Origin of the sequence: Dialister sp., assembly GCF_047832375.1 — a bacterium.
Taxonomy (GTDB): domain Bacteria; phylum Bacillota; class Negativicutes; order Veillonellales; family Dialisteraceae; genus Dialister.
On the sequence record NZ_CP181256.1, the window covers coordinates 1334560 to 1392230 of the forward strand.

The 57671-nt window shown below is 52.0% G+C and carries 49 protein-coding genes and 1 riboswitch (2 of these 50 only partly in view); of the genes, 3 read left to right on the forward strand and 46 right to left on the reverse strand.

The genetic code is table 11. The annotated features are described in order from the left end of the window. The 4 genes from def to hcp all read right to left on the reverse strand — a co-directional run. Positions 1-326: the 5' portion of a peptide deformylase gene (gene def, locus ACFWUL_RS05365; RefSeq protein ID WP_416178027.1), read on the reverse strand. 142 nt of this gene lie to the left of the window's left edge; only the first 326 of its 468 coding nucleotides appear in the window; its start codon is at positions 324-326; its stop codon lies beyond the left edge, outside the window. Between the two features lie 679 nt (positions 327-1005). Further along, a complete protein-coding gene (gene priA / locus ACFWUL_RS05370; RefSeq protein WP_416178028.1) occupies positions 1006-3381 on the reverse strand; it encodes a replication restart helicase PriA in 2376 nt (791 codons plus the stop codon). Between the two features lie 348 nt (positions 3382-3729). Beyond that, positions 3730-4914 carry a methionine adenosyltransferase gene (gene metK / locus ACFWUL_RS05375; protein WP_416178029.1) on the reverse strand — a complete coding sequence of 395 codons (1185 nt, stop codon included), beginning with the start codon at positions 4912-4914 and terminating at the stop codon, positions 3730-3732. A 69-nt stretch (positions 4915-4983) separates the two neighbouring features. Then, a riboswitch (SAM riboswitch) is annotated at positions 4984-5085 on the reverse strand. Positions 5086-5454: 369 nt separating this feature from the next. Further along, a complete protein-coding gene (hcp, locus tag ACFWUL_RS05380) occupies positions 5455-7089 on the reverse strand; it encodes a hydroxylamine reductase (RefSeq protein WP_416178030.1) in 1635 nt (544 codons plus the stop codon). Between the two features lie 528 nt (positions 7090-7617). Here hcp and ACFWUL_RS05385 point away from each other — a divergent pair. Continuing rightward, positions 7618-8271, forward strand: a complete 654-nt coding sequence (locus ACFWUL_RS05385) for a Crp/Fnr family transcriptional regulator (protein WP_297019485.1) — start codon at positions 7618-7620, stop codon at positions 8269-8271. A gap of 424 nt (positions 8272-8695) precedes the next feature. Here ACFWUL_RS05385 and ACFWUL_RS05390 read toward each other — a convergent pair whose 3' ends face one another. From ACFWUL_RS05390 to dapF, 7 genes are all read right to left on the reverse strand, one after another. After that, positions 8696-8863: a hypothetical protein gene (locus ACFWUL_RS05390; RefSeq protein WP_297041640.1), complete on the reverse strand. Its 168-nt coding sequence runs from the start codon at positions 8861-8863 to the stop codon at positions 8696-8698. 464 nt (positions 8864-9327) lie between these two features. Continuing rightward, entirely contained in the window at positions 9328-10524 is a 1197-nt protein-coding gene (gene coaBC, locus ACFWUL_RS05395) for a bifunctional phosphopantothenoylcysteine decarboxylase/phosphopantothenate--cysteine ligase CoaBC (protein ID WP_416178031.1), read from the reverse strand. 302 nt (positions 10525-10826) lie between these two features. Continuing rightward, on the reverse strand, positions 10827-11027 hold the full coding sequence (gene rpoZ, locus ACFWUL_RS05400) for a DNA-directed RNA polymerase subunit omega (protein WP_297023588.1): 201 nt from the start codon (positions 11025-11027) through the stop codon (positions 10827-10829). Further along, positions 11024-11671: a guanylate kinase gene (gmk, locus tag ACFWUL_RS05405; protein ID WP_416178032.1), complete on the reverse strand. Its 648-nt coding sequence runs from the start codon at positions 11669-11671 to the stop codon at positions 11024-11026. Before gmk ends, rpoZ begins: the two co-directional genes overlap by 4 nt. Next, complete coding sequence (gene remA / locus ACFWUL_RS05410; protein ID WP_297023584.1) at positions 11671-11943, reverse strand: extracellular matrix/biofilm regulator RemA; 273 nt, start codon at positions 11941-11943, stop codon at positions 11671-11673. The genes gmk and remA overlap by 1 nt, the downstream gene beginning before the upstream one ends. Before the next feature lie 12 nt (positions 11944-11955). Further along, positions 11956-12846, reverse strand: coding sequence for a YicC/YloC family endoribonuclease (locus ACFWUL_RS05415; RefSeq protein ID WP_416178033.1), 891 nt, complete (start codon positions 12844-12846; stop codon positions 11956-11958). A 281-nt stretch (positions 12847-13127) separates the two neighbouring features. After that, positions 13128-13961 carry a diaminopimelate epimerase gene (dapF, locus tag ACFWUL_RS05420; protein WP_416178034.1) on the reverse strand — a complete coding sequence of 278 codons (834 nt, stop codon included), beginning with the start codon at positions 13959-13961 and terminating at the stop codon, positions 13128-13130. Between the two features lie 406 nt (positions 13962-14367). On the opposite strand from dapF, the gene ACFWUL_RS05425 reads away from it, so the two are divergent. Both ACFWUL_RS05425 and ACFWUL_RS05430 read left to right on the forward strand, forming a co-directional pair. Next, complete coding sequence (locus tag ACFWUL_RS05425; protein WP_416178035.1) at positions 14368-16092, forward strand: Rqc2 family fibronectin-binding protein; 1725 nt, start codon at positions 14368-14370, stop codon at positions 16090-16092. A gap of 381 nt (positions 16093-16473) precedes the next feature. Next, the gene (locus tag ACFWUL_RS05430) at positions 16474-19293 is read left to right on the forward strand and encodes a heavy metal translocating P-type ATPase (RefSeq protein ID WP_416178036.1); all 2820 of its coding nucleotides are present in this window, start codon (positions 16474-16476) and stop codon (positions 19291-19293) included. Positions 19294-19838: 545 nt separating this feature from the next. Here ACFWUL_RS05430 and ACFWUL_RS05435 read toward each other — a convergent pair. From ACFWUL_RS05435 to gluQRS, 35 genes are all read right to left on the reverse strand, one after another. Continuing rightward, on the reverse strand, positions 19839-21161 hold the full coding sequence (locus ACFWUL_RS05435; RefSeq protein WP_416177617.1) for an IS4 family transposase: 1323 nt from the start codon (positions 21159-21161) through the stop codon (positions 19839-19841). Positions 21162-21758: 597 nt separating this feature from the next. Then, positions 21759-23096, reverse strand: a complete 1338-nt coding sequence (locus ACFWUL_RS05440; protein ID WP_416178037.1) for a uracil-xanthine permease family protein — start codon at positions 23094-23096, stop codon at positions 21759-21761. A gap of 9 nt (positions 23097-23105) precedes the next feature. Further along, a complete protein-coding gene (locus ACFWUL_RS05445) occupies positions 23106-23681 on the reverse strand; it encodes a xanthine phosphoribosyltransferase (RefSeq protein ID WP_307743127.1) in 576 nt (191 codons plus the stop codon). A 166-nt stretch (positions 23682-23847) separates the two neighbouring features. Further along, on the reverse strand, positions 23848-25341 hold the full coding sequence (locus tag ACFWUL_RS05450) for an ISLre2 family transposase (protein WP_416176802.1): 1494 nt from the start codon (positions 25339-25341) through the stop codon (positions 23848-23850). Positions 25342-26044: 703 nt separating this feature from the next. After that, on the reverse strand, positions 26045-27358 hold the full coding sequence (locus ACFWUL_RS05455; RefSeq protein WP_416178038.1) for a histidine-type phosphatase: 1314 nt from the start codon (positions 27356-27358) through the stop codon (positions 26045-26047). 335 nt (positions 27359-27693) lie between these two features. Next, positions 27694-28605, reverse strand: coding sequence for a 4-hydroxy-tetrahydrodipicolinate synthase (dapA, locus tag ACFWUL_RS05460; protein ID WP_416178039.1), 912 nt, complete (start codon positions 28603-28605; stop codon positions 27694-27696). A 70-nt stretch (positions 28606-28675) separates the two neighbouring features. Beyond that, positions 28676-29713, reverse strand: coding sequence for an aspartate-semialdehyde dehydrogenase (locus ACFWUL_RS05465; RefSeq protein ID WP_416178040.1), 1038 nt, complete (start codon positions 29711-29713; stop codon positions 28676-28678). Between the two features lie 9 nt (positions 29714-29722). Further along, entirely contained in the window at positions 29723-30514 is a 792-nt protein-coding gene (gene dapB / locus ACFWUL_RS05470) for a 4-hydroxy-tetrahydrodipicolinate reductase (protein ID WP_416178041.1), read from the reverse strand. Positions 30515-30998: 484 nt separating this feature from the next. Next, complete coding sequence (locus ACFWUL_RS05475) at positions 30999-31166, reverse strand: hypothetical protein (RefSeq protein ID WP_416178042.1); 168 nt, start codon at positions 31164-31166, stop codon at positions 30999-31001. A 491-nt stretch (positions 31167-31657) separates the two neighbouring features. Beyond that, positions 31658-31825, reverse strand: coding sequence for a hypothetical protein (locus tag ACFWUL_RS05480; RefSeq protein WP_416178042.1), 168 nt, complete (start codon positions 31823-31825; stop codon positions 31658-31660). Positions 31826-32289: 464 nt separating this feature from the next. Beyond that, positions 32290-32574, reverse strand: a complete 285-nt coding sequence (rpmA, locus tag ACFWUL_RS05485; protein WP_296097766.1) for a 50S ribosomal protein L27 — start codon at positions 32572-32574, stop codon at positions 32290-32292. Positions 32575-32579: 5 nt separating this feature from the next. After that, positions 32580-32906, reverse strand: a complete 327-nt coding sequence (locus ACFWUL_RS05490) for a ribosomal-processing cysteine protease Prp (protein ID WP_297019717.1) — start codon at positions 32904-32906, stop codon at positions 32580-32582. Further along, a complete protein-coding gene (rplU, locus tag ACFWUL_RS05495) occupies positions 32903-33211 on the reverse strand; it encodes a 50S ribosomal protein L21 (RefSeq protein ID WP_297019720.1) in 309 nt (102 codons plus the stop codon). The genes ACFWUL_RS05490 and rplU overlap by 4 nt, the downstream gene beginning before the upstream one ends. Positions 33212-33612: 401 nt before the next feature. Continuing rightward, complete coding sequence (gene thrB / locus ACFWUL_RS05500) at positions 33613-34536, reverse strand: homoserine kinase (protein ID WP_416178043.1); 924 nt, start codon at positions 34534-34536, stop codon at positions 33613-33615. Beyond that, positions 34523-35824 (reverse strand): homoserine dehydrogenase, encoded by a 1302-nt coding sequence (locus tag ACFWUL_RS05505; RefSeq protein WP_297021266.1) that lies wholly within the window; start codon positions 35822-35824, stop codon positions 34523-34525. The genes thrB and ACFWUL_RS05505 overlap by 14 nt, the downstream gene beginning before the upstream one ends. After that, on the reverse strand, positions 35821-36276 hold the full coding sequence (locus ACFWUL_RS05510) for an amino acid-binding protein (RefSeq protein WP_297021268.1): 456 nt from the start codon (positions 36274-36276) through the stop codon (positions 35821-35823). The genes ACFWUL_RS05505 and ACFWUL_RS05510 overlap by 4 nt, the downstream gene beginning before the upstream one ends. A gap of 38 nt (positions 36277-36314) precedes the next feature. Next, entirely contained in the window at positions 36315-37175 is an 861-nt protein-coding gene (locus ACFWUL_RS05515) for a ChbG/HpnK family deacetylase (protein WP_297021271.1), read from the reverse strand. Positions 37176-37497: 322 nt separating this feature from the next. Beyond that, positions 37498-38283, reverse strand: a complete 786-nt coding sequence (locus ACFWUL_RS05520) for a TrmH family RNA methyltransferase (protein ID WP_416178044.1) — start codon at positions 38281-38283, stop codon at positions 37498-37500. A 408-nt stretch (positions 38284-38691) separates the two neighbouring features. After that, positions 38692-39693, reverse strand: coding sequence for a glycosyltransferase family 9 protein (locus tag ACFWUL_RS05525; protein ID WP_297021277.1), 1002 nt, complete (start codon positions 39691-39693; stop codon positions 38692-38694). 3 nt (positions 39694-39696) lie between these two features. Then, positions 39697-40206 carry a D-glycero-alpha-D-manno-heptose-1,7-bisphosphate 7-phosphatase gene (locus ACFWUL_RS05530; RefSeq protein WP_416178045.1) on the reverse strand — a complete coding sequence of 170 codons (510 nt, stop codon included), beginning with the start codon at positions 40204-40206 and terminating at the stop codon, positions 39697-39699. Further along, positions 40203-40775 carry a D-sedoheptulose 7-phosphate isomerase gene (gene gmhA, locus ACFWUL_RS05535; RefSeq protein ID WP_416178046.1) on the reverse strand — a complete coding sequence of 191 codons (573 nt, stop codon included), beginning with the start codon at positions 40773-40775 and terminating at the stop codon, positions 40203-40205. The genes ACFWUL_RS05530 and gmhA overlap by 4 nt, the downstream gene beginning before the upstream one ends. Further along, complete coding sequence (gene nrdR / locus ACFWUL_RS05540; RefSeq protein ID WP_297021286.1) at positions 40765-41268, reverse strand: transcriptional regulator NrdR; 504 nt, start codon at positions 41266-41268, stop codon at positions 40765-40767. Before nrdR ends, gmhA begins: the two co-directional genes overlap by 11 nt. Before the next feature lie 193 nt (positions 41269-41461). Then, positions 41462-42496: a cell division protein FtsZ gene (gene ftsZ, locus ACFWUL_RS05545; RefSeq protein ID WP_416178047.1), complete on the reverse strand. Its 1035-nt coding sequence runs from the start codon at positions 42494-42496 to the stop codon at positions 41462-41464. A 427-nt stretch (positions 42497-42923) separates the two neighbouring features. After that, positions 42924-43790, reverse strand: a complete 867-nt coding sequence (locus ACFWUL_RS05550) for a cell division protein FtsQ/DivIB (protein WP_416178048.1) — start codon at positions 43788-43790, stop codon at positions 42924-42926. Positions 43791-43802: 12 nt separating this feature from the next. Next, entirely contained in the window at positions 43803-44738 is a 936-nt protein-coding gene (locus tag ACFWUL_RS05555) for a D-alanine--D-alanine ligase family protein (protein WP_416178049.1), read from the reverse strand. Further along, the gene (murC, locus tag ACFWUL_RS05560; protein WP_416178050.1) at positions 44728-46128 is read right to left on the reverse strand and encodes a UDP-N-acetylmuramate--L-alanine ligase; all 1401 of its coding nucleotides are present in this window, start codon (positions 46126-46128) and stop codon (positions 44728-44730) included. The genes ACFWUL_RS05555 and murC overlap by 11 nt, the downstream gene beginning before the upstream one ends. Further along, positions 46129-47250, reverse strand: coding sequence for an undecaprenyldiphospho-muramoylpentapeptide beta-N-acetylglucosaminyltransferase (murG, locus tag ACFWUL_RS05565; protein ID WP_297021297.1), 1122 nt, complete (start codon positions 47248-47250; stop codon positions 46129-46131). Positions 47251-47261: 11 nt separating this feature from the next. Beyond that, complete coding sequence (gene murD / locus ACFWUL_RS05570) at positions 47262-48611, reverse strand: UDP-N-acetylmuramoyl-L-alanine--D-glutamate ligase (protein WP_416178051.1); 1350 nt, start codon at positions 48609-48611, stop codon at positions 47262-47264. Positions 48612-49089: 478 nt separating this feature from the next. Continuing rightward, on the reverse strand, positions 49090-50055 hold the full coding sequence (gene mraY, locus ACFWUL_RS05575; protein WP_297021302.1) for a phospho-N-acetylmuramoyl-pentapeptide-transferase: 966 nt from the start codon (positions 50053-50055) through the stop codon (positions 49090-49092). Then, on the reverse strand, positions 50045-51436 hold the full coding sequence (locus ACFWUL_RS05580) for a UDP-N-acetylmuramoyl-tripeptide--D-alanyl-D-alanine ligase (RefSeq protein WP_297021304.1): 1392 nt from the start codon (positions 51434-51436) through the stop codon (positions 50045-50047). Before ACFWUL_RS05580 ends, mraY begins: the two co-directional genes overlap by 11 nt. A 1-nt stretch (position 51437) precedes the next feature. Beyond that, positions 51438-52943: a UDP-N-acetylmuramoyl-L-alanyl-D-glutamate--2,6-diaminopimelate ligase gene (locus tag ACFWUL_RS05585; protein WP_416178052.1), complete on the reverse strand. Its 1506-nt coding sequence runs from the start codon at positions 52941-52943 to the stop codon at positions 51438-51440. Positions 52944-53384: 441 nt separating this feature from the next. After that, positions 53385-53771: a cell division protein FtsL gene (locus ACFWUL_RS05590; protein ID WP_297021310.1), complete on the reverse strand. Its 387-nt coding sequence runs from the start codon at positions 53769-53771 to the stop codon at positions 53385-53387. A 53-nt stretch (positions 53772-53824) separates the two neighbouring features. Further along, complete coding sequence (rsmH, locus tag ACFWUL_RS05595; RefSeq protein WP_416178053.1) at positions 53825-54757, reverse strand: 16S rRNA (cytosine(1402)-N(4))-methyltransferase RsmH; 933 nt, start codon at positions 54755-54757, stop codon at positions 53825-53827. 10 nt (positions 54758-54767) lie between these two features. Next, on the reverse strand, positions 54768-55205 hold the full coding sequence (mraZ, locus tag ACFWUL_RS05600) for a division/cell wall cluster transcriptional repressor MraZ (RefSeq protein ID WP_297021315.1): 438 nt from the start codon (positions 55203-55205) through the stop codon (positions 54768-54770). A 1698-nt stretch (positions 55206-56903) separates the two neighbouring features. Continuing rightward, a protein-coding gene (gene gluQRS, locus ACFWUL_RS05605; protein ID WP_416178054.1) for a tRNA glutamyl-Q(34) synthetase GluQRS crosses the window boundary here: on the reverse strand, positions 56904-57671 show its 3' portion. The gene runs 168 nt beyond the window's last position; the window shows 768 of its 936 coding nt (coding positions 169-936); its start codon lies off the right edge, out of view; its stop codon occupies positions 56904-56906.

Consider the following 57671-nt stretch of genomic DNA (forward strand, 5'->3'; position numbering starts at 1 on the left):
TGGTAATGGATGATGACGTTGGAATACCGTTCCACTTCACCGAAATATTCCGGCACCGACAGGCAGCCTTCAGTGTCGATGTTCTTTTCCTCTCCGTCCGGCTTCCAAACGGGGTTGATATAGGCTTCAAATCCAGTCTCCCCATCATCGGCTACGAAAATCCTTTTGGAAATGGCAATCTGCGGAGCTGCCAGGCCTACGCCGTTTGCTTCGTAGAGGGTCTTCTTCATGTCGTTAACCAGAAATTTCAGTTTTTTATCAAATTCGGTGACCGGTTCAGCCTTCATGGTAAGAATCGGGTTTCCGGCGGTAATAATTTTACTCAAAATAGGATACCTTCTTTCTGAATAGTTTTTTTATATGTATTCCCAAGTCGGGCGGGGGCTTCTAGCTTCTAGCTTTTAGCTTTTAGGAAAGCTGGTCAGCCTGCGGCGCTGGTCAGGTACGGTTGGAGTCACTGGGAGCGGGGCCTTGAGCTTTTAGCCCTGAGCCTTGAGCAGCTTAGCCGCTTCGCGGCGGGAAATCATCGTAACAGTCTGTAAGCCCATGTGAGGTGTTCCCCCAACATGCAGCCCCTTAGAGATGGGCAAAGCCGCAGGATGGATCATCGGGTCATGAAGAACATCCACTGCTGCGCAGATCCCGCCTCTGCGAGGCGGATCCATCCCCCGGCCTTTGACCGTCCCCCTTCTCCAAGGGGGAACGCTCTGACGGATAGAGTGACTTTAGCCGAATAGCCGCTTTACAGCAGAAATTCATACTGCGGCGCCGTATTTTTTGTGTGCCGCACAACCCCTTCAGTCACCTGAGTCACCTCGCCGAAGGCGTTACCCCTCAGCCACTTCTATACTCCTGATTTCCTCGGTCTCGGCCTCGATCTCTTTATAATAGAGTGACTTTAGCCGAATAGCCGCTTCGCAACCACCGTTAAGCTATCTTAAATGGGGCGCTGTATTTTTGTGCGCCGCACCACCATTCCTCATTCCTAATTCCTGATTCCTCATTTCACAACGGATCTACATCTATAATTATATCATTTTCCTGGAATACAGATGCCGAGCGCATGGCATTTTTCAGGGTGGAAAGGCTGTCTCCCCTGATGAGGAGGGATACGTAGTACAGGTTCCGCACCCGTTTGATGGGTTCGCTGAAGGGGGGCGTGGTCCTCACTTTCTCGGGGAGCCGGGGAATGACGGCGGTGAGCCATTCGTAGATTCCCTGGGCCTGGCGGTTCGCTTTTTTCTCGTCTTCATTGAAGCAGGTGATTTTCATGAGCCTGGAGAACGGCGGAAACCGGAGGGCCTGGCGGTACCGGATTTCCTGGCGGTAGAAGCCATCGTAATCCTGCCTCGACGCCGCCTGGATTACATAGTGGGTGGGATTGTAGGTCTGCAGCACCACTTCTCCCTGCTCGTGGCTCCGCCCTGCCCTTCCGGCACACTGGGTGATGAGGTTGAATGTCTGTTCCGCCGCCAGGTAGGAGGGAATATTCAGGATGCTGTCCGCCGAAAGGATACCCACGGTCTGGACGCCGGGAATGTCGTGGCCCTTGGCCACCATCTGGGTGCCGAAGAGAATGTCAAATTTCCCTTCCCGGAAATCATCCAGAATTTCCCGGGCGCTGTTTTTTCTCCGGGTGCTGTCCAGATCGAACCGGCGGCACTTCGCTTCCGGCAGGTATTCCGCCAGTTCCTCCTCCACCCGTTCCGTGCCGGCGCCAAGGTAAAGGATCTTATGGCCGTGGCACTGCGGGCATTCCCTTGGCACAGGGTGCACGGTTTCGCAGTAATGGCATTTCAGCTGCCGGGTCTCTTTGTGGTACACCAGGGATACGTCACAGTTGGGGCATTTGAATACGTAGCCGCAGGAAGAGCACATGAGGGTAGTCGCAAAGCCTCTCCGGTTCAGGAGAAGTATGGCCTTATGGTGGTCCGCTACGGTCTTGTGAAGGAGGGTAATGAGAGGTCCTGAGAGAAGGCCATTGTTATCAATGGGCGGCGTTTCCCGAAGGTCGCAGACATGGATTTTCGGCAGCGGCGTATGGAATACCCGGTGATTCATGGTGATTTCCCGGATTTTCCCCTGCTCTGCGGCATAGTTGGTGGCAATGGAGGGAGTGGCCGCTCCTAAAACGATAGGACAATGGTAGAGGGTGGCCATCACCTTTGCCACGTCCCTCCCGTTATACCGGGGACTTTCCCCCTGCTTGTAGGAGGAATCGTATTCCTCGTCCACCACGATGAGTTTCAGGTTATGGAAGGGCATGAAGATAGCAGACCGGGAGCCGATGATGATGGGACTTTCCCCGTTATCGATGCGCATGCGGTTGTTATACCGCTCCCCCTTGCTGAGATTGCTGTGAATGAAGACCACTTTGTCCCCGAAAACGGAGGCAAAATAGGCGGTCATCTGGTTGGTGAGAGCGATTTCAGGCACCAGGATCAGGGCTGAGCCCCCCTCTTCCAGGGCATGCCGGGCAGCTTCCAGGTAAACTTCCGTTTTTCCGCTGCCTGTGACTCCCTTCAGGAGGAATCCTTCATAGGAACCTTTGTCTATGGATTCACAGATTTCCTTCACCGCCTTTTCCTGTTCGTCGGTGAGTTTCCGGTCCTTCCTTTTCCCCTCTTCATCGATGAGAGAAAAGGTCTTCTTTCTGCGGTAGGTCACGTGGCCATAGCCGTTAAGGCAGAAACTTTTCACAAGGGCCGGGCCAAAGCTGTTTTCCTTCAGCCTTTTGAGGGATGCCGGACTTCCCTCAAGGAAATCGGAGAGCGCAGCCTGCCTTTTGCTTTTCCGCCGCTCCTCTTCGGTGAGGGTCCTCTCCGGCACCAGCCAACGCTCCAGAGGTTCCTTGTGGGCGGCATCGAGGATTTCTTTCTTCCGGAGGAATCCCTGCTTCACGTAGAGAGAAAGGGAGTCCCCGAAAAGAAGGCGGCCGTCTTTCTCGTCCACCTGTTCCACAGATCGATCCACCAGGGCCGGAATGTCCTGATTTCCCGCTTCTTCGATCCGGTCCCACAGAATGTCATAGGAAATCATGGTTTTCATGGCTTTTTTGTCGATATAGAAGAGACGGAGGGCTTCTATAACGGTGCACATGTAATAGTTGGAAATCCAGAGGGCGGTCCGCATCATTTCTTCCGTGAACCAGGGAAAAGTGTCCACCAGGGATTCGATGGGAAGGATCTTGTAGTCCAGTTTCGAGGTATCTTCTTCCCGGACCGAAAGGATAATGCCCTCCTCCTTCCGGCGGGCAAAGGAAACGACGCAGCGCCATCCGGGGCCCGCTTCCTTCAGGGACTCCGGAATGCGGTAGGAAAATGTCCTGTTCAGATGTTTCGAGGGCCTGTTGATCAGGACCTCCGCAATGGTTTCCGTCATATGGTTCCCTCCAAAAAAATAATGGACAGCCAAAAGGGCTATCCATTATTTTACCATATATTGGGAAATGAGTGGGACAAGCAGGTGGAAGATGAAGGCTGCTGAAACAGGTGAAAAGTGGCTGAGGAGTAATGCCTGACGGCAAAGTGACTCAAGGGGAATGGCCTTCGGCCAAGGGGAAAGTGTGCCGCATCAATTCATGAAGCGGCACGAGTATGTATTATGCAGCGAAACTGCAAATTATATACTCTGCGGCGCCATATGAATTGTGCGCCGCACCATCCCCTCGCCCGAAGGGCGTTTCCCCTGAGCCACTTGAGCCACCTCAGCCACCTGAGCGCAGCTCTCTTACAGTCCTGCTTCCTTCTTCAGGATTTCCGCTTTATCCGTATGTTCCCAGGGCAGGTCGATGTCAGTTCTTCCGAAATGACCATAAGCAGCGGTCTGCTTGTAGATCGGACGGCGGAGGTTCAGCATATCGATGATGCCTGCCGGACGGAGTTCGAAGTTCTTCCGGATGAGGTCTACGATCTTTTCATCATCGATCTTGCCGGTGCCGAAGGTATCAACGAAAATGGAAACCGGTTCTGCTACGCCGATGGCATAGGCCAGTTCGATTTCGCATTTATCCGCAATGCCGGCAGCCACGATGTTCTTGGCTACATACCGGGCAGCATAGGCCGCGGAGCGGTCAACCTTCGTGGGATCCTTGCCGGAGAAGCATCCGCCGCCATGACGGGCCATGCCGCCGTAGGTGTCGACGATAATCTTACGGCCTGTAAGTCCTGCATCGCCCTGGGGTCCGCCGATAACGAAACGGCCGGTGGGGTTGATGAGGTACTTTGTGTTTTCATCCAGGAATTTTTCCGGAATGATTTTCTTGATGACCTTATTGATCATGTCCTGTTCGATCTGGTCATGGGTGACGTCAGGGTTGTGCTGGGCGGAAATAACGACGGTGTCCACGCGGGTAGGCTTGCCATCATCGTATTCCACGGTGACCTGTGTCTTTCCATCAGGACGGAGGTACGGTACTTCCCCATCTTTGCGGACTTCAGCGAGCCGGCGTGCCAGGCGGTGAGCCAGTGCAATCGGCATGGGCAGGTATTCCGGCGTTTCATTGGAAGCGTAGCCGAACATCATGCCCTGGTCGCCAGCGCCGATATCGTACTTGTCAGCCTTGTTTTCCTTGGCTTCCAGGGACTGGTTCACGCCCATGGCGATATCCGGAGACTGTTCATCGATGGCTACATTGATGCCGACGCTTTCCCCATCAAAACCATAACGGGCATCGGTGTAGCCGATATCATTGATGGTCTTACGGATGACCTGCGGAATCGGCACATAGGTGGTGGTGGTGATTTCACCAAATACATGGACCTGGCCGGTGGTGACGATGGTTTCGCAGGCTACACGGCCATTGGGATCCTGTTCCAGGATGGCATCGAGAATGGCATCGGAAATCTGGTCCGCAATCTTATCAGGATGTCCTTCGGTAACGGATTCGGAAGTAAATAAAACTTTTTTTGACATATAAAATCCTCCTCACTATTGGATATCTGGAATAGTAAAATAAAAAGCTCTCCGCAGGGAGAGCTTCTTCTCTCATCTGCCAGCAAATGCTGATGGAATTAGCACCGGTTCCTGTCGGAATGGTTGCTGCAGCGTCATAGGGCCAAATCCCTCAGCTGCTCTTGATGAGTCTTAATTCACTTGAGTATTATTATAACGTTAATTCATTGATTTGGCAACTGTTGACAATAGGAATGTATGTTTGAGCTGGAAATGACACATAGGATGAAATGGTTACGTGCAGGTGGCTGAGGTGACTCAAGTGGCTGAGGGGTAACGGGCTCCGCCCGAGGGGTTGGTGTGCCGCATCAATTCATAAAGCGGCACAAATGATGTATTTTGCAGGGAAGCTGCAAAATATAAATTCCGCAGCGCTTCTAAATATTGTGCGCCGCTCCACCCCCTCAGCCACTTGAGCCACTTCGCCGAAGGCGTTACCCTTCAGCCACTTCCACAATATCCATTATCATGCTTATGACACTATACAAAACCATGCCACGATCACTTACCAAAGAACAACTTCATGTCGTCTTCCACGGTGGTGATGCCGGCGATGCCGAAATTGTTGACAAGCACGTTTACCACTGCCGGCGAGAGGAAGGCAGGGAGAGTCGGTCCCAGGTGGATATTCTTTACCCCCAGGTACAGGAGAGCCAGGAGCACGATGACTGCCTTCTGTTCATACCAGGCGATATTGTACACGATGGGCAGGTCGTTCACATCGTCCAGTTCGAAGACTTCTTTCAGCTTCAGGGCGATGAGGGCGAGGCTGTAGGAATCGTTGCACTGGCCGGCGTCCAGGACACGCGGAATGCCGCCGATGGTGCCCAGATCCAGCTTATTGTACTTGTATTTTGCGCAGCCTGCGGTGAGGATCACCGTATCCTTCGGCAGGGCAAGGGCAAAGTTCCGGTAGTATTCCCGGCTCCGGGCCCGGCCATCGCAGCCTGCCATGACGATGAATTTCTTGATGGCGCCGCTCTTTACAGCGTCCACCACTTTGTCCGCCAGGGCGAAGACCTGGTTATGGGCAAAGCCGCCCACAATCTTGCCGGTTTCGATTTCCCTGGGAGCCCGGCATTTCTTTGCCTGTTCGATAATGGGGCTGAAGTCTTTCACTCCGTCCTTGTCGTCGATGTGGCCGCATCCGGGGAAGGAAACGGCACCGGTGGTCCAGAGGCGGTCCTTGTAGCTGTCCTTCGGCGGTACCACGCAGTTCGTGGTCATGAGGATGGGGCCATTGAAGGAGTCGAATTCTTCTCTCTGCTTCCACCAGGCATTGCCGTAGTTTCCGGCAAAGTTTTTATATTTCTTGAAGAAGGGATAGTAATGGGCCGGCAGCATTTCGCCGTGGGTATAGACGTCCACGCCGGTGTCCTTCGTCTGTTCCAGAAGCATTTCCAGGTCCTTCAGGTCATGGCCGGAAATGAGGATGCCCGGGTTCTTCCGGACGCCGATGTCCACTTCCGTGATTTCCGGGTTGCCATAGGCAGAGGTATTGGCCTCATCCAGCATGGCCATACCCTTTACCCCATATTCCCCGGTTTTCAGGGTGAGGGCCACGAGATCGTCCACAGAAAGACTGTCATCCAGGGTCTTTGCCAGGGTTTCCTGGAGGAACGCATCGATTTCTTCACTGTCCTTATGGAGCACATTGGCATGATGGCTGTAGGCGGCAAGGCCCTTCAGTCCGTAGGTAATGAGTTCCCGGAGGGAACGGATATTTTCATCCTTTGTTGCCAGTACGCCGATGAAGGGGTAGGCATCTTTGAAATACTTCTCATCCACATCCCAGTAAGCGGCACGGGACAGGTGGGTGCTGTCTTTCAGTTCGGAAATCATGTGATTCTTCACGTCCAGGGTCTTGTTGATGCGCTTCGTAATGAAATCATTATCAAAGTTGGCATTCGTAATGGTGACGAAAAGGTTCACCGTCACCAGATGGTTCACATCCTGGGGAACGGAAAGGCCTTCCTTTCTCCAGGCCGTAGCCACTTCCGAAAGGCCCTTGGTGGCATAAATCAGCACATCCTGCAGATGGGCGGTATCCGGCTGCTTGCCGCAGACGCCGCCATTGGTGCATCCCTTATTCCCATAGGTTTCCTGGCACTGGAAACAGAACATTTTCTCCTGCATATCTTTTCCTCCTGTATACTTCCTACGACTCTCACATTGGGTACTGTAATATTATAGAATAATTAAGTTCCAAATATTGTTGCCTGTGCAACAGAGAGAGCATATAATGTAAAACAAAGGTAAATCGCAACGTATGAATGGGGCTAAAGGTTGCAGGTGGGACGCCGCTTCGCTGGTCCCACCGGGTTGTGGGTGCTTCGCACCGGGAGCATAAGGTGTCGCAGCCGCCAAAGGCGGCAAATTCACCAACGGCCCCCGCTTTAATAAGCGAAGCAACGTTGAAGCTACAACCCACAACCCCTAGGTCCATCCATATGATTGACCATCATCGCAACCCCCGATTTAAGGAAGCACTGATTAAATTGTTGTCGGATTTCATTCTTGGATTTTTATGCAATGCGAGGAATAGCTCGACGCGAATAGCGAGCTATTTAAGGAGAGCTATGACGAAGCAGTGCATAAAAATCCTTATGAAATCTGACTCTACGAATTAATCAGCGCTTCCTTAATAACTGACTGGAGCCAAACATGGACTACTCACTTTTACAGAGCCTCCCCCTCTTTCAGGGCATGGATAAAGACCGGATACAGAAGATCATTCTCCTATCCGGCTGCTTTATCAAAAATTACAGAAAAGGAAACTATATCTATTTTGAAAACGACCCCATTGACTGTATGGGACTCATCCTCCAGGGTCACGTGTACATGACGAAAGATAACGCATGGGGAGAGAAAACCATTCTCGTCCGCATGGGAAAGGGAGAACTCTTCGGTGAAAACTTCGCCTGTTCCCACAGCCGCAATGCCTCCGTCACCTTTTACGCCCCGGAAGCGGCGAAGGTGCTCTTCATCCCCTACCGGCGCCTCCTCTCCTGCGCCGGGGAAAAGGAAGTACTTCCCCTCATCGAAAACCTGATTTCCATGATGACCGATAAGGCCCAGAAACTGATGCAGAAGTCCTCCATCGTATCCCAGAAAACCCTCCGGGACAAGATCTGCGCCTTCCTGTCAGCGGAAGCGGAAAGCCAGGGCACCCTTACCTTCACCATCCCCTACTCCCGGGAAGACCTGGCAGACTACCTTTCTGCCAACCGAAGCGCCCTGTCCCGGGAGCTGTCGGCCATGGAAAAGGACGGGCTCATCCGGGTCCGGGGACGGGAGTTTGAGATTCTGAAGAAATAAAAGGAAAAGCTGCGGCCTTTGGCCGGGGCTCTGCCTGAGGCAGGGCTATGGGAAGGCCAGGGCTAAGGCTTCGCCTGGGCTCGTAATGCGGCGCACAATTCATGGGGCGCCGCAATTTTTATACATATTCATCAACAGGCAGGCCCTCAGAGATGGAAGTCCTGCATAGGACCCTCAAGCCGGGCCTGCCCCATGAAAGCGCCTTCTTTTCCGGGCCCGGCTGGCCGCTTCGCTTTAAGGTTAGTGTCAATTGGAATGGCAACGCAGCAGCTGATGCACTCGACCCCAATCTCACCAGCGCCACCTTCCCCTCAGCCACTTGAGTCACCTTAGTTCCCCAGCCACTTATCATCGAGTAGGAGGCGGGCTTCGGCCCGCCGACCTCTCACACCACCGTACGTACCGTTCGGTATACGGCGGTTCTTTAGTTTTCGCATTCCTGCTTATGCAAGTCTGCGATGATGTTGTTGTTTTCAGCAATCCTCACATGGATGGGCACTCCGGCATATCCTTGCTGTTCCGCAGCTGCTTTCTGCCAGTAGTCTTCTTTCTGAAGTTGTCTGCCTTTAAGCCCATGGTTGGTTACTTTCATTGACTAACATCTCCTAAAGTTCGGCCCTTCCCAGATGCCTATGAGCCATCTGGTACTATGGCCTCTGCTGACTTCTCACGGCAAATCTTATTTCAACCACAGCACAGCCCAGTAAATACAGCCTTATTCTGCTGTGTCCGTGAGACCTCCCCAGGTAAGAACGCACTCTTTCTCTCCATATATCCGCCACATGTACTCTGCAGGATTCCGTACAGCTATGGGACTTCAGTTTGTCATGCAACCTTATCCATCCTGCCGTAGCCTTATGTGGTTCTTGTACATCGGACCGGAGATTTGCCTGCACCTTCCTTCAGATTCCACCTCACGATGGACACCCTTGGTGTTCGGCTATGACCTTCCCGCTGTCGGGCGGTCTAGGGACTTTCACCCTTAAGAGTGCGCCCATGCTGGGCGCACATGTAATAAAAAAAGACCGTGCTTTCGCACAGTCCTTTTTATTATCCCTATTTCAGCCGTTCCGCAATTTTTTCGATGATAATATGGCCCAGCTCTTCCTTTGTCATCTTCGGATACTGTTCCATGTGGCCGTCTCTGTAGAGGAGAGCGGCGATGTTTGTGTTCACGTTGAAACCGGCTCCCGGCATGGCAACGTCGTTGGCCACCAGCATGTCCAGGTTTTTCCGTTTCAGCTTTTCCTTGCCGTGTTCGATGACGTCGTTCGTTTCCGCCGCAAAGCCTACGAGGAACTGGTTCTTCTTCTTCTGGCCAAGGCCGTAGAGAATATCGGGGTTCTGGGTGAGTTCGATGGTCAGGGTATTGTGGGATTCTTTCTTGATCTTCTGGGCAGCCTGTACTTTAGGACGGTAATCGGATACGGCAGCGGCCATGATGGCGGCGTCGCAGTCTTCGTAGTGGGAATTCATGGCTTTATCCAGTTCCCGGGCGTCGTGGACGTATTCGATCTTCACTCCTGCCGGTACGGGAAGGGCCTGGGTGCAGCTGACCAGGGTGACATCGGCATCTTCCATGGCAGCCGCTTTCGCAATAGCGTAGCCCATGCGGCCACTGGAACGGTTGCTGATGTAGCGGACAGGATCGATATTTTCCTGGGTACCGCCGGCGCTGACGATAATTTTCTTTCCTTTCAGCAGTCCTTTGCCGAAGAGAGCCTTTTCAATGGCTTCGAAAATCACTTCCTGCTTCGGGAAACGGCCTTTGCCATTGGTGTTGCAGGCCAGGTGCCCGGACTCCGGTTCTACGAAGAGGTAGCCATGGGCAGCGAGTTTGGCCATATTTTCCTGGACAATGGGATTTTCATACATATTGGTATTCATGGACGGAACGAAGATAACCTTCGCCTTTGTGGCCATGATGGTGGTGGAAAGCATGTCGTCCGCAATGCCGTTGGCCACTTTACCGATGATGTCTGCCGTTGCAGGGGCGATGACAAAGACATCGGCCAGACGGGCCAGGGCGATGTGCTCTACGTCCCATTTATTGATATTGGCAAACATATCTACGGTCACGTCGTTGCCGGAAAGCTCGCCGAATGTAATGGGAGTGACAAGCTTTGCCGCATTTTTTGTCATAATGCAGTGCACATCGGCGCCCTGCTGTCTCAGCTGGCTTACAAGACCCGCTGCTTTAAATGCGGCAATGCCGCCGCAGATTCCTACGACAATATGTTTATTTTCAAACATGGGAAGATCCTTCCTGAAGTAAAAGTATGATGGTGAGTTGACAGTTTAGTTACGTACCCATGTCGATAAAGGGGGCATAAGGGTTGTGGGTGAACATCGCTTCGCTTGTTCACCGGGTGGTGGGCGCTTCGCGCCGGGGGCGTGAGGTGCTATTGCCGCCAAAGGCGGATGATCCACCAACGGCCCCCGCTGCACCAAGGCGCCAGCCTTGGCATGCAGCCACAACCCGGTCGGGCCAGCGAAGCGGCGCCCAACCCACAACCTTTATGCCCCCTCCATTTGCATGGGCATATTTTCACATACTATTTATCGAACGAATAGGTAATCTTATCGTAGTACACTTCTTCCAGTGCTACGGTGACAGGTTTCTTGTCTTTGGCATCCGGAATGAGGGCCGGAGCGCCGTCTGTCAGTTCGCGGGCGCGAAGGGCTGCCAGGGTAACCAGGGTATACTTGGAATCCACTTTCTTCACAAGGCTGTCAATGGACGGAAAACACATCATTTTAAAGGTACCTCCTTATTGATATATTGTTTGAAAATCGTTTCAATCTGGCCTTCATTGCGGGACAGTTTGCACCGTTCTGCTTCCAGGATGCAGCAGGTCTTATGGACTGCATCTTCCAATTTATCATTTACCACAATGTAGTCGTACTGGTGGGCCATGGCAAGTTCGCTGGTAATCTGGGCCAGCCGCTTCTCGATGACCTCTTCCGAGTCCGTACCCCGATGATGGAGACGGCCGGAAAGAATTTCAAGGGACGGCGGGACGATATAAATAAATACGCCCTTCGGATACCGTTTCTTCACCTGCATGGCGCCCTGGATGTCGATTTCCAGAAGCACCGATTTTCCCTGGTCGATAAGGTCCAGGACATACTTCTTCGGTGTGCCGTAGTAATGGTCGTAGACCCTGGCATATTCCAGGAAAGCGTCCTTTTTTATGAGTTCTTCAAACTGTTCATTGGTACGAAAGAAATAGCTTTCTCCCTCCACTTCCCCTTTTCTCGGTTCCCTGGTGGTCATGGAAACGGAATAATGGAGATTCGGGTAAAGGGACCGGATAGCACTGCAGATGGTGCCCTTTCCGGCGCCGCTGGGGCCGGAGACAACCAGGAGAATGCCTTCATCTTTCTTTTCAGCGCACATTATTCATCCGTTCCTTCGCTAATAATGGAATCTTTGCTCATGAGTCTGTGAGAAATCGTTTCCGGCTGTACGGCGGAAAGGATAATCTGGCCGCTGTCCATGATGAGGACCGCCCTTGTTTTCCTGCCATAGGTGGCATCGATGAGCTCCCCATTGTCCCGGGCTTCCTGGATCATACGCTTTACCGGCGCCGATTCCGGGCTGATAATCGCCATGACACGGGCAGCTGCTGCCATATTACCGAATCCGATGTTAATTAATGAAAATCCCACTTTGATTACTCCTTATTCAATATTTTGGACTTGCTCGCGCAGTTTTTCGAGTTCTGTCTTGATTATTATAACACAGTCAACCACCTCGGTGTCACTGGCTTTTGAGGCGGTGGTATTCACTTCCCTGTTGATTTCCTGAAGAAGGAAATCGAGCTTTCTGCCAATAGGTCCTTCGCTTTCCAGAATGTCATGGAACTGGGAAAGGTGGCTGCCGAGGCGTACCACTTCTTCCGTGTAGTCCACTTTTTCGGAATAGATGGCCACTTCCTGGAGCACCCGGTCCTCATCGACGTCAGCGTCCCGTCCTTCCAGGGCCTTATCGATCCGGGCCTTCAGCCGGTCTTCGTATTCCTTCGCTGCCACATCCTGTTTGGAGAGAAGGAACTGCCTTTTCTCTTCAAGGAAGGAGAGCCGCTGTTCCAGATCCTTTTTCAGATTCTCCCCTTCCTTTGCCCGCATGGTCAGGAGGCCGGCAATGGCTTCATCCATGGCCTTTTCCACCAGGGGCGTCAGGGTTTCATCGGACACCGCTTCTTTCCGGACCGTAATAAATGGCTGGGACAGGGAAAGAAGATCCGAAATGACGGGCCGTTTATTCCGCAGGCCCTTCACTTTTCTCCCTTCGTCCAGTGCCTTCACATAGGCTTCCAGCAGGGGCCGGTCCAGTTCTACGGAATACCGGCTGCCGCCGGCGGCGGGCATGTAGGACAGGGATACATTCACCTTGCCCCGGTGGAGTTTTTCCTTCAATTTCCGGGCAGCCAGATCTTCCAAAGCGGCAGAAAAGTGGTCAGTCCTCATGTTAATTTCAAGGAATCGGCTGTTGACAGCTTTGACTTCCGCTGTCACCGTACCGGCATCGCCAGCTGCAGTACCTCTTCCAAATCCGGTCATGCTGTTCATGGTACCATCTCCATTGTATCAATTCAGTGATAAGAAGGCGCTCCAAACGAATGAATGGTTCGTAAGGGTTGCAGGTGAACATCGCTTACGCTCGTTCACCGGGTTGTGGGCGTTTCGCGCCGGGGCCTAAGGTGGATCTGCCGCAAAAGGCGGCAATCCAACCTTATGGCCCCGCTCGGGTAAGGCGTCAGCCTTACCCAAGCCACAACCCGGTCGAGCAAGCGAAGCGGCGCTTGACCCACAACCCTTATGAACCCTCCGCCCCGTTTGGGACCATAACTTTACAACTTACAGGTTCCTTCAAACACCTTTTCTGCAGGTCCGGTCATGAAGACATGGTCTTCCGGATGGCCGTCCCAGACAATGTGGAGGCGGCCGCCGTCAAGGTCTACGTCCGCTTCCTTTTCCGTTTTGCCGTTCAGGATGGCTGCCACCACGGAGGCACAGGTGCCGGTGCCGCAGGCCATGGTGATGCCGGTGCCCCGTTCCCATACCCGCATGCGGAAATGGTTCTTGCCCAGGGAGCTTACGAATTCCACATTCGTCTTTCTCGGGAAGTGGGGATCTGTCTCCAGGGACGGCCCTTCGCCAGCTACGTTCACCTTTTCGGCGTCATCGACGAAAATGACGCAGTGAGGATTCCCCATGGATACGCAGGTGACATCATAGGATTTCTGATTGGCCTCATTGAAAAGAGGCTGGGAAATCACCGGTCCTTTACCAAGGCCGGTCACTGGAATTTCTTCAGCAGTGAGATGGGGTTTCCCCATATCCACTTTGACCAGACCTGAATTCAGAAGTTCCGGGTACAGGATGCCCGCTCCCGTTTCCACAGAAATCCGCTTCTCCTTCACCAGTCCCAGTTCATGGGCCCATTTGGCAAAAGCCCGGATGCCGTTACCGCACATTTCCGCTTCTGATCCGTCGGCGTTGAAAATACGCATCCGAAGGTCCGCCTTGTCGGAGGGCAGGACAAAAATAATGCCATCGGCGCCGATGCCGAAATGGCGGTCACAGATTTCCACGGTGTGTTTTGTGATTTCTTCCAGGTTTTCTTCAAAGCCATTGACAAAGACAAAGTCATTGCCGCAGGCCTGCCATTTTGTAAAATGCATGATTTCCTCCTATAGTCACAAAGGGCCTGGTAATAGCCCCATTACTTGCTTTAATCACTTTATTTTACCATTCTTTAGAGGAACATTCCATGATGGGATTGATAAGTATAAAAACAGGGCGATGAAAAGTGGCTGAGGTGGCTGAAGTGGCTCAAGGGGAATGGCCTGCGGCCAAGGGGAAGGTGTGCCGCATCAGAATTATATGGCGGCACGAGTTTTATAATCAGCGGCGGAGCTGTAAAATCATTACTTTGCGGCGCTATATGAATTGTGCGCCGCACCATCCCCTCAGCCACTTGAGCCACTTCGCCGAAGGCGTTCCCCTTCAGCCACCTTTCTTTCCCCGCTGTCCCACGGCCTATGATATACTAATTTACATATATATCATGTAATTCAGGAGGTTTATATGCAGATAGACAGTGCTGTTTTATATGTTCTGGTGAAGGAGCTGCGGAAGAAGATCGACTCCTGCCAGGTCCGGCAGATTCACCAGATCGACAACCGTATCATGGACCTGGAGCTTTACTGCACCGATGGGGATGTGGTGAGCCTCATCATCAATACCTACAATCCCCCCATCCTCTACCTTACAGGTAAAGGAAAAAATAAGAAGCAGTATTCCCCGTCCCAGACCTTCTGTATGACCCTTCGGAAATACCTGGAAGGGAGCCGGCTTTCCAAAATCGAGCAGGTGGCCATGGACCGGATTGTGTCCCTGTCCTTTGACCGCATCGAACGGGGCAGTGAAATCATTACCCGCACCCTGTGGCTGGAGCTCCTGCCGGCAGCGCCGAATATGATTCTCACCGAAGGAGATACCATCATTGACGCCTGCCTACGGGGAAAGAAGCTGGACCGGCTGCTGGTGCCAGGGGAAACCTACCATGTACCGGATAATTCGAACCGCATGGATTTCATGAAATTTACGGAATCCGAGCTCCATGAAATCTTTGATTTCAGCAAAAAAGACGAGATCCCCATGGACAGCTGGCTCTTTAAACAGTTCAACGGATTTTCCCGTTTCCTGGCAGACGAGCTGGCTTCGGAAAGTGGCGTTCCTGCCGATAAGAAACTGTCCGATTTCACGGAGAGCGAAGAAAAGAGTCTCCTATCCCATATGACAGGGCTGGCAAGGAAAATCGAAAACTCCGACCATCTGTATCTGTACAGCCGTGGCAAGGGAAAGATGAATATTTCCCCCATTCCCCTTTCCATCCTGGGAGAACCGTCCGGCGAAGTACCGGTGCTTTCTTTCATGGAAAAGGAAGCGGAAAGCGGCGCCGGCTCCATCAGCCAGGCGGTGCAGGAATACACGAAGCAGCTCCACACCCTCATCAAAAGAGAGGAACGGAAAAAGCGGAAAATCCGGGAAGAAATGGAAGAAACCTCCCGCATGGACCAGTACAAACTCTGGGGCACCCTCCTCTCCATTTATGCCTACGAGAAAATCAACCACCAGAAGGAAATCACCGTTTCCAACCTGTTCAAGGATCCTCCGGAAGAGGAAAGGATCCCCGTAAATCCCCTGCTCTCCACCACCGATAACAGCCAGGCCTATTTCAAGAAATACAATAAAATGAAAACAAGGAGCACCATCGGACAGGAAAAGCTGAAGGAATGCGAAGACCGGCTGGCTTACCTGAATGAGACCCTCTACTTTGCGGGCCAGGTCACCACAAAGCAGGACCTGGAAGCCCTGAAGGAAGAACTGAAATCCCTGGGTATCGACAAAAGACAGAAACAGCATAAAAAAGGAAACCGGAAAGCACAGGATCCGAAGATTGAAAGCCGCATGATTGACGGCTTCAGGGTGTACCTGGGCACCAGCAATACAAAGAATGAGTACCTCACCCTGCGGAAAGCAGCAAAGACGGATATCTGGTTCCATGCAAAGGCCATCCCCGGCTCCCATGTGGTTATCGAGACCCAGGGAGAGACGGTACCTCCGGAAACATTGGAAAAAGTGGCTTCCCTGGCTGCCTGGAACAGCAAAGGCCGGGAGTCCGGCAAGGTAGACGTAGACTATACCTTCATCCGGTACGTAAAGAAAATCCCCAACGGCCCTCCGGGACTGGTGAACTACAGCCACCAGAAAACCATTGTGGCGGTACCGGAAGATGTGAAAAAGTGAAAAGGCTGCGGCCTATGGCCGAGGCTCTGCCTGCGGACAAGGCTTCGGCCTTTGGCCAGGGCGAAGGCTGTCGCCTGGGCGTAAGGAGGAAGTATAGATACAGGCCTTTGGCCGGAGTCAATGTGGCGGCGCACAATCCATGGTGCGCCGCCTTTTGTATTACGGTGATTATGGAGCTTAATGCCGTACCGGTGATCTGTCTCAAGCATATGAAACCTTGAGCCCCCAGCAGCCGGAAGTATTTCTCCCGCTTACAGCCCTCTTTACTGCCTGTCCCCACTTGAAAATTTAAAGTGTTTTTCATGGACCGTTTACTCTAAATTATGGGGATGCTAAAATCAAAGTATAGAAATTTACTTACTGTAATAAGGAGGAATTGATATGTCTGATAAAAAAGAGGCAGTTCATGCCCATAACTGCGGCTGCAGCCACTGCCACAGCCACCATCATGAAGGGGTATCCCACGTCCATGAAGACGATTCCGGAAGTGAAGAGGAAGGAGATCCGGCCCATCATCACGAAGGCCCCGGTCATACCCATGATCATGACCATCATCATGACCATGACCACCATCATGATCACGACCATGAGGAGGAAATGCCGGCTCCCCATGACCATTCCCATGATCCGGATCTGGTAAAGTATGCTTCCAATGAAAAAGATATCATGGAAGATGAGAATGAAATCCTCGCCGATGAACGGCGGGCTTTCGGCCATTTCCATGATAAAGGCATCCACCATAAGGCAGGTCACGACAAAAACTGCCACTGCCACGAATGCGTGGACGAGGAAGACTGTGATATCTGCGGGAAAGACCTGGCAGACTGCCGCTGTGATTTTCTGGGGTCCACGTACCACAAGTCGATTTACCATATGGAACACCTGGACTGCATGGAATGTGCCGCCAAGATGGAAGGAAAAATCCGGGAAATGCCCTCTGTTTTCTTTGCATCCATTTCTTTCCGCACCAAGGAACTCCGGCTCATTTCCAAAGAAAATCCGGATACCCTGCTGAAGGAAGTACTGGCAGTGTGCCGGTCGGTGGACGAGTCCGTAGGCATTGTACCGGCGGAAGACAAGAGCGGGTACAAAACAGAAACCTATGAAATCCCCACCCTTGACTGCGCGGCCTGTGCATTGAAGCTGGAAAAGCTCATTAACCGGCAGCCCGGCGTCCTGTCCGCTTCCATTTCCTATGCCACAAAGACCATGAAGCTCACGGCGGAAGATCCGGATGGGCTGATTCCCATGCTCACGGAAAAGTGCAATGAAGTGGAATCCCCCACGGAAATCCGCAAAAAGGTGCGCCCGCCCAAAGGAAAGGCGGCACCGGAAGAGGAAGAGTCTTTCTACAAGGACGAAAGGGTCCATCTCACCGTGGGCGGCGTGATTTTCGCCATCGGCATGGTTCTCCATTACCTCACCGGTTCTCCGGAACTCTACGGCAACATTTTCTTCTTCATTTCCTACATCATCCTTGGCGGCCCTATCGTATGGAATGCATTGAAAAATATCGCCCATGGCGAGTTCTTTGATGAGACATTCCTCATGACCGTGGCCACTCTTGGTGCCTTCGGCATCCAGGAATATCCGGAAGCCGTGGGGGTCATGTTCTTCTACCGCATCGGTGAATATTTCCAGGACCTGGCCAGCGGAAAAAGCAGAAAGCAGATCATGGAAGCCGTGGACCTTCGTCCGGAAGTGGTACAGCGGGTCATTGACGGTGACAAAACGGAAACGGTACCGGCAGAAGAAGCCAAGGTGGGCGATATCCTCCTCATCCGCCCCGGCGACCGGGTACCCCTGGATGGCATCATCCTTTCAGGTTCTTCCCAGCTTGATACGTCCGCCGTTACCGGCGAGCCGAAGCCCATCGCCGTATCCGAAGGCATGGCCATTGATTCGGGCTGTGTGAACATGACCGGCACCATCCGCCTGCAGGTCACAAAAATTCTCTCCGAATCCATGGTAAGCCGTATCCTGGACTCCGTGGAAAATGCGGTAGCCAGCAAACCGAAAATCGATCGTTTCATCACCCGGTTCTCCCGGATCTATACACCTGTGGTGGTGGCCATTGCCCTGGCGGTGGCTCTGATTCCTCCCCTCTTCTTTGGAGCGGACTGGGAAAAATGCATTTACACGGCCCTTACGTTCCTCGTCATTTCCTGCCCCTGCGCCCTCGTTATTTCCGTTCCCCTCTCCTTCTTTGCAGGTATCGGGACCGCTTCCAAAGCAGGCATTCTCTTCAAAGGCGGCACGGTGATGGAAGTGATTGCGAAGGTCAAGGCAGCGGTCATGGATAAGACCGGCACCATTACGGAAGGAAAATTCAAAGTCCGGGATATCCTCGTCCACGGCGGCATGAACCGGAATGAGCTCCTGGCCCTGGCCGCAGGCGCTGAAGTCTACTCCACCCACCCCATCGGCAAGTCCATCATTGAAGCAGCCGATGAGGAAAAGGTGGTCCCTGTTAAGCTCCAAAATCTCCATGAAAATGCGGGCTACGGTATCGAAGGCACCCTTTCCGGAGTCTCTGTATCCGTGGGCAATGCCAAGCTCATGGAAAAAGCCGGAGTTCCTGCCGAAGCCATGGCAGAAATCAAAGAAAACGGAACCCTCGTATACGTTGCCAAAGGAAATACACTGCTGGGATGCATCGTTATTTCCGACGCATTGAAGGAAGACGCCGTTGCTTCTATCAATGAAATCAAAAAGCTCGGCGTCACCCCTGTCATGCTGACAGGCGATAATAAGGAAAGCGCTGAAGCCGTAGCGAAAAAAGCTGGCATCTCCAAAGTCTACGCCGGCCTCCTCCCCCAGGATAAGCTTTCCATTATGAAAGAAATCCGGGAAAAGGAAGGCTCCGTCCTCTTCGTAGGCGACGGCATCAATGATGCCCCCGTACTGGCGGGCGCCGATGCAGGCGCTGCCATGGGAAGCGGCGCTGACGCAGCCATCGAGGCGGCGGACCTGGTCTTCCTGAATTCCGATGTCCGCGCCATTCCTGAGGCCATCCGGCTTTCAAGAAAAGTCATTTCCACGGCCTGGCAGAATGTGGGCTTCGCCCTCTTCGTCAAAATCGCGGTCATGGTCATGGGCCTTCTGGGCTATGCCAACATGTGGGTTGCGGTCTTCGCCGATACCGGCGTGACGCTCCTCTGCATTCTCTACTCCATCAGGCTTTTGAAAGTGAAGCTGTAAGCCATTAAACTGAATGGGGCTAAAGGTTGTGGGCGCTGGCGCGCCAGGGGCATAATGTGGATTCGCCGCCTCCAGCAGCCCGAAAATCTCCGGAATGTTCACTACAATAAAAAACAGTGAAGAACTGCCAATCCGTTCTTCACTGTTTTTTATACTCCTATATGTAATGACCATAGCTTGTGAATAGTTATAGTGTTCTGTCTTGCTGATTTCCTTTAAAGGTGGCGTTATACGCAATGCTAACATTCTCACCTTCGCAGAGCTCACCTCTCCGAAGCGGATCCATCCCCTGCCTTTTGGGCTGTCTCCTCCTCTAAGGGCAATGCTATTAAGTTAAGAGAAAAACGAGCAAAATATGTCTTTTAGGGATGCAATATTATTGTGAACTTGCCATAAATTCTCCATTTTTGCTTTGCCTAAACAACCATTTTTACATCAGTTATTTTTACAAGTTAGATTTTTGCATGCGAAAAGAACCGAAAATTGCGGATTTTTTTCGGATTTATCCGTGATAATAGCTTGGGTATCTTAGTTGACAATATTCCTTAGAATCCGGTAGGTTTTCCCTCGAAGGCATGGACCTTCTTTTCAATTCTTCCACGGTCGTAATGCCTGTTGTGAATGATAGCTACTTTGTAGGCCTCGAGTCGCTTAGTCAAATTGAAAGAATTCGCCTGCTCTTCCGTACAGAATAAATAGTGCAGGCAGGGCAGGACTCCTGCTTTGAAATTAACCTTGTACCGGTACTTGTGGTGTGCATCAATTTCCTGAATAGGAATATGGTTTATGATGGCTGCAACACAGTTATACAACGTAAGTGCCGCATACAGTTCCATTTCCTGATAGAGCAGGAACTTGGAGTGAAATACGATGGCTCCTACTCCATATTTCAAATGGCGGAAAGCTGTTTCAACCTGCCAGCGCTTTCTGTAAATACATCCAATCTCCGAGGCAGAAAATGACCGGATATCCAGGTTGGTAAGGTAATACTGGACATCCCCACTTGGCGAAACCGAGGACACGATGCGGATTCTCAGCATCATATCTGTCTCAGGCCGGAACTTTTCACTGGATTCCTTATGATAGATTCCTTTGGCACTGCGCCTTACATGGACATTGATTGTTATTTCTTTGTTGGTGATGCCATCCGGGAGATTAAGCCCTTTGGCTGAAAGAATGCCTGCACTCGGACCTTTTGCCCGGATGACGTATCCAAAACCCATTTGAGTAAGCAGACACAGGACCTGATAGCCTTCATAACCACGGTCACTGATGATGACCGTATCCTCGGGTTTATAGATAGGATGCTCTTGGGACAGTATTTGGGCCAGCTCCAGAAGTTCGCGCTGCTCATTGCATGACAGCTTTGGTTTAGTCGTAATTGCCAGATAGAGATGGTTTAGAACGTCATAAAAAGCATTTACATGATCCATATGGTACTGTGGCCTCCCAAATGGACTGCAGTCATCTGGAACAGGTAACACTGGAGTAGGCATGGGCGAATCTGAGCCATCGCAGGCGATAAGGAATTTGCCATGGTATCTCTTAAGCTCAAGTAACCGGTGCAGGTCCTTGAGGACATTCCTGAAAATGGTGGTAAAAACTTCCGTCGTGAGTTTCTGCCGCTGCTGAATGAACGCAGAAGGAGTTGAGTCACCAAATTCATCCATCTCAATGAAATTCTTGAAAAGGATATCTGGCAAGGTGCCGGTCTGCATCTTATACATAACTAAAAGAATACGTGCAATAGGCCATTTCCGTACCCGGGTAAAAAATCTGGGGTTAATCCCATACAACTTGGGATTGTCAATAACATGTTGAACGTGGCTCCTAAAAATTTTTCTGACTTGCTTTTCAAAATTGATCATAACAAATCCTCCTTGTTAACAATTGGGGTGGTTCCCTTACTAACAGGCGGAGCCTCAAATTTTTGAGGATTTGTCAAGCCTTTTTTTGATGTTTTTATATTTTTTTGTAAACCTAAGCTTTTTTTAGACACAAAAAAAGCACACGTCGTTATAACGTATGCTTGTGTAAAACGCTTAACTGAATAGCATTGCCTCTAAGGGGGGCACTCTTTTACCTATAGGGCCAAGTGCATTTATCAAATTTTTGATTTCGTACCTATTATTGTTTATGACATAGCAAAAAACAGTGAAGATTTCCAAAACGGTTCTTCCCTGTTTTTCTTATGTCCATAAATTATTAAAAGACCATAGCCAGTGAATAGGCCAGAAGAGTAGCAATCACGGCCAAATATGGCGCTGACCTGTCCAAAGGGCGGAGGCTTTACCACAAAAGGGAAATGGAGTATTTAGTGCCGCCGAAGGCGGCTTGTGCACCTTATGCCCCCGGCGCGCCAGCGCCCACAACCCGGTGGGGCCAGCGAAGCGGCGCCCCACCTACAACCTTTAGCCCCATTTATACGCATGAGACATAAAACAGCAGCCCTGCTTCACTTTCGACTATTCTACAATCTCCGGCCCTTCCCCATTTTCTTTATCTTCCTTATCCTTCGGGAAGATGAGGTTCAGCACCATGGCCACGATGAAGACCACGGCCACGCAGTTATCGGCAAAGACGCTGCGGAAGAGATCCGGGAAAATATGGAAAATCTGGGGTGTCTGGGTAAATCCGAGACCGATGGACAGGGACAGGGCGGCAATGCTCATGTTTCTCTGGGAATAGCCGCAGTCCCCCATCATACGGACACCGCTCACCACGATGGAACCAAACATCATGAGGGTGCATCCGCCGAGTACTGCATTGGGCAGGGACGCCAGGATGACACCGAGGCCCGGGATGAGGCCGGCCAGGATCATGATGACCGCCCCGCAGCCGATGGCCTTCCGGTTCACCACATGGGTCATGGCGATGAGGCCCACGTTCTGGCTGAAAGAGGTAATAGGCATACATCCGAAAAGGGAGGACAGGCTGGAAATGAATCCATCTACCGCAATGGAGCCGGAAACTTCCCGATTGGTGGGAGTCCTGCCAAAGCCCATGGTGGCCAGGGCGCTGGTGTCTCCCAGTGTTTCCGTAGCGGAAACGAGGAAAATCAGGAAGATGGAGAAAATAGCGTCCGGATGGAATTCCAGGGGTACCGGCAGGATGGAAGGAATGGAAACAATGGACACCTGGGAAAGCCGGGAGAGATCCACCATGCCGTAGAAATAGGCCGCTATGTAGCCCACGATAAGTCCGAAAAGTACGGAAAGCTGCTTATAGAAAGAATGGGCCTTCAGGTTGAAAACAAGGCAGGCCACGAGAGTTATGGAGCCAACGATAAGGTATTTCGCATCGCCGAAGTCCGGTGCCCCGAAACCACCGCCAAAGGAATTGGCACCGATGGGAAGAAGGGAGAATCCGATGGCCGTAACAACGGAAGCGGACACAATGGGTGGTACAAATTTTTTCCACCACGTAGCGCCGAGGCCAAGGATACCTTCCAGGATACCGCCGATGAGGGCCGCTCCCAATACGGCGCCGTAGCCGTACTTCGTGCCGATGACGCAGGCCACGGACACAAAGGTGAAGCTGATTCCCATGATGATAGGAAGGCCGCTGCCCAGGCGCCAGAGTGGAAACATCTGCAGCAGGGATCCGATGCCTGCCACAATCATGGCAGACTGCACCAGGGCCCCGGACTCTTCAGGAGACATTTTCACCGCTCCTGCCACAATGAGGATAGGAGCAATATTGGCCACAAACATGGCCAGCACATGCTGCAGGCCGAAGGGCACTGCCTTTTGAAGTGGAATATCCCCTTTCAGCTCATAAATGGCGTCATTTACGTTCTTCATGGCCTCTCCTTACCGGAATACGATGGACCCGGTTTCGGCATCCATTTTTTCAATGATGGCAAGAGACTTTACATCCACCCCTTTTTTGCGGAGTGCATCGCCGCCTCCCTGGAAGCCCTTTTCAATGCAGATGCCTACGCCTTCCACGATGCCGCCGGCCTGGTTCACGAGATCAATGAGCCCCTCCACGGCGCAGCCATTGGCCAGGAAATCATCCATAATGAGGATATGTTCCCCTTTATTCAGATACTTTTTGGAAACCACCACGTGGTTCACCTTGTTATGGGTGAAGGACCTGACCTCTGTCCCATAGACTTCTTTGTCCATGTTAGAACCTGCCGATTTCTTGGCAAACACTACGGGCACCCCGAAATAGACCGCCGTCAGACAGGCAATACCGATACCCGAAGCTTCGATGGTCAGGATTTTATCCACCTTCCGGTCCCCGAAAAGTTTGTAAAATTCCTTTCCCAGTTCACTGATAAAGGGCACATCGATCTGGTGATTCAGAAAGCTGTCCACCTTCAGCACGTTCCCCGGCTTAATGACTCCATCACTTAAAATCTTTTTCTGCAGCAGGTTCATTTCTTCCATCCTTGTCCTCCCTATGATTCGTAAATTGATAATTTTAACTCATTTTATCATGCACCGGGGAGAGAGTAAAGGGAGTGGAACGGTGGGGTATGTGTCAAGGTTTTCTCGGTACTTTATTTGACAGTCGACGTTATCAGGTTTCCCAGCCTCTGCTTTCTCAATAAATCTGTATCGCTTTAGCAAGCTGGCCCATCGGAGTTGAAGTCGCTCCATATACGCCTATACGGCCTTCCAGGCACCCGGGACGGTAATTCCGTGCGTTCCTGTGCCATTTAGCGTCCCTGGCGGCTTTGCGGTTCGTTTTTACGGCTGCTACGACCGCCTTATGCATCTGCCGGTCCATCTTCTTGTAGGCTTTGCCTGCAGCACAGTAAATCAGGGCTTTTTCCAAAGTGTCATTCTGGGTAGCAGTAATCAGCGTGCCTATTGAATCCATACCTATCCTGCACCAGCTGCGCCCCTGCTTTTTCAGACGGTAGCTATAGCGTCGGTGGTTGCTTTCAGCTGCCCCCAGGTGGATATCGGTTCGGATTCCGCGCTCCCGGATGCCCGGGATATAGTCGGCGTTGCGACTCAGATAGTCTGCCAGTCTCCGTACCTGCTCGGCCTGTTCTTCTGTTTCTGCGTAGCTGGCAGCCGCATCCAGATATGGCTTCATATCTGTGATGACATTTCTGCTCTTATTCAGTTCAAGCACGAATTTATCGATGAATCCACGTGGGCAGAAGCTGAGGCGGGTCCGCACTTTCTCATTCACATGGTATCTGTCCCGGAAATGGTAATGTGTCTTGCATCCCTCGACTATATCGTCGAAGTCACCGAAATTATATCCTGCTCCGCCATCCCCGTTGGAAAGTACTGTAATCTCGCTCAGATTGTACCGGCCATGCACCCACACCTTGACGAGTTCAACCAGCCTTTTCCTATCCGTTCCAGAGAAGCAGTGGTACCCTGTCAGTCTCGAACGTTTCCCATTCTTCTCGACGCCCTCATAGACCTGGATTCGGTGAAGTTCTATGTTCTGGCCGCCTTTGGTATCGGTGTCGGGGTCCGCCTGCTGCTTCATTACAATCCCATCGCCCTCAATAGCCAGCAGCCCGTCCTCCGGTACTCTCTTCTCGGCCTGCTCCATAGCTGCATCTGCTGCTTCGTATTTTCTGACCATTTGGGCGGCAGCGCGGCTGAGATTTGAAACTGTCTGATGTGAAATATCCGTCTGGGTCAGAATTTTCACGATATGGCTCACATTACGGAACTGGGTAACCTGGGTAGCCTGCGCAATGCGCAGAATCACTCCCATGCTATAGTGACGGGAAGGCAGAAATCCAAATTTCTTATCTAACGGGTAAAATCCCTGCTTTCCGGCCATCTCCAGCCGCCTCCGCTTGTAGGTGACAGGACCAAACAGGCAGTATATGGTTCTGGAATCCCGCCGGGAAATCCGCCACCCCTGAGGCTTGTAGACCCTATCGTACAGCTCGCCATCGATCATTTCGAAGGCCGTCGCCACAAGAAGGCCAAAGAGTTCCGTGAAGAGGTGCCAGAGAACCTGCTCCATGGCCAGTGAATCCTTAGAATCCTTGATACTCTTGAGAATTTCCTCCTGAATAAAAGGTTTGAAAAGTTCGATATTCTCTGATAAAATGCTCATTGGGAAGAGTCCTTTCTTTTGATTTTGTCGCAAGGAAATTATAACATTTCCATCAAAGGGGACTCTTCCCTTTTCTATCCAGCAGGGGAGAAATCCTCTACCGAGAAACATTTTACACTAAGAACGGTGGGATGGTGAGTTAGTGGGTTAGTGGGTTAGTGGATGAGTTGATTACTAGGGAAGCGCTGATTAATTCGCAGAGTCAGATTTCATAAAGATTTTTATGCACTGCTTCGTCATAGCTCGGCCAAGGATAAAAGGAAGGCGCTTTTATGTGCAGAGAAAGCGCCAACTTGCCTTGGCTCAGCAGTCCTATGCAGGACTACTGCCTTAAATAGCTCGCTATTTGGGTCGAGTTATTCCTCGCATTGCATAAAAATCCAAGAATGAAATCCGACAACGATTTAATCAGTGCTTCCCTAGAACAGGAGGATACCTCCCATAAGATTTATGGCATGATGTAAGATTTTAGAATGACTGCTTACCGCTATCCGCTTACAGCTTTCCATAAACCGGCGGCTTAACTGCAAAGCAGCCATGGAAACGGAAATGGTTTCCTGTGAAAGATTTCCCGGACATGAAGACCGTGTTGACTGGAAAACCCGAAAGGAAGAAGAACGTTCATTGTCAGACAAACCCTGATCATTGAGTCCCTTGGAAATATGACGCTTGAACTATTGTGCAACAGGCGTCCATTCCCTATTCATGATGAAGTACCTTCCCTTTCCTCCTTGCCCTCGATGGCGATGGACTTATGGACTTTAAACCGTTTCACCAGCCTCCCCCAGTCCATCATACCATCTTCGTTTTCAGGAATTCCCTGAAAATGGAGGGGAACTGCCATGGGCGGGTGGGACAGGCCCATGGGGGAAAAGTGCCTGATTTCATCAGTAGATGGATACACCAGGGTTACGGTGCCGTATTCATGGCTGCCGGATTTCCATTTTTCAATAACTATTTTCATCCCGAAGGGGACTTTTTTCTCCAGGCTTTCCGGCAGTTCATAGGGACTAATATCCAATGCCGCCATTAGGATAGAAATATTGGAGTCGTGGCCGCAGATGTAAGTCAGTTTTCGGGTGTTTTCCATTTCTGAAGAAATGAAATGGAGAAGCGGCGCACCAATGGCTTTCGCCAGTGACGGTGAGGAATAAAGGATCTGACCATAAAGGTCCTTCAGATTTCCGATTTTTTCCCAGTCCGTTTGGCTCATTTCATGACCAAAGGCTGCCTTTCTGTCATCTTCCGTTTCATAGTACTGGATGAGCAGGAAATCAGAGAGAGAATGGGCCAGTTTCAGGGAGCCCGCCATTTTTGGCTTTTTCCCTGCTTCGTAAGTCAGTTCCGTATCTCCCTCCCGGAATCCGGTGAAGCTCCCTTCTTTCCAGGCCTTCGAATCTTTCACATCCAGTACCTGCTCCAGCTCCGAATAATCCATGGATAAATTTCCCCTGTTTTTCTCCAGGATTCGATGCCCATGGGACTCTGCCTCCCTTTGAAGGGCCTCCATTTCTCCTTCATTCAAAGAAGAAGGAATCTTCGTACCAAACAGGGGATCCACGGGCCCCAGGGGCTTTCTGTACTCGATAGAAACGGAAGCATCCGGAAGAAGACCTGCGGAAAAATAATGGGCCGTAGCCACCGTCCGTTCCGAGGAGTCCGCAAAGAACCGGTAATTCCCATGAACCGGCGCCTCATGGGGCTTCATGAACTGTTCCCTTTCCAGATATTCCCGGAAATACTGGCCCATCATGGTTTCCAGCAGACCGCCCCGTTTGGACAGCTCCCCTGCCTTCGTATCGGGCGTAAACCATGTATGGGGCGTCATGGCGTCAATTTTCTTTTTGTCAGACCCCATAGGCGCCCGGAGGTTGTGGCGGCTGAAGATGACCACCTTCTCCAACCGGTAATCCTGGTGTATTCCCTCCCGGGCCAGGGCCTCCGATGGCAGGAAGGCGAAAGACACAGCCAGCAGGATAGCACAGGCCCTGATAGCAGAATGAATAGATACATGCACTTTGTTAGTAAATCTCCTTTTGTGGTGGCTGATAGTCCACATGCCTGTGGATGGGGCTAAAGGTGGTGAGTGAACATCGCTTCGCTCGTTCACCGGGTGGTGGGCGCTTCGCGCTGGGGGCATAAGGTGGTATAGCCGCCGAAGGCGGCAAATCTACCCTTATGCCCCCGCTTCAACGAGCGCAGCGATGTTGAAGCTGCCACCCGGTCGAGCCAGCGAAGCGGTGCTCGACCCACCACCTTTAGCCCCATGTATACGCATGGGCTATACACTCGCCCACCGTTACAGCCATACAAAAAGCCTCTGCCCAAGGGCAGAAGCTTTCATGTCAGACCTTATTTCACCAGTCCGCCGTAGTCTTTCAGCATCTGGTATACATGGGCCTTTTCTTCTTCCGATGGTTCCACCATGGGGAGACGGAAATGGCCGCCAGGCTGGCCTACGAGATTTACAGCCGTCTTTACAGGCGTGGGGCTGGCAGTGAAGAACATGCCCTTGTTGATGGGGTATGTTTTGATGTGGAGGGCTCTTGCTTTTTCAAGGTCTCCCTTTTCGAAGGCATCCACCATGGCCAGCATATCATCGCCGATGACGTGGCTGGATACGGAAATGACACCGACGCCGCCGGCCATAAGGAGAGCCAGGGTGAATGCGTCGTCGCCGCTGTAAATCATGAAATCATCAGGAAGCAGGGCCTTTTCTTTGGTTACCTGGTCCCAGCTGCCGGTGGCATCTTTAATACCTACCACATTCGGGCATTCGTCCACGATTCTCTTGATGGTCTCCGGCTGGATGGATACGCCGGTCCGGCCAGGCACATTGTACAGGACGATGGGCAGGTCCACATGTTTGGCTACAGCCCGGAAGTGCTGGTACATGCCTTCCTGGTTCGGCTTTACATAGAACGGAACGATACAGAGAGCGCAGTCGATGCCGGTCTTCTTGGCCTCCCGGCCGAAGAGGATGGTATCCCTGGTGCTGATGGTACCGATGTTACCCATGACCGGAACTTTTTTGCCCGGTGCATTTCTGCCGACAGCGTCCACAATAACCTGATAGAGTTTCAGTTTTTCTTCCGAAGTCATGGTCGCTCCTTCACCGGTGGTGCCACCGACGAGGATGCCTTCAGAGCCATGGGCTACCAGATGTTTTGCCAGGGCTGCCGCCCCTTCATAATCTACAGAACCGTCTTCTTTGAATGGAGTAATCATGGCGGTAATAACCCGTCCGAATTTTGCTGTTGCCATTTTTTTCTCTCCTTTTCCTGCCGCTTCCCAGGGAAGCGGGATACTCACTGATTCTGTGAATCAGGAAATTTTATTGAATCATATCATGCTGGATCATATATTCTGCAATCTGCAGTGCATTGAGTGCAGCGCCTTTACGGATCTGGTCCCCGCAGGCCCAGAGGTTGATGCCGTTTTCCCCATACAGATCCTTACGGATACGACCTACGGCTACATCGGTCTTATTGGATGTATCCAAAGGCATGGGGTAAATCATATTCTTAATATCATCCACCAGTACGGCACCCTTGAAGCCTTCGATGGCTTTCTTCACCTGGTCCGTGGTGAGATGGTCTTCAGTTTCGATATAAATGGATTCCGCATGGCTCCGGATGACCGGTACCCGGACAGCGGTGGGCGTAATGGCGATGGTATCGTCGTGGAAAATCTTGTGGGTCTCATTGACCATCTTCATTTCTTCCTTGGTATAGTCATTATCAAGGAATACGTCGATCTGGGGAATCACGTTATAGGCAATCTGGTAATGCTTCGGCAGGCTGGCGGAAGGAAGGATCTTCGGCGTATAGCTTTCGCCCTTCGCAATGGCCGCAGCTTCATCCAGCAGTTCATCAATGCCGTCTTTACCGGCGCCGGATACCGCCTGGTAGGTGCTGACGATAATCCTCTTGATCCGGGAAATATCATAAATCGGCTTCAGTGCCATCAGCATGATAATGGTGGAGCAGTTCGGATTGGCGATAATGCCCTTATGCCATGCAATATCTTCCGGGTTGATTTCCGGAATAACAAGGGGCACTTCCGGATCCATACGGAAAGTGGAAGAATTATCGATGACAACGGCTCCCCTTTTCGCCGCTTCCGGTGCCAGGGTCTTGCTGATGCTGCCACCGGCAAAAAGGGCGATATCGATATCTTCAAAGGACTCCGGTTTCGCCTCTTCCACAGTATATTCTTTGCCCTTTACCATGATCTTCTTTCCTGCAGACCGGGCAGAAGCCAGGAGCTTCAGGGAAGCGAACTGAAAATCTCTTTCTTCAAAAAGGCGGATAAATTCCTGGCCTACGGCGCCGGTGGCACCAAGGACAGCAACGCGGGGCAGTTTACTCATAGAAGCACCTCATTCCAAATAATTTTCAAGACCATAGACAAAACCCTTAACAGTCATGCACTTCTTGCAGGCCAGCATGACGCCGGGCATGAAGGACTTCCTGTCCAGGGAATCGTGGCGGAGTGTCAGGATTTCACCATAGCCTCCGAAGAGCACTTCCTGGTGGGCCACATAGCCCGGAAGCCGTACGGAGTGAATGGTAATTCCTTCATACTTGCCGCCCCGCACGCCGGGAAGGCTTTCCTTTGTTTCATCGGGCTCCGGAGCGGAAGTCCGGGCTGCCGCCATTTTTTCAGCGGTCAGCTTGGCGGTACCGGAAGGAGCATCGTACTTGTGGTTGTGATGGAGTTCAATAATTTCCGCATTCGGCATGTACCGGGAAATCTCGGCGGATACCTTCATGAGAAGCACGGCACCCAGGGAGAAATTCGGTGCCACAAGACCGTTGGCTCCGGTCGTTTCTGCAATCTTTGCCAGTTCATCCCGCTGGTCTGCGGTAAGGCCGGTGGTGCCGATAACCATGTTCACCCCATGGGTGAGGACGTATTTCGCATTTTCATAAATCACTTTGGGGCTGGTGAAATCCACCACCACGTCTGGCTTTTCCTTGCTGAATTCTTCGTCCAGGGATTTGGAAATTACAATCCCGTTATGACCTTTTCCTACGGTTTCTCCAAGGTCTTTCCCAGCAGCACCGGGATCTACGGCACCCACGATTTCAAGGCCCTCTTCTGCCATGACGGAACGGACAACTTCGCTGCCCATGCGGCCAGCTGCGCCATTCACAACGACTCTAATCATGAATTAACTCCCCCTTCTATGGCTCTGGAGCTGAAAAAAGCCCCCAGGCAACAATCTGTGATTAGATTTATGGTAGTATAAATTGACAATAACGTCAATATGGAAAATAAATAATTGTGACGGATTCTTGGATACATTGGGGTAGTATAAGTATAATCCGCAGTGGCTGAGGGGTAACGCCTTCGGCGAAGTGGCTCAGGGGAATGGCCTGCGGCCAAGGGGAAGGTGCGGCGCATAATATTTAGAAGCGCCGCAGAGTATATTATAGGCAGCTCTGCTGCAGAATACATCATTTGTGCCGCTTTATGAATTGACGCGGCACACCATCCCCTCGGGCGTAGCCCGTTACCCCTCAGCCACTTGAGCCACCTCAGCCACATAAACATGTAAATAGCATCAAAGTCAGACACATCGAGTAGGAGGCGGGCTTCGGCCCGCCGACCTCTCACACCACCGTACGTACCGTTCGGTATACGGCGGTTCTTTAGTTTTCGCATTCCTGCTTATGCAAGTCTGCGATGATGTTGTTGTTTTCAGCAATACTCACATGGATGGGCACTCCGGCATATCCCTGCTGTTCCGCAGCTGCTTTCTGCCAGTAGTCTTCTTTCTGAAGTTGTCTGCCTTTAAGCCCATGGTTGGTTACTTTCATTGACTAACATCTCCTAAAGTTCGGCCCTTCCCAGATGCCTATGAGCCATCTGGTACTATGGCCTCTGCTGACTTCTCACGGCAAATCTTATTTCAACCACAGCACAGCCCAGTAAATACAGCCTTATTCTGCTGTGTCCGTGAGACCTCCCCAGGTAAGAACGCACTCTTTCTCTCCATATATCCGCCACATGTACTCTGCAGGATTCCGTACAGCTATGGGACTTCAGTTTGTCATGCAACCTTATCCATCCTGCCGTAGCCTTATGTGGTTCTTGTACATCGGACCGGAGATTTGCCTGCACCTTCCTTCAGATTCCACCTCACGATGGACACCCTTGGTGTTCGGCTATGACCTTCCCGCTGTCGGGCGGTCTAGGGACTTTCACCCTTAAGAGTGCGCCCATGCTGGGCGCACATCGAGTAGGAGGCGGGCTTCGGCCCGCCGACCTCTCACACCACCGTACGTACCGTTCGGTATACGGCGGTTCTTTAGTTTTCGCATTCCTGCTTATGCAAGTCTGCGATGATGTTGTTGTTTTCAGCAATACTCACATGGATGGGCACTCCGGCATATCCTTGCTGTTCCGCAGCTGCTTTCTGCCAGTAGTCTTCTTTCTGAAGTTGTCTGCCTTTAAGCCCATGGTTGGTTACTTTCATTGACTAACATCTCCTAAAGTTCGGCCCTTCCCAGATGCCTATGAGCCATCTGGTACTATGGCCTCTGCTGACTTCTCACGGCAAATCTTATTTCAACCACAGCACAGCCCAGTAAATACAGCCTTATTCTGCTGTGTCCGTGAGACCTCCCCAGGTAAGAACGCACTCTTTCTCTCCATATATCCGCCACATGTACTCTGCAGGATTCCGTACAGCTATAGGACTTCAGTTTGTCATGCAACCTTATCCATCCTGCCGTAGCCTTATGTGGTTCTTGTACATCGGACCGGAGATTTGCCTGCACCTTCCTTCAGATTCCACCTCACGATGGACACCCTTGGTGTTCGGCTATGACCTTCCCGCTGTCGGGCGGTCTAGGGACTTTCACCCTTAAGAGTGCGCCCATGCTGGGCGCACATGCAAAAAGCCCCGGGAAATTATTTCCCGGAGCTTCTTATTTACTCTTATTCATTCACAGGATATACGCTGACCTGTCTCTTATACTTGCCGAGACGTTCGAAAGCGATTCTGCCTTCTGCAGTAGCAAAGAGGGTATCATCCTTGCCCAGCTTTACGTTCAGGCCGGGATGGAGATGAGTGCCTCTCTGGCGAACGATGATGTTGCCAGGTTTTGCAATCTGTCCTGCGTGCATCTTTGTACCAAGGCGCTGTGCGTTGGAGTCACGGCCGTTGCTTGTACTGGAAGCACCTTTATGATGAGCGAATAACTGAAGATCAAAAAGTAACATGTAATTCACCCCTTTGTTTCTAGAATTTTCAGATGACGGGGATACCGTTCTTCGATGGCTTTCAGCCCGTGAACCATGGTCCGGAAAAGTGCTTCGCTCTCTGAATTTCCTTCCGATGAGAGTTCCACATTCATAAATCCGAAGTCCGAGTCATAGGTTCCATCTCTGTGAAGTACATCCTCAAGTCCTCCGGCAATGGTCAATGTGATGGCACTGACGGAAGCACAGATGAGATCGTATTCCCCATCCTTTTCATAACCATCTGCATGTCCATGGATGCGAAAGCCTCGATAGAGCCCTTTCCCATCCCTATGCATTTCGACGGTAATCATCCTTCGATCTTTTCGATCTGAACCTTTGTGAAAGGCTGACGATGACCCTGACGACGGCGATAGTTGGACTTAGCCTTGTATTTGAAAATACGGATCTTCTTTTCCTTACCCTGTTCGAGAACCTTGCCGGTAACCTTGGCACCTGCAACGGTGGGCTGGCCAATCTTTACATCATCACCGGATACGAGAAGAACTTCGTCAAAAGTTACTTCAGCGCCTTTTTCAGCGTCCAGTTTTTCGATGGAGATAACCTTACCTTCTTCGACACAGTACTGTTTACCACCAGTTTTAATGATTGCGTACATTTGTGCACCTCCTCTTTACTATACTCGCCGGATGCGGCAGCCCCATGGCATTTAGAAGCCTTCTCCGTGCGGTTGCGTCACAGCACGTATGTACAATGACTTAATTATTATATCTGCTTTCATGGGCAAAGTCAATTATAATTTTGTTAGAAATATGATAAAAAGTGGCTGAAGGGTGATGCCCTGCGGGCAAAGTGACTCAAGGGTAACGCCTGGCGGTGAAGTGATAGTGCGGCGCTTAAATTGTATAACGCCGGAGCATAGAGTTTTCTATATTGCGGTTTCATCGCTGGATAATTGAATATAAAAAAATGTGCCGCTTCATGAATTGACGCGGCACACCTTCCCCTCGCCGAAGGCGTTACCCCTCAGCCACCTGAGTCACCTCAGCCACTTTCCTTTTATACAGCCATAATCCCGTTATGATCAAAGTCCAGTACCATGTACCGGGACGTCATATGGGCGGCATTGAAGCCCTTCACCATGGCAATGCCCACTTCGTCCGCCCTGTCAGCGGGAGCGAAGGCGATGATGGTGGGACCGGAACCGGAGATAGTAGCTCCATAGGCCCCTGCCCTTTCCGCATTGCGGATCACGTCCGCCGCGCCAGGGATAAGCCCCAGACGGTAAGGTACATGGATCACATCGTCCAGACCCAGTTTCAGGTATTCCGGTATCTGGTACATGAAAGCGGCCATGAGAAAAGATACGGCGCCGATATTGTGAACCGCATCACTTCTTGGGTACGATGTGGGCAGTACGGCCCTGGCCTTTTCCGTGTGCAGTTCAAAATCCGGAATCGTAACCACCGCCTTCCAGTGGGAAGGGATATCGATCCGTTCGGCGGTCACTTTCCCATCCTTCAGGAGGGCCATGCAGAAGCCTCCCAGAATGGCAGGGGCCGCATTGTCCGGGTGTCCTTCCATGGCAGCGGTGATATCGAGGATTTCTTTCCTGTCAAAGGGGTCCCCCATGAGCAGGTTAGCCAGGAACACGCCGGAAGCAATGGCGGCGGAGGAAGAACCGAGGCCCCGGGCAAAGGGAATGCGGTTGATGAGGTACATCCGGCCCCCGGGGATCCGTTTACCCGCTTTTTCTGCGGTTTCCGCCATGGCCCGGATAATCATGTTGTCCATGCCCTTTTCAATCTGGGAAGCCCCTTCCCCTTCGGCCGAGATTTCCGTATCCACCAGTTCCGTTCCTTCATCGGGAACGAACTGGACCACATTATAGAGCCCCAGGGACATGCCCAGCGTATCGAATCCGCTTCCGATATTGGCGGTGGTCGCAGGGACCCTGACGATATAGGTTTTATTTTCTGTCATCTTCCAGCACCCGAATGATATTGGCAACCTGGCGCATGCAGGGCAGCACCTGCAGTGCCTTTTCTACATGAATGATATTTTCCCGCGGAGTTTTTTCCGTAATAATCATCAGTTCCGCCGCGTCTTCGATGCGGCTCTTCTGCACCACTTCTTTGATGCTGATGTCGTTATCCGCATAGGCAGAGGCGATCTGGGAAAGGACACCAGTCACATCGTCCACGATGAGACGGAAATAATAGGAATTTTCCAGTTTCAGGGAGGAGTAGAAAGGAATCCGCTTCGTTTCCGTGAGCATCATGCCGGTGCCGGTGGAATGATTCATGATGTGCTTGGCCGTACTGATCACGTCCCCCATGACAGCGCTGGCGGTGGGAAGGGAGCCGGCGCCGCGGCCGTAGAACATGACATCGTCCACGATGTTGCCGGTCACATAAATAGCGTTGTAGGAGCCCTTTACGGAAGCCAGCGGATGGCTCCGGGGAACAAAGGCAGGATATACATTGAGGGCGATCCCGTTTTCCTGGCGGAGCGCAACGGCCAGCAGCTTGATGGTGTATCCCATTTCGCTGGCATACTGCACGTCGTTCTGGGAAATCTTTTCAATTCCCTCCACCAGTACGTCATCAAAGGTCACATTGGCATGGAAGCCGATGGATGCCAGGATGGCCAGTTTTCTGGCTGCGTCGTAACCGGCCACGTCGTTAGTCGGATCCGCTTCGGCATAACCCTTTTTCTGGGCCACCCGGAGGGCGTCGCCGTAGCTCACGCCGGCTTCGTCCATATTGGACAGGATGAAATTGGTAGTACCGTTCACGATACCCACGATCCGTTCGATTTCATTGGCCGCCAGGGAATCGTGGAGAGGGCGGAGAATAGGAATGCCGCCGCCCACGCTGGCTTCGCAGTTGAAGTTCACGTGGTTATCCATGGCGGTATGCATGATTTCCGGTCCGAAGAGGGCTACCAGGTCCTTATTTGCACTGACCACACTGATATGGTGGTTCAGGGCTTCAAAAATATATTCCTTCGCCGGATGGATGCCACCCATCACTTCGATCATAATTTCTACGGTGTCATCGTTTATAATGTCTTCGAAGGAGCTGGTCACATGGACCCCTTTCAGGATGTCCAGGTCCTGATATTTTTCCGGATGCCTGACGAGAACATGGGTAATGGTGAAGTGGCAGCCGATGGAGTCTTCGATGAGCTTGCCATTCTTTCGAATGGTTTCGGCCACGCCGCTTCCTACGGTACCGAATCCAAGGAGTGCGACATTAATATTCTTCATTTGGTTTCTCCTCCCAATTTCATGGTCAACGATTGGATGCCTTTCATTTCCTCCAGCGAATCATGGAGTTCCGCAAGACTTTCAGAAGATTCTTCCGTCTTAAAAGTAATAACCCCGGTGTAAAGGGAATCGGAGGCCTTCGTCCTCACTGCAGACAGTACTTCGTTGTCCTCCCGGGCAATGCGCCGGAGAATGCGGCCGAAGATAGAAACTTCATCCTGCATGATTATAAATAATACTACAATCCGGTCCTCTTTGTCACTATGGACAGGGGCCACATGGTCTTTATATTTGTAATAGGCGCTGCGGCTCATCCCTATGCGGTGTACCGCTTCGTTGATGGAGGAAGACGTGCCGTTTTCCAGCATTTCCTTCACTTTGATGGTCTTCTTGATGGCTTCCGGCAGGATTTTGAGATCCACCAGGTAAAACTGCTGCTTTTCTTTATTCATAGGTATTTTCCTCTACAGGGAGCCATGGCATGAATTCCTCAGGGCTGCCCCAGTTCTTTATAGGAAATCAGATGGATTCCCTGTTCTTTGATTGTCTTGCGTACCAGGGGTGATGTAAGGCTCTGGAGTTCCCTCTCCCCTTCATAGCCCCAGTGAAAGGTATTTTCCATGGCCTCCTGGTCGGCGGAAGGATGGCACATGAACTCCGTGACCCCCTCTTCCAGGTGGCCAAGAATGCCGGCCATCCGACTTTCATAGAAATGACCGCCGTACATCATGCCCCAGAAATGGTCATTCGTGCGGATACCCTTTTTCTTCAATGCTCCCCGATGACTTCGAGCCATAAGGGAAAGTCCGTTTTTCGATGCAAACCGGAACAGCCCTGCCGGTGAGAAGTGAAGCCCGAAAAGAAGCTTTTCATCAGGCACCCGCATACAGGAAATATGGTACTTTTCCGCCAGTGCCAGGGTGACCGGAAAGAAATGGTTCCACATATGCATATGCTGGTGTCCATCGAGATGGGTCACCGGCAGTCCGGTATCCAGTATTTTCCGGATCTGGGCGTCCCATTCCCGGTACACATCGTCTACACTGATTTTTCCGGACAGGTCCCTCTTGATCAGTTCCAGGTAATCATTGCATAAATGGCCTCCCTCCCAGGTGAGGGTCGGCACTTCATCGGGGGGAAGTACCGTAGAAAGACCGCCCACCAGTGTCAGATGGACACCGATGCCGATGCCCGGCATAGAGCGAGCCATGCGGACGGCCTCATCAAAGGCCTCTCCCCCCGCCATAAGGGATGTACTGGTGAGAATTCCCTTCTCAAAAGCAATGGAAACAGCCCTGTTCACTGCTGGATGGATGCCGAAGTCATCGGCATTGACGATTAAACGTTTCAAGTTGAATGCCTCTTTTTAAAATGGTAAGTTAAAGCTTATGATTTGATTATGTACCCAATCAGTGAAAAGTGGCTGAGGGGTATCGCCTTTGGCGAAGTGGCTGAAGGGGAATGGCCTGCGGCCAAGGGGAAGGTGCGGCGCACAAAGTAATATAGCGCCGCAGAGTACATATTCCTGCTTAGCGGCTTTGCCGCTGATTACAAAACTTGTGCCGCTATATGTATTGACGCGGCACACATTCCCCTCGGGCGAAGCCCGTTACCCTTGAGCCACCTCAGCCACTTGAGCCACTTTTACGAGGGGACAGCCGCAACTCATTCAATCATATGAAATGGAATAATATCACCGCTGCTGCTATGGATACGTTCAGCGATTCCACGTGGCCGGCGAGAGGGATATAGAGATTCTTATCGGTGAAAGAAAGGATATCCTTTCGCACGCCGTTTCCTTCATTGCCAAAAATGAAAACGCCCTCTTTCAGGGGACCCACTTCCTTGTAGGGCACTCCGTTCTCAAGGGCGGTACCGAAGAAGGGAAGCCCCGAGGTCTCTTTCATTTCTCTTAAAAAGTCGATGCTCACATTCCGGTACACCGGAATCCGAAGCAGGGAACCCATGGAACTCCTGGCTGCCTTTTCCGAATACACATCGGCGCACCCTTCAGTCAATATGAGCCCTTTCACTCCGGCCGCTGCGGCGGTTCTCAGTATGGTCCCCAGATTGCCCGGGTCCTGCACCGTATCCAGGACCACATAGAATCCGGAAAGGGGCCGGAGAAGGTCCTTTGGATTTTCCTTCCGCTCCGGACAGATCAGCATAATGCCCTGGCTGTGTTCCATACCGGAAAGCACTTTCATGAGAGGATCCTCCAGGGAAAGAAGACGCCATCCCAGCGTTTCCGCCTTCTCCAGAAGGGCGGAAACCCGTGGATTGGATAGAGCTTCATCGGTGAAGAAGCAGGTACATCCGGTAATTCCCTGGTTCAGCGCATCTTCTACAATCCGTACGCCCTCCAGAAGGAAAAGCCCTTCCCGGTCTCTCCACTTTTTCTGTTTCAGCTGGAGCGCTTTTTTAATCCATTGGTTATTTCGACTGCTGATTCGTTCCATGATAAATTCCTTTGCTATATTGCGGTTGGAGTCACTTAGCACGGAGCTTCCAGCTACTAGCTGTTAGCCTCCAGGAAAACTCAATAGCCTATGGCATGAATGACCAATAGAAGGTAAAAAAGTGCCGCAGGCTGACCAGCTTTCCCAGGGAAGCGCAGACTAATTCGCAGAGTCAGATTTCATAAGGATTTTTATGCAATACTGCATCATAATCCTCCTTAAATAGCTCGCTATTCGCGTCGGATTATTCCTTGTATTGCATAAAAGCCCAAGAATAAAATCTGACAACAATTTAATTAGTGCTTCCCTAGAAGCTAAAAGCTAACAGCTAGAAGCCCCCGCTCAAATGACTCTGACCGCAGCCTTACCAGCCCCGCAGCGGAGCCGCAGGATTTCAAATCTCAACTCTCAATTCCCCTGCTTACCCAGCATCTCCAGTGCCTTTTTAAATACCCGGTCCACAGGAATCGTATCCATCCGGCACTTCTTTGTCCCCGGATGGTCTGCCAGGAGGACACAGCTGTTTTGATTGCCATAGGGGCCGCTCCTGTCTGGGAGTGTGGGCCCGAAAAGGGCAATGATAGGCGTGTGCACGGCGTTGGCAATATGGAGAGGACCGGTGTCGCTGGAAATATGGAGAGATGCCATTTTTTCCAGAGCTGCCAGTTCCAGCAGGCTTGTTTTCCCCATGAGATTAACCGTATAAGGGGATGGCGATGCTTTGCGGATGGCCTTTCCCATGTCCATTTCTCCGGCGGTGCCGGAAATTACGTTGTATACGTGGTGCTTGGAAAAGCGGGATGCCAGTTCTCCCCAACAGGAAATGGGCCACTTCTTTGCTTCGCCCCTGGTACCGGGCACGAGAACAACGTAAGGGCTTTCCACTCCCTCTTTTTTTAGGAGTTTCGAAACCGTATCCAGTTCTTTTGTGTAGTCGTGAAGAGGAAATTCAATGGTATCCCCTTCCCATCCCAGATAACGGATCACATCGAGAAGCTGCTCGATGATATGGTCCTTTTTATGGGGCCCCGCGACAGGATGGCTCGCCAGGAAACTGCCCTCCCTGGCATCGTTATAGCCGATGCGGTTCTTGCATCCTGAAAGGAAGGAAATGATACCGCTTTTCGCAATCATCTGGAGATCAATGACAAGGTCAAAGTGATGGGATTTCAAATCCCGGTGCACCTGCCGGAGATAGGAAATGTCTTTAATCCGTTTCCTGTCCACCAGGTAGATTTCATCGATCCAGGGCTTTCCCGGAAGGATCCCGGCAAAGGCAGGGTGCACGGCCCAGGTAATCCGGGCCTTTGGGTATATTTCCCGGAGCGCATAGAGCGAAGGCAGGGCGTGAATAATATCGCCGAGCGAGCTCATTTTGATAATCAGAATGTTTTTATAGTCGTTACCCATTGGTTAATCCTTTACAGAAGGCAGGACGGAACGGATAAAATCATCCAGGTTCCCCCCGGTAAAGAGGAAACTTTGGATTCCTGCCCACCGGGCAGCCTCCATATCCCGCTCGCCGTCACCGAAAAGAAAACACCGGTCCTTGGGCAGGTCATATTGGGAAATGGCCTGGAGAATCATGCCCGGTGCCGGTTTCCGGCAGCTGCAGGCCCTGTCGTAGGCAGCCACTTTGGCTCCCGGCAGGTGGGGGCAGTAGAAAAACTCCGTGATTTCTCCCCCATACCGGCGAAATTCTTCGTTCATCTTCTCATGGAGCCGTCGTACATCATCTTCGGTGTAGTAGCCCCGAGCCACGCCGCTCTGGTTGGTCACCACGAAAAGAAGCCAGCCCTCTTTGGAGAGACGTCCCACCGCTTCCCGGGCTCCGGGAACCCAGCGGAGTTTGTCCATAGAATGTACGTAGCCGTCATCCTCATTCAGGACGCCGTCCCGATCAAAAAATACAGCTTTCTTCATTTATCCCAGTCCAGGTTATCAATGAATTCACAGATACTGTGGGCCGCCAGCATGTGGATTTCCTGGATCCTTGCCGTATTGTCATCAGGCACCACGAGCAGTTCCTGGCAGAGGGAAACCATCTGTCCCCCGTTCTTGCCGGAAGAGCCGATGGTAATGAGCCCTTTTTCCTTTGCCATCTTCAGCGCTTCCACCACGTTGGCGCTATTGCCGCTTGTGGAAATGCCCCACAGAACGTCTCCGGGACGGCCGAGGCCTTCTACCTGCCGGGCGAAAACCCGGTCGTAGCTGTAATCATTGGCTACTGCCGTGAGAATGGAGGTATCCGTAGTGAGGGCAATGGCGGGGAGGGAAATCCGTTCGTTGTGGAAACGGCCCACAAATTCCGCCGCAATGTGCTGGGCATCGGCTGCGCTGCCTCCGTTGCCGCAGATGAGAATCTTATTTCCCCTTTCCAAGGCCTTCCGGCAGAGTTCCGCCATGGCGGCTATGGTGGGAATCAGGGCACGGCTCTTTTCAAGTACCCGCTGGTGCCCATCGAAAGCAGCGGTAATTGTATCAATGTTCATGGGAATCCTTTCTGCCGGATAATGGCGTATCTTTCCCTTTATGGCTGTTCATGAGGGCCTCCAGCTCGCTCATGAAACTGCCGATATCCTTAAATTCGCGGTACACCGAAGCAAAGCGGACATAGGCTACCTGGTCCAGGTCCTTCAGTTCATCCATCACCAGCCGTCCGATGGTTTCCGTGGACACTTCCGGCTCCAGTCCGTTCCGTATTTTCTTTTCAATGCGATTCACTACCTCTTCGATCTGTGCGGAGGTGATGTTCCGCTTTTCACAGGCCCGGATAATACCGTTTCTGATTTTCGTCCGGTCAAAGAGCTCCCGGCTCCCATCTTTCTTAATGACCCGGAGCTGGGTTTCTTCCACGGTTTCATAGGTCGTAAAACGGCGTCCGCAGGCGAGGCACTGACGGCGGCGGCGAATAGACGTACCGTCATCGGTATCCCGGGAATCGGTGACTTTCGTATCGGGACTGTTGCAGTAAGGGCATTTCATATGGCTGCTCCTTTGGAAGAAAAAGCCACACTGCAGCTGCGGTGTGGCCTTTTATATCATATGGAAACACTGGTATTCCGGCTTCCTGTATCCATGGCGGGGATTTCTGATCTTCCTTTCACAGCATGCTATTCCGTCAGATGAAATCCGATACCCATGAAATTCCGGAAAAATACCGGTGAAGGAAATTTCCTTATTTTCTGAGGAATTCAGGAACCGCAATGCCTGTAGCCGGTCTTACAGCGTTGCTGAAGCGGCTGCCGCCCTGGGGAGCGGGGCTCTTCTTCTTATCGCCGAAACCGGTAGCAATGACGGTAATCTTGACGGTGTCGTTATCGAGGTCCGGATCCACAGAGGTGCCCCAGATAATGTTTGCATCGGGATCTGCAGCTTCTGTGATGATCTGGGAAGCTTCGTTGATTTCGAAGAGGCCCAGGTCTTCATTGCCGGTGATATTGATGATAATGCCCTTGGCACCTTCAATGCTCCGTTCAAGAAGCGGGCTGTTGATGGCCATGGTGGCTGCATCGCTGGCGCGGTTGTCGCCGGTGCCGATGCCGATACCCATCAGTGCATCGCCCTGGTCGCTCATGATGGTTCTTACATCGGCGAAGTCCAGGTTGATGATACCCGGTACAGTAATGAGGTCGGAAATACCCTGGATGCCCTGGCGGAGGACATCGTCGGCGGTCTTGAAGGCATCTTTAATGGATGTTTTCTTATCGATGATGCTCATCAGTTTATCGTTCGGTACAACGAGGATGGCATCTACGTTCTGTTTCAGCCGTTCAATGCCTTCGGCTGCGTTCTTTGCACGAACTTTGCCTTCAAAGCTGAAGGGTTTGGTCACTACAGCAATGGTCAGAGCGCCGAGTTCCCGTGCGCACTGGGCAGCCACAGGAGCTGCACCGGTACCGGTACCGCCGCCCATGCCGGCTGTAACGAAGACCATGTCTGCACCGGTCAGGGCCTTTTTGAGGTCTTCCCGGGATTCTTCAGCGGCCTGTTCCCCTACTTCCGGCTTAGCACCGGCGCCGAGGCCCTTTGTCAGCTTTTCGCCGATCTGGATTTTTGTTTCCGCTTCCGATTTATTCAGGACCTGTAATTCTGTATTGACAGCGATAAATTCTACGCCCTTCACTTCTTCATCAATCATACGGTTGACAGCATTATTTCCGCCGCCGCCTACACCGATGACTTTAATTTTTGCAATTTCAGACTGTTCCATGTTCGCTCCTCCTTTAGGATCTTTTGCGTCATGAGCTTGACCTGTTTTTTCAATATCCATGGTTATTCATCTTCTTTTCAATCATATATATCATTGTACAATACTTTGCCCAAGTTCGCTACAGGGTTAGACATAATCGTATGAGATTTTTTGTTATCTTTGCTTTATAAGCGAGCGGCCCATTCGTACGAATGGGGCTAAGGGTTGTGGGTGAACTTCGCTTCGCTCGTTCACCAGGTGGCAGGTGCTTCGCACCGGGGCATAAGGTGCAATCGCCGCCTTGCGGCTGAACCGCCTCATGCTCCCGCTGCGCCAGGGCGTTAGCCCTGGCATGCAGCCACAACCCGGTCGAGCCAGCGCAGCGGCGCTCGACCCACAACCCTTACGCCCCCTTTTATACGCATGGAGGTTGAAGTCTTCCGCCCACTTACTTCTTCAACTTAATAAACGGTGATGCCAGGTTGGCATCCACGTATTCTACCGAGAGCTTCCGGGCCTTTACGTCGCCCACCATGTTTTCAGCGAGTTTGGCCTGGTCTGCCATGTTCTCCCCTTCTCCGAGACGGACGGTGATGCCGTCCCTTGTATAGGCCTTGATGCTTTCCGCATTGCCGATGTTGATTTCCGAAAATACCTTCAGCCCATCGGGGGACAGGTTATTCAGGAAATCCAGTGCCTTTGCCGTGTCGTCACCGGAAATCCGGTCTCCCAGGAGAAGATTTCCCATCTTCTTCCCTGTAATCAGGGGCACTTCCACCTTTTTAATAGACTGGGTGGTGTCCATGACCATACCGTCAGCGTCCACGAAGGCATAGCCGAACTGGTCCTGTACGATGGCCACCGGCCGGCGGTCCGTAATATCTACAGAAAGGACGAAGGGAAACTTCCTTGTCACGGTGACAGAGGAAACTCGGATATCCTTCGAAAGCCGCCGGGTAAGGTCTGCCGTGCTTACCTGGAGTACATTGACGGGCTGCCGGATTTTACCTTCAAACAGGATATCATCCACCGTGAGCACATTAGTGCCGGTAAGGCTGATATATCCCAGGGGAATGGGAAGAAGAAACAGGGCCAGAATGCCCGCCAGCACCACCACTACGCCGCCGAATACGTAATTCTTCATGGAGGATCCGGTATGATGGGACTCTTTTTTTCTCTTTTTCTTCTTTACCGGCGCCTCAGGCGGTTCCTCCGGGGACAGCGGCTCGGGATGAACCGGCTGCTTGTCCTGCATTTCCTGGTTCTGCCCGTGCTGCTCCTTCAGGAATTCGTTAAAACTTTTAAAATTATCCATAATGCCTGCCTATCAGACTTTATCCAGACCCGCTTCCATAAGGATTTTTTCACAGAGCTTAGGGAAAGAAATTCCTGCCGCTGCTGCCGCCTTCGGCACAAGGCTGGTGGAAGTCATGCCGGGAATGGAATTGGCTTCCAGTACGAAGGGCTTTCCCTCTTTATTGGTCTTGAAATCGAAACGGACTGCGCCTTTGCATTCACAGATGCGATAGCCGGTCTCTGCAATTTCGCTCATTTCCTTTGCCAGTTCATCGGAAATCGGAGCAGGAACGATGTAGTCCGTAGCACCCTTTGTGTACTTGGAATGGTAATCGTACTGGCCGGAATGGGGGCAGATCTGGATGACAGGAAGCGCTTTCCCGTCGAATACGGACACCGTAAATTCGCCGCCGTCCAGGTAATCTTCCGCCAGGATCCGGGGTTCCACCTTGAATACCCGGGTCAGGGCATCGGGAAGGTCCTCTTTCTTCATCACAATTTCAATGCCGATGGTAGAGCCTTCGCAGGCCGGTTTCAGGACCACCGGGAAATCAAAGTTCTCGCAGATATCTTCCAGTACCTTTTCTTTTCCATCTTTCAGGTAATAAGCCTTGGAATGGGCCATGGGCATACCGGCCTGTTTGAAGAGGTGGCTGGACATGATCTTATCCATGGTAATGGCGGAAGAAGTGACGCCGCTGCCGGTATAGGGAATCCGGGCCAGTTCCAGCACACTCTGGATAGTGCCGTCTTCGCCGTACTTTCCGTGGAGGGCGATGAATACCACTTCCGCCCCCGCTTCTTTCAGTTTTTCCACCACATGGTGGGGATCATATTCCATGGGAATCACGGAATAGCCGATGGAAGCCAGGGCTTCCGCAATGGCGGATCCCGTATTTCTGGAAACTTCCGCTTCCGTGGAAGGACCGCCCATTAACACAACGATTTTCGTATTTTTAGTGATCACTTGGCATTCCCTTTTCTTTAATCAAATGAACCAGTTCTTCTCCGGCCCTGTAAATGCTGCCGGCGCCCATGGTAATGACCATGTCTCCGGGACGGATGAAATCGTAAAGGGCCTTTCCCATATCCTCCACCTGGGGAATATAGTGGATTTCCTTATCCGGAAGTCTCTCCCCCACCCTTTTGGGAATGAGGCGGCCGTCGATACCGGGAATAGGCTCTTCACTGGCCGCATAGATGTCCGTAAAGAACAGCACATCGGCGTCGTCGAAGGCTTCTGCAAATTCATCAATAAGCAGCTTTGTCCTGGAATAGCGGTGAGGCTGGAATGCGCAGATAATGCGGCGATTTCCGATTTCCCTGGCCGCCTTCAGGGTCGCTTTGATTTCCGTGGGATGATGGGCATAATCATCCACCACCCAGAGGCCGGCATCCTTGTATTTTGTTTCAAAACGCCGCTTCACCCCATGGAAATGGGACAGGGCAGAAGCAATCTTTTCAAAGGGGATACCGCAGTACAGGGCCGCTGCCACAGCACCCAGGGAATCCCGCACGTTATGGAGCCCCGGCACATGGAGCTCTATGGTGCCCAGAACTTTTCCCTCATAGGAAACATCATAGTACAGGGCATCCTTTTCATACCGGGGAGAAATTGCCCGGTAATCCGCTTTTTCATCAAGGCCAAAGGTAAAGACCTTCTTGTGGATGGCCGGAAGAATAGCCCGCACCCCCTCGCTGTCCAGGCAGAGGAAGGCGGCCCCGTCATCATAGGAAATGTGGTTCACGAATTCTGCAAAGGCTTTCCGTATATTTTCCACCGTGCCGTAATGGTCCAGGTGGTCGTCTTCCACATTGGTCACCACGGTGATGTAGTTTTTGAATTTCAGGAAAGAACCGTCGCTTTCATCGGCTTCCGCAATGACGTAGTCCCCTTTGCCGCAGGTGGAATTTCCATGGATATAGTCCGCCGCTGCGCCGAGAACAATGGTGGGATCAAGGCCGGCTTCGTAGAAAATCTGGCCCATCATACCGGAGGTGGTGGACTTGCCATGGGCTCCGGCAATGGAAATGCCTTTTCCTTTCTCCAGGAGCGCCGCCAGCACGTCGGACCGATGGAACACAGGGATTCCTTCTTTCCTGGCTTCCAGGAGTTCCGGGTTGTCTTCGGAAATCGCAGAGGAAATGACGACGCACCCCGCTCCCTTTACATTGGAAGCGTCATGACCGATGGAAATAGCGGCTCCCCGGGACCGGAAATTCGCCAGTACCGGGGAATCGGCCATGTCAGAGCCGGAGACGGTGTACCCTTTTTCCAGCAGGATTTCCGCCAGGGCCCGCATGCCCATGCCGCCGATGCCGATAAAATGAAAACTTTTATATGAATTGAGATCCATTTATGCTTTGCTCCTCTTTTCGGATAATTCCAGTGCCAGTTTCGCTATATCCTGGCCTGCATGGATTCTTCCCAGTCCCTTCGATGCATCGGACATATGGGAAAGGGTGGAGGGACTGCCCATGAGGTAGGTAATATCCTGGATCAGTTCCTTATCCGTCAGGTATTTGTCCACAATCATCTTGGCCGCCCCTGCTGCCACGAAAACCCGGGCGTTATAGGTCTGGTGGTCCTCCGCCGCATAGGGATAGGGCACGAGGATTGCCGGCAGCCCCCGGGCAGCCAGTTCCGCAAGGCTCACGGCACCGGCCCGGCAGATAATGAGATCCGCCGCCGCCAGGGCCAGGGGCATACGGTATTCGTACTTTATGATGCGGCCCGCTTTGCCTACCCGCCCCTCTTCATCGGCGTGGAGATCATTTTTTATCTTATCATAGTCCAGGGTCCCCGTCACATGGTACAGGCAGAGGTTGTCCCTGTCCCTGAAATGCTCATGGACCCCCTTCATGGCATTGTTGATGGACCGGGCGCCCCGGCTGCCACCGGTGATAAGCACCATGAATGTGCCCTCCGGAATACCGAGTATCCGTCTGGATTCTTCCCGTTTGGCTTCGATCACATCCGGCCGGATGGGGTTTCCGGTGTACACGCATTTCTCGGGATGGGGAAAACGGACTTTGGCCGCCTCATAGCCCAGGGCAATCTTGTCCACCACGTGGCTCAGGATCTTATTCGTAATTCCGGGAATCACATTCTGCTCCTGGATGAGGGTGGGAATATGGGACAGGGCCGCCGCCATCAGAATAGGGCCGCACACGTAGCCCCCGGTCCCAATGACCACGTCCGGATGGAAATGGCGAAGAATGGACCGGGCCTTCCAGAGGCTGGCGGCGGTTTTCATGAGAATGCCCACATTCTTTACGGTAAGGGACCGCTTCAGTCCGTAAGCCGGAATGGAGGCAAACTTGTATCCTTCCTTCGGGATAATCCGGGATTCCATGCCATTCGGTGTCCCTACGAACAGAAACTCCACATCATCCAGTTTTTCTAATTCCCTGGCAATGGTGATGGCTGGATAAATATGTCCCCCCGTGCCACCGCCTGATAAAATAACACGTTTCATTGAATCCCCACTTATTTCAGACTATTCACAATACGTTTAAAATCCATACCCCGTTCTTCCATGTTGTGGTACATATCAAAAGAAGAGCAGGCCGGTGAAAGGATGACCACATCCCCCGGTTTAGCCAGTTCCTGTCCCTTTTCCACGGCTTCCCTCATGGAAGACACCCGGAAAATGGAGGATACGCCGGCCGCTTTGGCAGCCTTTTCGAAACGGTCTGCCGCAGCGCCCAGGAGAATGAGATGTTTCGTATGTTTCTTCACTTCTCCCATGAATTCTTCCAGCGGCGTTCCCTTGTCATAGCCACCGGCAATGAGAATCACCGGATGGCCGAAAGCGCTCATGCCTTTCTCGGCAGCATCGGTGTTCGTTGCTTTCGAATCGTTATAATATTCCACGTCCCGAAGGGTCCGCACGTATTCGATGCGATTCGGGAGCGACGTAAATTCCTTCAGCACAGCCACGATTACATCCCGGGGTACGCCCCCTTCATGGGCCAGGAACGAGGCGGCCAGGGCATCCTCATAATTCTGGCTGCCCTTCAGCTTCAATTCTCCCGTGGTGCAGAGCGGAATTTCTTCTCCCTTTCTACGGAGAGTCAGTATGTCCCCCTTCAGGAATGCACCCTCCTCCACTTCATGGGATGTGGAAAGAAGGCATACATGGGTATGGCTTTCTGCCTGTTTTTTCAGCTGCGGCGTATAGGAATCATCAGCATTCAGGAGGAGGCAGTCATTTTCATCCATGTTTTCAAAAATCCGGGCCTTCGCAGCCACATAGGCTTCCATAGTGTGATGCCGTTCCAGGTGGTCCGGTGTAATATTCAGGATCACCGCCGCCTTTGGCTTGAAGGACTTGATAAATTCCAGCTGGAAACTGGAAACTTCGGCCGCAATGATGCCGTCTGCCGGAACCAGCTCAGCTTCCCGGGACAGGGAAATCCCCAGATTTCCTGCCAGCGCAAAGGGACGGCCGCTCTTGCTCACCATGCTCCCCAGGAGGGTGGTGGTGGTGGTCTTCCCGTTGGTACCGGTAATGGCAAGAATCGGCGCCTTCGTTACCCGGTACGCCAGCTCCACTTCGCTGATGACGGGGATATTCTTCTTAAATGCCGCCTGCACAATGGGGTTCTCCTTCGGAATCACCGGAGAAACAACCACAGTATCCACCCCTGCCAGAAGCTCTTCCGACTGGGGTCCGAAGCGGAACTGGGCTCCCAGCTCCGTGAGAGCGGCCTTTTCCTTTTTATCCTGCACCGAATCTTTCAGGTCCGAAATCAACACTTTGGCTCCGTGACGGAGAAGGACATGGGCAGCTCCCAGTCCGCTGATACCTGCACCGAGAATCAATACACTTTTCATTCGTTTACCTCCCCGGGAAATTTATTTATTAATTCACTGTATGTGGATATGTATTCATTAAGTAAGAGATTGAGATTGTGATCAATGAATCGAGCCTGCGACTCTGAAAGGTGGCTTAGGTGGCTCAAGTGGCTGAAGGGAAATGGCCTGCGGCCAAGGGGGTGGTGTGCCGCGACAAAATAATATAGCGGCACGAATTTTGTAATCTCAGATAAATCCGTCATCTTATTACGAGAGTAAGACAATCCGGAAAAACGCCCACCGCTGCTTATCCCTTTTCCTATAGATATCGGAGTCAGGGATTTAAAACACTCGCGGCTCTTCCAAACTTTGTGCGCCGCACAATCCCCTCAGCCACCTGAGCCACCTCGCCGAAGGCGTTACCCCTGAGTCACCTTTCTTCTCTATTATCTAAATTATTATAACTGAATCTCATGAAAAAAGAAATTCTATGGATTCCATAGAACTTCTTTTTCAGTTACAGCGCCCGGATGGCGAAGAGGAGGCTCACGCAGGCAGCAATGCCTTCGAAGATCCAGAAGGCCCACACCACGTGGACTTCGCTCCAGCCGGACAGTTCGAAATGGTGATGGAGAGGACTCATCTTGAAGACCCTCTTCCCAGTGAGCTGGAAAGAAGCGACCTGGATGATGACAGACAGCGCTTCCAGCACGAAAATCATGCCCAGGAAAACGAGAAGGAGCTCTGTCCTGGTCATGACGGAAATACCGGCAATGGCGCCACCCAGGGCCAGGGAGCCTGTATCCCCCATGAATACCTTGGCCGGGTGGTAGTTAAAGAACAGGAATCCCACGCAGCATCCGGCAAGGGTGATGATGAAATAGCCGAGGTCGTTGAATCCGGTCATGTAGCAGAACACAGCGTACGCCGAGAAGCAGATGACGCAACATCCCGCTGCCAGGCCATCGAGGCCATCGGTGAGGTTCACCGCATTCGAAGCGCCCACGATGACAAGAACCACGAAGGGATAGTACAGAAGGCCGATGGAAATATCAATCTGCGTAAAAGGAATGGCAATGGAATAGGGCAGATGCAGTGTATCCACCACGCCCCAGCAGAAGAGCACCGCCAGGATAATCTGTCCCAGCATTTTCTGCTTCGCCGTAAGGCCCAGGTTCCGTTTCTTTTCCGCTTTGATGAAATCATCGAGAAATCCCAGGAGCCCGTGGCCCAGGGTCAGGAACAGGAGCCACAGTACAGAGGGGTCGATCATTTTATTGAAAATGACCACCAGCACCGCCGCCAGCAACATGAAAAGGCCGCCCATGGTGGGGGTGCCGCTCTTGACCCGGTGGGATTTCGGTCCCTCTTCCCGGATGGACTGGCGGGCTTTCATTTTCTTTAAAAGGGGAATGCCGAAAAATCCAAGGATCACCGTAAGGACAGCGGCTTCCACCAGGTATATGAAATAATTACTTTCCATTCTTTTCTAAAGCCCCTCTCAGAATTTCAGGAATCTTTTCCATGTGCATGTAATGGGAGCCCTTTACGAGGACCACATCCCCGGAAGACGCCAGTTTCAGGAGGTGCGCCGCCGCTTCTTCGCAGGTATCGCAGGTGATGACTTCTTTCATACCTCCCTGTTCCGCCCCTTTGGCCAGGAACCGGCACAGGGGTCCTACGGTAATGAGACCGTCAAATCCGATATCCGCCGCCTTTTTACCGGTATCGTAATGCAGTTTTTCCTCAAATTTCCCCAGCTCGCCCATGTCTCCCAGCACCAGGAAATACCGCTTTCCCGGTACCTGTTTTGCCGAGCGGAAAGCCATTTCCATGGACAGGGGATTGGCATTATAGGAATCATCGATCACCGTGAGACCACCGATTTCTACGATGCTCTGCCGCTGGGTGGCCGGGCGGAATTCAGAAAGGGCCGTGCGGATCTTGCCGGTATCCACGCCGAGGACCCGGGCCGCCGCCGTAGCTGCCAGGGCATCGTATACATTATGGACTCCCAGGAGGTGAAGCTTCACCTTGAAGGCTTCATCAAAACAGGTACAGGTGTAGCGGGTAACTTCCGCTTCATATTTCACATCTCTCCCCCGCACCGTGTACCGGCCTTCGAGGCCATACCGGATGACCCGTCCCGAGAAGCCTTCTCCCATGGCGCTTACCCTTGGATCGTCGCCATTCAGGATGGCTGTACCGTCAGCAGGAAGGGCATCGATAAGCTCTTTCTTCGCTTTGGCGATATTATCCTGGCTTCCCAGGATGCCGATATGGGACGTTCCCACATTGGTCACCACTCCCATGGTGGGGCTGGCAATGCGGCAGAGTTCCGCAATCTGGCCGAATCCCCGCATCCCCATTTCCACCACGCAGACCTCCGTTTTTTCCGTCATGGAAAGGAGGGTCATGGACAGGCCGATTTCATTGTTGAAATTCTTCTGTGTCGCGCAAACGTTGAACCGGGTGGACAGAAGGGCCGTAATCATATCCTTTGTCGTCGTTTTCCCATTGGAACCGGTGACGCCAATCACCGGCACATGGAACCGCATCCGGTGGAAATGGGCCAGGTCCTCCAGGGCCTGCTTCGTATCTTTTACGAGAAATACGGATACTGAAGGATCCAGGTCTTTCCCATAGGATTCATCGGAAATGACCACCGCCGCCGCTCCGGAAAGGATGGCCCGTTTCAGGAACTCATGGCCGTTGAAATTTTCACCGATGAGAGCGATGAAAAGTTCTCCTTCCCCAATGGTTCTGGTATCCGTGCTGACGCCTGTCACAAAGTTGGAATTTCCTTTTGCCAGAATGCGGCCTCCCGTGGCCTTTACGATTTCATCCAGTGTAAATGAAGCCATGTCAAATCTCCTTCAAAGCTTTTCTAGCTTCTTCCCTGTCGTCAAAGTGAATGGTCCTGTCTTTCAGGATCTGGTAATCCTCGTGGCCCTTGCCGGCAATGAGGACAATATCCCCCGGCTTTGCCAGGGCAATGGCCCGGCGGATAGCGCTCCGGCGGTCCACGATGACTTCGTATTCGAGAGAAGGTTTTTCTTTCTTGATTTCTTCTACTCCCGCCGCCACTTCTTTCACGATTTCATTCGGGTCCTCAGTGCGGGGGTTATCGCTGGTTACCAGGGCAATGTCTGCGTTCCGGGCAGCAATGCGTCCCATGATGGGCCGCTTCAGTTTATCCCGGTCGCCGCCGCAGCCAAATACTACAATAATGCGGCCCTTCGTGATTTCCTCTGCCGTGGTGAGAATCTTTTCCAGTCCGTCCGGGGTATGGGCATAGTCCACCACCACCGTGAAGGGCTGTCCTTCATCAATGAGTTCGAAACGGCCGGGAACGCTGTGGAAGTCTTTCATAGCTGCCACAATGTCCTCCATGGCCACCCCTTCCGACAGGGCCGCCCCTACGGCACCCAGGGTGTTGTACACATTGAACCGGCCGGCCAGTTTCGTTTCAAAGTCATAGTCCTTCCCCTGATAAGCCACCTTGAAGGCAGAAGACTTGCCGGTGAAATGGATATCGTGGGCATAAAGGTCCGCTTCCGGGTGTTCCATGCTGTAGGTATGGAGAGCGCAGATGCTGCGGTCTTCTACCCCCTCTTCCATGACGTGGGCATAGGGGTCGTCCATGTTGACCCAGGCGGATTTGCCCTTTTTTGTCTGCCCTTTGGAAGAAACCATGTGGAACAGGATGGCCTTGGCATGGGCATAGTTGTCCATGGTCTTATGGAAATCCAGATGGTCTTCCGTGAGGTTCGTGAAAACAGCATCGTCGAATTCGCAGCCCGCTACCCGGCCGAGAACCAGGGAATGGGAGGAAACTTCCATGCATACGTACTGCACCTTTTCCTCCGCCATCTGGGCCAGGATCCGGTCCAGGTCGATCACATCGGGCGTCGTATTATGGGTGGGCAGCTCCTTATCCCCGATGAGGGCATGGATGGTACCGATGACGCCGGTCTTGTATCCCACGTGATGGAGAATATGGGCGGCAATATGGGTGGTGGTAGTCTTGCCGTTGGTGCCGGTCAAAGCAATCATCCGCATCTTGCGGGTGGGGTAATCAAAGAAAAAGGGTACCATATCTTCCATGGCTTTCCGTGTGTCCTTCACATACACCACAGCCACAGAAGCTGGTACACTGATTTCTTTGGAAGCCACAATAGCAGCTGCTCCTTTTTCTACGGCAGCCTTTACAAAATCATGGCCATCCACATGGGCACCGGAAAGGCAGATGAAGAGACTCCCCTTCTCCACTTTCCGGGAATCCGCTGTCACATCAAGGATTTCGACATCTGCGGGCCCTGTCACTTTTTCTACGGCCGTCATACGGGTAAGGTCCGATAATTTTTTCAAAATAATCACCTCTGCATAATTTCTATATTCATTAAGCGCGGTTTCTCATGAAATACAGGAAATGAAAGCCGCGATGAGTCAGCGCTTACACATAAAGCGTCATTATTTATGATAGCGTAAATCCCTTATAAGTACAATAGCGGCCCTGAAAAAAGGCCGCTTTTTCTTTAGCAGATGTTTTATTGTTGGTTGAGGTATAGCTCATGGGTATGGATGGGGCTAAAGGTGGTGAGTGAACATCGCTTCGCTTGTTCACCGGGTGGTGGCTTTACCTGGGGCTGCCGCCCCGGTAAAGCGGGGGCATAAGGTGGATTCGCTGCCAAAGGCGGCTCCCCTACCTTACGCCCCCGGCGCGAAGCGCCTACAACCCGGTCAAGCCAGCGAAGCGGCGCCAGGCCCACCACCTTCAGCCCCATTCCCTCCATTGGGCAAACGCTCAATCTACCGCTTAGCCACAACCGCCGCTTCGCTGCTGCCGTAGATATTCCTTACGGGAAGCCGCATGCCCAGTTTCTTTTCCGCCAGCTGCTGGATCCGTACGGGGGCATCGAGCCTTGCCACTTCCAGTTTCAGCACGGAATTTTCTTTTTCCAGTGTCATTACTTCCGAGCGGACCTGCTGCATGTTGTATTCGGCCTGTACATTGATGCTGTTCAGGAGGGTGCTCACGAGGAATGGCATGAGAATCAGGGCGATTCCCAGAATGACATCATGAAAGAGGCTCTGCCCCTCAGCCCGCTGCCGGCTTTCTTCCCTTTCCCGCGGGATAGCAATCGTCCCCGGCATGGAGGACATGTAATTCATCATCTGTACATTTTGAGAAACCATAATCCATCTCTCCCCAATACAACAATCGGCAAAATCCCATTTTTATAAAAGCTTTATACCCTCTCCACCACACGGAGCACTGCACTCCGGGCTCTCGGGTTTTCTTCGATTTCTTTGTCCGACGGCTTGATGGGCTTTCCGCAGCTCTTCACCGTCCGATGGTGGTGGCACATGCACACCGGCAGGTCCGGCGGGCATATGCAGTCCCGTTCCATTTCCCGGAAGGTTTTTTTGATGATCCGGTCTTCCAGGGACTGGAAGGTAATCACTCCCAGCCGGCCACCGACGTTCAGGTGGTTTACGCAGGACTCCATGGTGTCCTTCAGGATACCCAGTTCATTATTTACTTCGATCCGGATGGCCTGGAACGTCCTCTTGGCAGGGTGCGGTCCGTTTCTCCGGGCGTGGGCCGGAATGGCGGCCTTGATCACGTTCACCAGGTCCTCCGTCGTCTCAATGGGCTTCTTCTCCCGGAATTCCACGATGAATTTTGCAATCCGCTTCGCCCACCGCTCTTCGCCGTACTCTTTGATAATCCTCGCCAGATCCTCTTCTTCGTAGGTATTCACGATTTCATAGGCAGTGAGAGGATTCCGCCGGTCCATCCGCATGTCCAGCTTCCCGTTATTCATATAGGAAAATCCCCGCTCCCCGTCATCCAGCTGGTGGGAGGAAACGCCCAGGTCGAAAATGAAGCCATCCACTTTGTCCAGGCCAAGGGAAGCGAGGATACTATCCATATGGGAGAAATTATCCCGCACAAACAGGTGACGGCACTTCGTATCCTTCAGCCTCTCCCCTGCCGCATCGATGGCCTCCTGGTCCTGGTCGATGCCGATGAGAAGGCCGTCGTCTGCCAGCCGCTGGGACAGGGCAAAGGAATGGCCGCCGCCGCCCAGGGTGCAGTCCACGTAAATGCCATGAGGGTCCGTGAGCACGGAATCGATCATTTCATTCAGAAGAACCGTGGTGTGATGGAATTCCATGAAACCCTCCTTATAAGTCAAAATTCAGCGGCAGATCCAGGGAATCCGCAATATCTGCCATGGACTCGTCCCCATTTTCATCGGCATCCAGGAGTGCCGGATCCCAGATTTCAATGATAGGGCCCGTACCAACGATGACCGCATCCTTCTTCAGCTGGGCAAAGGTCCGAAGATGCTGGGGAATGAGGATTCTCCCCTGCTTGTCGCATTCCATTTCCGTCCCCCGTCCGATGAGGTGACGCATGATTTTTCTTACTTTGTGGTTCGTAAAAGGCAGCTTCTGGAGCCTCGCAATGAGGGCATCCCACTTTTCCTTCGGATAGATGCAGAGGCACGTATCGAGGCCCGGGGCCAGCACAAAACTCGCCCCCAGCTCTTCCCGGAACTTGGCAGGAAGGATCATACGACCTTTGGCATCGATCGTATGCGAATATTCATTCATGAACATAATCCTTCCACCTCCTCCACATTTATCCACATTCTACCACATTCCCCCACTTTCCTACAACGGAAAAGTCTGTTTGGTCTTTGGCTGAAATTAAAAGTCCCATCTTCGAAATATACGATAAATACTGGAGTTTCTCCTCTTTCTCCCCTGTGCTCCCTTTCCGGAAACAATAAAAAATCCTGTGGGAAAAGGTGGGAGAGAAAAATAAAAATCCCCACCTCGTGGGGAAAGGTGGGGGGATGAGGTCGAGATTGAGATCGAGGTCGAGGAAATCAGTGTGAGGGTGATAAGTGACTGAGGTGACCGAGGGGGCTGAGGGGATGATGGCGGTGCAGGAATATATAGCGCCGTTTTATGATGGTAGTGAAAGCCCGTTTATATTCTTTGCCGCTATCCGTCCCCCGTCATCTTAAGCGGTAGTAAACATTGGAGTAGAAAAAATGATAAACATAGCATGTGGGGAAGAGTCGAGAAATCTATCCGGTAATTGTCGGTAACGGTCATGCACATCAGATCAGTCGTTGAAAAGCATTGTATTCTCAAAAGCGAGAAAGATTTCTCGACTCCTCAAAGCTGTAGCGATTTTTATGGATACAGTCATAAGTGCTGCTTACCACCGCTCGAAATGACGGGGAGTGGAATGTGTCATCTCTACAGAAAACGTACTCATCCCTCAGGCTCCGTTCTTTCCTCGTCATCTCGAGCGGTGGTAAACGGCGGAATGGGGAAAATGATAAGAATAGTATGTGGGGAAGAGTCGAGAGATCTCCCTGGTAATAGTCGGTAACATTTCTGCATCTCTGGTGGGGCGTTGAAAGGCACCGCAATCCCAAATGCAAGAAAGATTTCTCGACTCCTCAAAGCTGTAGCGATTTTTATAGTTACAGTCATAAGTGCTGCTTACCACCGCTCGAAATGACGGGGAGTGGAATGTGTCATCTCTACAGAAAACGTACTCATCCCTCAGACTCCGTTCTTTCCTCGTCATCTCGAGCGGTGGTAAACGGCGGAATGGGGAAAATGATAAGAATAGTATGTGGGGAAGAGTCGAGAGATCTCCCTGGTAATAGTCGGTAACATTTCTGCATCTCTGGTGGGGCGTTGAAAGGCACTGCAATCCCAAATGCAAGAAAGATTTCTCGACTCCTCAAAGCTGTAGCGATTTTTATAGTTACAGTCATAAGTGCTGCTTACCACCGCTCGAAATGACGGGGAGTGGAATGTGGGAATAGTCCAACACCGGTATTTCATTATCTTTGTGATTACAGACGACAAAAGCGTGCCCCCTTGGAGAAGGGCGGGGGATGGATCCGCCTCGCAGAGGCGGGTTCAGCAAAGCAGATAAAGTACATATTTTCCCATTCCCCAATCAGCAGAGGAAATTCAGAGAAAGAGTGAAAGTCCAGCGGCTCTGCTGATGATTTCACCAATCCATCCTGCGCCTTTGGCACGCCCCTTCTCCAAAGGGCTGCATTCTGGGGTTTCCTTACACGGCGGTAACTACGTCCTCGATGTTTCTGCCGCAATCCGCTGATGCCCGGTAAGCCCTCAGCCCTTCCTCCACCCACGCAAAAAAGCCGGATATGAATTATCCATATCCGACGTTTTTTTGTAGTACCGGGCCGCAGGCCCTGAAGATCTAGGTCTAGGTCTAGATCTAGATCTTCATCAACTTCCCGGCCGCAGGCCGCTGCCCTATCACAATACAGTAATATGCCTTTCTTTCAGCCCCGTCATTCTTTCAAAGGGGACGGTTTCCGCTTCCCCAAGGCTTACGGGGCCGATGTCTTTCAGGGCACCGGCCCAGTGGAGGAGGAGGCCAATGAGGTCTTCCGGCCTGTATCCGTCCTCCCGGAGTTCTTTGATGGTAATGCCGTGCTGCCGTTTGGAGAGCCTTACCCCTTCCCCGTCTACGAGAAGAGGAAGGTGGCCGTAAACAGGCGCTTTATACCCTAAAGTTTCCATGAGGTACACCTGGTATGCCGTGGATGGCAGGAGGTCATTGCCCCGGAATACGTGGGTGATACCCATGGTGCCGTCGTCGGCGGAGACCGCCAGCTGGTAGGCCACGAGACCATCGGCCCGCCGGATGACGAAGTCGTCTTTTCCCGCGGACAAATGCCTGGTTTCATCGCCGTAGAAGAGGTCGTGGAATGTGACGTTCCCCTCTTCCATCCGTACCCGGAGGCAGGGCTTTTTCGTCATGGATGCCCGTTCTTCTGCCGTCAGATTCCGGCAGTGGCCGTCGTAAATGGGCGTTTCTTCCCCCTCATGGGGCGCGGAGAGAATCTTATGGATCCGGCTCCGGCTGCAGTAACAGGGATAGAGGGCTCCCCTCTTCTCCATGGAGGAAAGGATATCCCCATAGAAACCGTACCGCTCGCTCTGGATGAGGGAGCCGTAGGGATGCTCCTCCCCCGGCATTTCATCAAAGGTAAGTCCCATCCAGTCGAGGTCTTCCAGGAT

Excerpts from the sequence above, each read along its gene's own strand:
- priA (WP_416178028.1), bottom strand. The coding sequence starts at position 3,381 with ATGACGGAAACCATTGCGGAGGTCCTGATCAACAGGCCCTCGAAACAT.
- metK (WP_416178029.1), bottom strand. The coding sequence starts at position 4,914 with ATGTCAAAAAAAGTTTTATTTACTTCCGAATCCGTTACCGAAGGACAT.
- hcp (WP_416178030.1), bottom strand. The coding sequence starts at position 7,089 with ATGCAGGAGAAAATGTTCTGTTTCCAGTGCCAGGAAACCTATGGGAAT.
- ACFWUL_RS05385 (WP_297019485.1), top strand. The coding sequence starts at position 7,618 with ATGGACTACTCACTTTTACAGAGCCTCCCCCTCTTTCAGGGCATGGAT.
- ACFWUL_RS05390 (WP_297041640.1), bottom strand. The coding sequence starts at position 8,863 with ATGAAAGTAACCAACCATGGGCTTAAAGGCAGACAACTTCAGAAAGAA.
- coaBC (WP_416178031.1), bottom strand. The coding sequence starts at position 10,524 with ATGTTTGAAAATAAACATATTGTCGTAGGAATCTGCGGCGGCATTGCC.
- rpoZ (WP_297023588.1), bottom strand. The coding sequence starts at position 11,027 with ATGATGTGTTTTCCGTCCATTGACAGCCTTGTGAAGAAAGTGGATTCC.
- gmk (WP_416178032.1), bottom strand. The coding sequence starts at position 11,671 with ATGTGCGCTGAAAAGAAAGATGAAGGCATTCTCCTGGTTGTCTCCGGC.
- ACFWUL_RS05415 (WP_416178033.1), bottom strand. The coding sequence starts at position 12,846 with ATGAACAGCATGACCGGATTTGGAAGAGGTACTGCAGCTGGCGATGCC.
- dapF (WP_416178034.1), bottom strand. The coding sequence starts at position 13,961 with ATGCATTTTACAAAATGGCAGGCCTGCGGCAATGACTTTGTCTTTGTC.
- ACFWUL_RS05425 (WP_416178035.1), top strand. The coding sequence starts at position 14,368 with ATGCAGATAGACAGTGCTGTTTTATATGTTCTGGTGAAGGAGCTGCGG.
- ACFWUL_RS05430 (WP_416178036.1), top strand. The coding sequence starts at position 16,474 with ATGTCTGATAAAAAAGAGGCAGTTCATGCCCATAACTGCGGCTGCAGC.
- ACFWUL_RS05435 (WP_416177617.1), bottom strand. The coding sequence starts at position 21,161 with ATGATCAATTTTGAAAAGCAAGTCAGAAAAATTTTTAGGAGCCACGTT.
- ACFWUL_RS05440 (WP_416178037.1), bottom strand. The coding sequence starts at position 23,096 with ATGAAGAACGTAAATGACGCCATTTATGAGCTGAAAGGGGATATTCCA.
- ACFWUL_RS05445 (WP_307743127.1), bottom strand. The coding sequence starts at position 23,681 with ATGAACCTGCTGCAGAAAAAGATTTTAAGTGATGGAGTCATTAAGCCG.
- ACFWUL_RS05450 (WP_416176802.1), bottom strand. The coding sequence starts at position 25,341 with ATGAGCATTTTATCAGAGAATATCGAACTTTTCAAACCTTTTATTCAG.
- dapA (WP_416178039.1), bottom strand. The coding sequence starts at position 28,605 with ATGGCAACAGCAAAATTCGGACGGGTTATTACCGCCATGATTACTCCA.
- ACFWUL_RS05465 (WP_416178040.1), bottom strand. The coding sequence starts at position 29,713 with ATGAGTAAACTGCCCCGCGTTGCTGTCCTTGGTGCCACCGGCGCCGTA.
- dapB (WP_416178041.1), bottom strand. The coding sequence starts at position 30,514 with ATGATTAGAGTCGTTGTGAATGGCGCAGCTGGCCGCATGGGCAGCGAA.
- ACFWUL_RS05475 (WP_416178042.1), bottom strand. The coding sequence starts at position 31,166 with ATGAAAGTAACCAACCATGGGCTTAAAGGCAGACAACTTCAGAAAGAA.
- ACFWUL_RS05480 (WP_416178042.1), bottom strand. The coding sequence starts at position 31,825 with ATGAAAGTAACCAACCATGGGCTTAAAGGCAGACAACTTCAGAAAGAA.
- rpmA (WP_296097766.1), bottom strand. The coding sequence starts at position 32,574 with ATGTTACTTTTTGATCTTCAGTTATTCGCTCATCATAAAGGTGCTTCC.
- ACFWUL_RS05490 (WP_297019717.1), bottom strand. The coding sequence starts at position 32,906 with ATGATTACCGTCGAAATGCATAGGGATGGGAAAGGGCTCTATCGAGGC.
- rplU (WP_297019720.1), bottom strand. The coding sequence starts at position 33,211 with ATGTACGCAATCATTAAAACTGGTGGTAAACAGTACTGTGTCGAAGAA.
- thrB (WP_416178043.1), bottom strand. The coding sequence starts at position 34,536 with ATGACAGAAAATAAAACCTATATCGTCAGGGTCCCTGCGACCACCGCC.
- ACFWUL_RS05505 (WP_297021266.1), bottom strand. The coding sequence starts at position 35,824 with ATGAAGAATATTAATGTCGCACTCCTTGGATTCGGTACCGTAGGAAGC.
- ACFWUL_RS05510 (WP_297021268.1), bottom strand. The coding sequence starts at position 36,276 with ATGAATAAAGAAAAGCAGCAGTTTTACCTGGTGGATCTCAAAATCCTG.
- ACFWUL_RS05520 (WP_416178044.1), bottom strand. The coding sequence starts at position 38,283 with ATGGAACGAATCAGCAGTCGAAATAACCAATGGATTAAAAAAGCGCTC.
- ACFWUL_RS05525 (WP_297021277.1), bottom strand. The coding sequence starts at position 39,693 with ATGGGTAACGACTATAAAAACATTCTGATTATCAAAATGAGCTCGCTC.
- ACFWUL_RS05530 (WP_416178045.1), bottom strand. The coding sequence starts at position 40,206 with ATGAAGAAAGCTGTATTTTTTGATCGGGACGGCGTCCTGAATGAGGAT.
- gmhA (WP_416178046.1), bottom strand. The coding sequence starts at position 40,775 with ATGAACATTGATACAATTACCGCTGCTTTCGATGGGCACCAGCGGGTA.
- nrdR (WP_297021286.1), bottom strand. The coding sequence starts at position 41,268 with ATGAAATGCCCTTACTGCAACAGTCCCGATACGAAAGTCACCGATTCC.
- ftsZ (WP_416178047.1), bottom strand. The coding sequence starts at position 42,496 with ATGGAACAGTCTGAAATTGCAAAAATTAAAGTCATCGGTGTAGGCGGC.
- ACFWUL_RS05550 (WP_416178048.1), bottom strand. The coding sequence starts at position 43,790 with ATGGATAATTTTAAAAGTTTTAACGAATTCCTGAAGGAGCAGCACGGG.
- murC (WP_416178050.1), bottom strand. The coding sequence starts at position 46,128 with ATGGATCTCAATTCATATAAAAGTTTTCATTTTATCGGCATCGGCGGC.
- murG (WP_297021297.1), bottom strand. The coding sequence starts at position 47,250 with ATGAAACGTGTTATTTTATCAGGCGGTGGCACGGGGGGACATATTTAT.
- murD (WP_416178051.1), bottom strand. The coding sequence starts at position 48,611 with ATGAAAAGTGTATTGATTCTCGGTGCAGGTATCAGCGGACTGGGAGCT.
- mraY (WP_297021302.1), bottom strand. The coding sequence starts at position 50,055 with ATGGAAAGTAATTATTTCATATACCTGGTGGAAGCCGCTGTCCTTACG.
- ACFWUL_RS05580 (WP_297021304.1), bottom strand. The coding sequence starts at position 51,436 with ATGGCTTCATTTACACTGGATGAAATCGTAAAGGCCACGGGAGGCCGC.
- ACFWUL_RS05590 (WP_297021310.1), bottom strand. The coding sequence starts at position 53,771 with ATGGTTTCTCAAAATGTACAGATGATGAATTACATGTCCTCCATGCCG.
- rsmH (WP_416178053.1), bottom strand. The coding sequence starts at position 54,757 with ATGGAATTCCATCACACCACGGTTCTTCTGAATGAAATGATCGATTCC.
- mraZ (WP_297021315.1), bottom strand. The coding sequence starts at position 55,205 with ATGTTCATGAATGAATATTCGCATACGATCGATGCCAAAGGTCGTATG.